46 protein-coding genes, 1 rRNA gene and 2 pseudogenes (1 of these 49 running past the window's edge) are annotated in these 57,671 nt (G+C 57.0%); 26 read left to right on the top strand and 23 right to left on the bottom strand.

Annotated features, from left to right (window positions below; translation table 11 throughout):
• The 8 genes in view from ACOTX7_RS06960 to acpT are tightly spaced (at most 2 nt apart) and all read left to right on the top strand, a layout consistent with a single transcriptional unit that may run on beyond the window.
• A protein-coding gene (locus tag ACOTX7_RS06960) for a LolA family protein (RefSeq protein ID WP_221256595.1) crosses the window boundary here: on the top strand, positions 1 to 582 show its 3' portion. Its footprint begins 24 nt before the window's first position; the window shows 582 of its 606 coding nt (coding positions 25-606); the start codon falls outside the window, past its left edge; it ends in the stop codon at positions 580 to 582.
• Positions 551 to 2,872 carry an MMPL family transporter gene (locus tag ACOTX7_RS06955; RefSeq protein ID WP_221256597.1) on the top strand — a complete coding sequence of 774 codons (2,322 nt, stop codon included), beginning with the start codon at positions 551 to 553 and terminating at the stop codon, positions 2,870 to 2,872. Before ACOTX7_RS06960 ends, ACOTX7_RS06955 begins: the two co-directional genes overlap by 32 nt.
• Positions 2,869 to 3,447, top strand: a complete 579-nt coding sequence (locus tag ACOTX7_RS06950) for a DUF3261 domain-containing protein (RefSeq protein WP_221256598.1) — start codon at positions 2,869 to 2,871, stop codon at positions 3,445 to 3,447. Before ACOTX7_RS06955 ends, ACOTX7_RS06950 begins: the two co-directional genes overlap by 4 nt.
• 1 nt (position 3,448) lies before the next feature.
• A complete protein-coding gene (locus ACOTX7_RS06945; protein WP_221256599.1) occupies positions 3,449 to 4,615 on the top strand; it encodes a beta-ketoacyl-[acyl-carrier-protein] synthase family protein in 1,167 nt (388 codons plus the stop codon).
• Positions 4,615 to 5,088 carry a 3-hydroxy-fatty acyl-ACP dehydratase gene (locus ACOTX7_RS06940; RefSeq protein ID WP_221256600.1) on the top strand — a complete coding sequence of 158 codons (474 nt, stop codon included), beginning with the start codon at positions 4,615 to 4,617 and terminating at the stop codon, positions 5,086 to 5,088. Before ACOTX7_RS06945 ends, ACOTX7_RS06940 begins: the two co-directional genes overlap by 1 nt.
• Positions 5,082 to 5,813: a 3-ketoacyl-ACP reductase FabG2 gene (locus tag ACOTX7_RS06935; protein ID WP_213828295.1), complete on the top strand. Its 732-nt coding sequence runs from the start codon at positions 5,082 to 5,084 to the stop codon at positions 5,811 to 5,813. Before ACOTX7_RS06940 ends, ACOTX7_RS06935 begins: the two co-directional genes overlap by 7 nt.
• Complete coding sequence (locus ACOTX7_RS06930; protein ID WP_221256601.1) at positions 5,810 to 7,039, top strand: beta-ketoacyl-ACP synthase; 1,230 nt, start codon at positions 5,810 to 5,812, stop codon at positions 7,037 to 7,039. Before ACOTX7_RS06935 ends, ACOTX7_RS06930 begins: the two co-directional genes overlap by 4 nt.
• Before the next feature lie 2 nt (positions 7,040 to 7,041).
• Positions 7,042 to 7,635 (top strand): 4'-phosphopantetheinyl transferase AcpT, encoded by a 594-nt coding sequence (acpT, locus tag ACOTX7_RS06925; RefSeq protein WP_221256602.1) that lies wholly within the window; start codon positions 7,042 to 7,044, stop codon positions 7,633 to 7,635.
• Between the two features lie 59 nt (positions 7,636 to 7,694).
• Here acpT and ACOTX7_RS06920 read toward each other — a convergent pair whose 3' ends face one another.
• The gene (locus tag ACOTX7_RS06920) at positions 7,695 to 8,201 is read right to left on the bottom strand and encodes a phenolic acid decarboxylase (protein ID WP_047353723.1); all 507 of its coding nucleotides are present in this window, start codon (positions 8,199 to 8,201) and stop codon (positions 7,695 to 7,697) included.
• A 99-nt stretch (positions 8,202 to 8,300) separates the two neighbouring features.
• Here ACOTX7_RS06920 and ACOTX7_RS06915 point away from each other — a divergent pair, with 99 nt between their 5' ends.
• From ACOTX7_RS06915 to ACOTX7_RS06905, 3 genes are all read left to right on the top strand, one after another.
• Positions 8,301 to 9,182, top strand: coding sequence for a LysR family transcriptional regulator (locus ACOTX7_RS06915; protein ID WP_221256604.1), 882 nt, complete (start codon positions 8,301 to 8,303; stop codon positions 9,180 to 9,182).
• A 31-nt stretch (positions 9,183 to 9,213) separates the two neighbouring features.
• Positions 9,214 to 10,008 (top strand): SDR family NAD(P)-dependent oxidoreductase, encoded by a 795-nt coding sequence (locus ACOTX7_RS06910; protein ID WP_006812313.1) that lies wholly within the window; start codon positions 9,214 to 9,216, stop codon positions 10,006 to 10,008.
• Positions 10,009 to 10,114: 106 nt separating this feature from the next.
• On the top strand, positions 10,115 to 10,777 hold the full coding sequence (locus tag ACOTX7_RS06905) for an HAD family hydrolase (protein ID WP_003861228.1): 663 nt from the start codon (positions 10,115 to 10,117) through the stop codon (positions 10,775 to 10,777).
• Between the two features lie 60 nt (positions 10,778 to 10,837).
• Here ACOTX7_RS06905 and ACOTX7_RS06900 read toward each other — a convergent pair whose 3' ends face one another.
• Positions 10,838 to 11,863, bottom strand: coding sequence for a TerC/Alx family metal homeostasis membrane protein (locus ACOTX7_RS06900; protein WP_221256605.1), 1,026 nt, complete (start codon positions 11,861 to 11,863; stop codon positions 10,838 to 10,840).
• 87 nt (positions 11,864 to 11,950) lie between these two features.
• On the bottom strand, positions 11,951 to 13,150 hold the full coding sequence (locus ACOTX7_RS06895) for an NAD(P)/FAD-dependent oxidoreductase (RefSeq protein WP_221813285.1): 1,200 nt from the start codon (positions 13,148 to 13,150) through the stop codon (positions 11,951 to 11,953).
• Between the two features lie 228 nt (positions 13,151 to 13,378).
• Here ACOTX7_RS06895 and pitA point away from each other — a divergent pair, with 228 nt between their 5' ends.
• Entirely contained in the window at positions 13,379 to 14,878 is a 1,500-nt protein-coding gene (pitA, locus tag ACOTX7_RS06890; RefSeq protein ID WP_006808559.1) for an inorganic phosphate transporter PitA, read from the top strand.
• Positions 14,879 to 14,932: 54 nt separating this feature from the next.
• On the opposite strand, the gene uspB is transcribed toward pitA, so the two are convergent.
• Positions 14,933 to 15,268 (bottom strand): universal stress protein UspB, encoded by a 336-nt coding sequence (gene uspB / locus ACOTX7_RS06885; RefSeq protein WP_003861224.1) that lies wholly within the window; start codon positions 15,266 to 15,268, stop codon positions 14,933 to 14,935.
• A 283-nt stretch (positions 15,269 to 15,551) separates the two neighbouring features.
• Between uspB and uspA the strand changes: the two genes are divergently transcribed.
• Complete coding sequence (gene uspA, locus ACOTX7_RS06880) at positions 15,552 to 15,989, top strand: universal stress protein UspA (RefSeq protein ID WP_003861223.1); 438 nt, start codon at positions 15,552 to 15,554, stop codon at positions 15,987 to 15,989.
• A 68-nt stretch (positions 15,990 to 16,057) separates the two neighbouring features.
• Here the strand turns inward: uspA and rsmJ are convergent, their stop codons facing one another.
• Together rsmJ and prlC are read right to left on the bottom strand one after the other, a co-directional pair.
• A complete protein-coding gene (gene rsmJ, locus ACOTX7_RS06875) occupies positions 16,058 to 16,822 on the bottom strand; it encodes a 16S rRNA (guanine(1516)-N(2))-methyltransferase RsmJ (RefSeq protein WP_221813283.1) in 765 nt (254 codons plus the stop codon).
• Between the two features lie 7 nt (positions 16,823 to 16,829).
• Positions 16,830 to 18,872, bottom strand: coding sequence for an oligopeptidase A (gene prlC / locus ACOTX7_RS06870; RefSeq protein WP_221256611.1), 2,043 nt, complete (start codon positions 18,870 to 18,872; stop codon positions 16,830 to 16,832).
• Positions 18,873 to 19,049: 177 nt separating this feature from the next.
• Between prlC and ACOTX7_RS06865 the strand changes: the two genes are divergently transcribed.
• The 4 genes from ACOTX7_RS06865 (at position 19,050) to ACOTX7_RS06850 (ending at position 23,664) form a co-directional block, all read left to right on the top strand.
• Entirely contained in the window at positions 19,050 to 19,892 is an 843-nt protein-coding gene (locus ACOTX7_RS06865) for a 23S rRNA (adenine(2030)-N(6))-methyltransferase RlmJ (RefSeq protein ID WP_006808562.1), read from the top strand.
• Positions 19,893 to 19,962: 70 nt separating this feature from the next.
• A complete protein-coding gene (gorA, locus tag ACOTX7_RS06860; protein ID WP_221256613.1) occupies positions 19,963 to 21,315 on the top strand; it encodes a glutathione-disulfide reductase in 1,353 nt (450 codons plus the stop codon).
• Positions 21,316 to 21,486: 171 nt separating this feature from the next.
• Positions 21,487 to 21,774: a hypothetical protein gene (locus ACOTX7_RS06855; RefSeq protein WP_006808564.1), complete on the top strand. Its 288-nt coding sequence runs from the start codon at positions 21,487 to 21,489 to the stop codon at positions 21,772 to 21,774.
• 240 nt (positions 21,775 to 22,014) lie between these two features.
• The gene (locus tag ACOTX7_RS06850) at positions 22,015 to 23,664 is read left to right on the top strand and encodes an alpha,alpha-trehalase (RefSeq protein WP_006808565.1); all 1,650 of its coding nucleotides are present in this window, start codon (positions 22,015 to 22,017) and stop codon (positions 23,662 to 23,664) included.
• A 109-nt stretch (positions 23,665 to 23,773) separates the two neighbouring features.
• Here the strand turns inward: ACOTX7_RS06850 and ACOTX7_RS06845 are convergent, their stop codons facing one another.
• Positions 23,774 to 25,360: an STY4199 family HEPN domain-containing protein gene (locus ACOTX7_RS06845; protein ID WP_221813281.1), complete on the bottom strand. Its 1,587-nt coding sequence runs from the start codon at positions 25,358 to 25,360 to the stop codon at positions 23,774 to 23,776.
• Positions 25,361 to 25,506: 146 nt separating this feature from the next.
• Between ACOTX7_RS06845 and ACOTX7_RS06840 the strand changes: the two genes are divergently transcribed.
• Together ACOTX7_RS06840 and ACOTX7_RS06835 are read left to right on the top strand one after the other, a co-directional pair.
• Positions 25,507 to 26,040, top strand: a complete 534-nt coding sequence (locus ACOTX7_RS06840; protein ID WP_221813279.1) for a GNAT family N-acetyltransferase — start codon at positions 25,507 to 25,509, stop codon at positions 26,038 to 26,040.
• Between the two features lie 77 nt (positions 26,041 to 26,117).
• Entirely contained in the window at positions 26,118 to 26,456 is a 339-nt protein-coding gene (locus tag ACOTX7_RS06835) for a lysozyme (RefSeq protein WP_006808568.1), read from the top strand.
• Here the strand turns inward: ACOTX7_RS06835 and ACOTX7_RS06830 are convergent.
• Positions 26,435 to 27,037, bottom strand: coding sequence for a helix-turn-helix transcriptional regulator (locus ACOTX7_RS06830; RefSeq protein ID WP_006808569.1), 603 nt, complete (start codon positions 27,035 to 27,037; stop codon positions 26,435 to 26,437). The two genes, ACOTX7_RS06835 and ACOTX7_RS06830, sit on opposite strands and share 22 nt — an antisense overlap.
• Positions 27,038 to 27,211: 174 nt before the next feature.
• The gene (locus tag ACOTX7_RS06825; protein ID WP_213828649.1) at positions 27,212 to 27,970 is read right to left on the bottom strand and encodes an SDR family NAD(P)-dependent oxidoreductase; all 759 of its coding nucleotides are present in this window, start codon (positions 27,968 to 27,970) and stop codon (positions 27,212 to 27,214) included.
• 119 nt (positions 27,971 to 28,089) lie between these two features.
• Between ACOTX7_RS06825 and ACOTX7_RS06820 the strand changes: the two genes are divergently transcribed.
• From ACOTX7_RS06820 to ACOTX7_RS06810, 3 genes are all read left to right on the top strand, one after another.
• Positions 28,090 to 28,989, top strand: a complete 900-nt coding sequence (locus ACOTX7_RS06820) for a LysR family transcriptional regulator (RefSeq protein WP_221256616.1) — start codon at positions 28,090 to 28,092, stop codon at positions 28,987 to 28,989.
• A gap of 50 nt (positions 28,990 to 29,039) precedes the next feature.
• Positions 29,040 to 30,065 (top strand): inner membrane protein YhjD, encoded by a 1,026-nt coding sequence (gene yhjD / locus ACOTX7_RS06815; RefSeq protein WP_006808572.1) that lies wholly within the window; start codon positions 29,040 to 29,042, stop codon positions 30,063 to 30,065.
• 260 nt (positions 30,066 to 30,325) lie between these two features.
• The gene (locus ACOTX7_RS06810; protein ID WP_205922659.1) at positions 30,326 to 31,648 is read left to right on the top strand and encodes an MFS transporter; all 1,323 of its coding nucleotides are present in this window, start codon (positions 30,326 to 30,328) and stop codon (positions 31,646 to 31,648) included.
• A gap of 60 nt (positions 31,649 to 31,708) precedes the next feature.
• Here ACOTX7_RS06810 and ACOTX7_RS06805 read toward each other — a convergent pair whose 3' ends face one another.
• The gene (locus ACOTX7_RS06805; RefSeq protein ID WP_221256619.1) at positions 31,709 to 33,751 is read right to left on the bottom strand and encodes an AsmA family protein; all 2,043 of its coding nucleotides are present in this window, start codon (positions 33,749 to 33,751) and stop codon (positions 31,709 to 31,711) included.
• Between the two features lie 65 nt (positions 33,752 to 33,816).
• On the bottom strand, positions 33,817 to 34,590 hold the full coding sequence (gene pdeH, locus ACOTX7_RS06800) for a cyclic-guanylate-specific phosphodiesterase (protein ID WP_006808575.1): 774 nt from the start codon (positions 34,588 to 34,590) through the stop codon (positions 33,817 to 33,819).
• A 230-nt stretch (positions 34,591 to 34,820) separates the two neighbouring features.
• Here pdeH and ACOTX7_RS06795 point away from each other — a divergent pair, with 230 nt between their 5' ends.
• Positions 34,821 to 35,750, top strand: a complete 930-nt coding sequence (locus ACOTX7_RS06795) for a sugar kinase (RefSeq protein ID WP_205922657.1) — start codon at positions 34,821 to 34,823, stop codon at positions 35,748 to 35,750.
• A 62-nt stretch (positions 35,751 to 35,812) separates the two neighbouring features.
• Here the strand turns inward: ACOTX7_RS06795 and ACOTX7_RS06790 are convergent, their stop codons facing one another.
• From ACOTX7_RS06790 to bcsR, 9 genes and pseudogenes are all read right to left on the bottom strand, one after another.
• Positions 35,813 to 37,303 carry a M16 family metallopeptidase gene (locus ACOTX7_RS06790; protein WP_221256620.1) on the bottom strand — a complete coding sequence of 497 codons (1,491 nt, stop codon included), beginning with the start codon at positions 37,301 to 37,303 and terminating at the stop codon, positions 35,813 to 35,815.
• A gap of 222 nt (positions 37,304 to 37,525) precedes the next feature.
• The gene (gene dctA / locus ACOTX7_RS06785; protein ID WP_006808578.1) at positions 37,526 to 38,812 is read right to left on the bottom strand and encodes a C4-dicarboxylate transporter DctC; all 1,287 of its coding nucleotides are present in this window, start codon (positions 38,810 to 38,812) and stop codon (positions 37,526 to 37,528) included.
• A gap of 159 nt (positions 38,813 to 38,971) precedes the next feature.
• On the bottom strand, positions 38,972 to 40,978 hold the full coding sequence (hmsP, locus tag ACOTX7_RS06780; RefSeq protein WP_006808579.1) for a biofilm formation regulator HmsP: 2,007 nt from the start codon (positions 40,976 to 40,978) through the stop codon (positions 38,972 to 38,974).
• A 120-nt stretch (positions 40,979 to 41,098) separates the two neighbouring features.
• A complete protein-coding gene (gene bcsC / locus ACOTX7_RS06775) occupies positions 41,099 to 44,581 on the bottom strand; it encodes a cellulose synthase complex outer membrane protein BcsC (protein ID WP_221256621.1) in 3,483 nt (1,160 codons plus the stop codon).
• Positions 44,563 to 45,669 carry a cellulose synthase complex periplasmic endoglucanase BcsZ gene (gene bcsZ / locus ACOTX7_RS06770; RefSeq protein ID WP_221257184.1) on the bottom strand — a complete coding sequence of 369 codons (1,107 nt, stop codon included), beginning with the start codon at positions 45,667 to 45,669 and terminating at the stop codon, positions 44,563 to 44,565. Before bcsZ ends, bcsC begins: the two co-directional genes overlap by 19 nt.
• Positions 45,670 to 45,675: 6 nt before the next feature.
• Positions 45,676 to 48,133, bottom strand: a pseudogene (bcsB, locus tag ACOTX7_RS06765) (cellulose biosynthesis cyclic di-GMP-binding regulatory protein BcsB).
• A gap of 10 nt (positions 48,134 to 48,143) precedes the next feature.
• Positions 48,144 to 50,759 carry a UDP-forming cellulose synthase catalytic subunit gene (gene bcsA, locus ACOTX7_RS06760; protein WP_006808583.1) on the bottom strand — a complete coding sequence of 872 codons (2,616 nt, stop codon included), beginning with the start codon at positions 50,757 to 50,759 and terminating at the stop codon, positions 48,144 to 48,146.
• A complete protein-coding gene (gene bcsQ / locus ACOTX7_RS06755) occupies positions 50,756 to 51,508 on the bottom strand; it encodes a cellulose biosynthesis protein BcsQ (protein WP_221256624.1) in 753 nt (250 codons plus the stop codon). Before bcsQ ends, bcsA begins: the two co-directional genes overlap by 4 nt.
• Before the next feature lie 11 nt (positions 51,509 to 51,519).
• Positions 51,520 to 51,708, bottom strand: a complete 189-nt coding sequence (gene bcsR, locus ACOTX7_RS06750) for a cellulose biosynthesis protein BcsR (RefSeq protein WP_003861175.1) — start codon at positions 51,706 to 51,708, stop codon at positions 51,520 to 51,522.
• 174 nt (positions 51,709 to 51,882) lie between these two features.
• On the opposite strand from bcsR, the pseudogene bcsE reads away from it, so the two are divergent.
• The 3 genes and pseudogenes from bcsE (at position 51,883) to bcsG (ending at position 55,308) form a co-directional block, all read left to right on the top strand.
• A pseudogene (gene bcsE / locus ACOTX7_RS06745) lies at positions 51,883 to 53,445 on the top strand (cellulose biosynthesis c-di-GMP-binding protein BcsE).
• Complete coding sequence (gene bcsF, locus ACOTX7_RS06740) at positions 53,442 to 53,636, top strand: cellulose biosynthesis protein BcsF (RefSeq protein WP_006808586.1); 195 nt, start codon at positions 53,442 to 53,444, stop codon at positions 53,634 to 53,636. The pseudogene bcsE and the gene bcsF overlap by 4 nt, the downstream one beginning before the upstream one ends.
• Positions 53,629 to 55,308 carry a cellulose biosynthesis protein BcsG gene (bcsG, locus tag ACOTX7_RS06735; RefSeq protein ID WP_221256625.1) on the top strand — a complete coding sequence of 560 codons (1,680 nt, stop codon included), beginning with the start codon at positions 53,629 to 53,631 and terminating at the stop codon, positions 55,306 to 55,308. The genes bcsF and bcsG overlap by 8 nt, the downstream gene beginning before the upstream one ends.
• Positions 55,309 to 55,344: 36 nt before the next feature.
• Here the strand turns inward: bcsG and birA are convergent, their stop codons facing one another.
• The 3 genes from birA to rrf form a co-directional block, all read right to left on the bottom strand.
• Positions 55,345 to 56,307 carry a bifunctional biotin--[acetyl-CoA-carboxylase] ligase/biotin operon repressor BirA gene (gene birA / locus ACOTX7_RS06730; protein WP_221256627.1) on the bottom strand — a complete coding sequence of 321 codons (963 nt, stop codon included), beginning with the start codon at positions 56,305 to 56,307 and terminating at the stop codon, positions 55,345 to 55,347.
• Positions 56,304 to 57,332: a UDP-N-acetylmuramate dehydrogenase gene (gene murB, locus ACOTX7_RS06725; protein ID WP_221256628.1), complete on the bottom strand. Its 1,029-nt coding sequence runs from the start codon at positions 57,330 to 57,332 to the stop codon at positions 56,304 to 56,306. The genes birA and murB overlap by 4 nt, the downstream gene beginning before the upstream one ends.
• Before the next feature lie 134 nt (positions 57,333 to 57,466).
• A 5S ribosomal RNA gene (gene rrf, locus ACOTX7_RS06720) occupies positions 57,467 to 57,582 on the bottom strand.
• Positions 57,583 to 57,671: the final 89 nt, after the last annotated feature.

The raw sequence follows: 57,671 nt of genomic DNA, 5'->3' as shown, positions 1-57,671 counted from the left end.
CTACTGATAAGCCCGGTGGTCAGCGCGGTAACGCTGGATGAACTACAACAGCGGTTTGCGGAGCAACCGGTGGTGCGCGCGCACTTTGAGCAGACCCGCACCATCAAGGACATGCTTCAGCCGCTGCGCTCGCAGGGGGAGATGCTGATCGCCCGTGACAATGGCCTGCTGTGGGATCAAAAAGCGCCGTTCCCGATGACGCTGCTGCTGGATGACCAACGGATGGTGCAGATCGTTAACGGTCAGCCGCCGCAAACCATTACCGCCGACACTAATCCGCAGATGTTCCAGTTCAACCACCTGCTGCGGGCGCTGTTCCAGGCCGATCGCAAGGTGCTGGAAGAGAACTTCCGCATCGATTTCAAAGACCTGGGCGAAGGCCGCTGGTCGCTGGTGCTGACCCCCATCACCACGCCGCTGGACAAGATTTTTACCTCCCTGGATTTGAAGGGCGCGATCTATCTGGAATCCATTCGCCTGAACGATAAGCAGGGCGACACGACGGATATCGCCCTCTCCCGCCACCAACTGACGCCCGCCCGCCTGACCGATGCAGAACGCCAGCGCTTTACCGCACCGTAACGCCCTGCGCCCGGCGCTGCTGTGGGCCGCGGTATGCCTGATCCTGCTGGGCGTACTGCTGTCGCTGCTGCCCGGCGCACGGCTGAACAGTAGCGTGCTCGCCATGCTGCCGAAACAGACGCTCGGCGCGATCCCTCCCGCCCTCAACGACGGATTTATGCAGCGCCTCGACCGCCAGCTTATCTGGCTCGTCAGCCCCGGCAAACAGCCGGACCCGCGCGTGGCGCAGCAGTGGTTAACCCTGCTGCAACGCAGCCAGGCGCTGAATGTCGTAAAAGGTCCGCTGGACGCCGCCGGGCAACAGGCCTGGGGAGATTTCTTCTGGCAGCACCGCAATGGCCTGATCGATCCGGCCACCCGCGCCCGCCTGCAAAACGGCGGTGAAGCGCAGGCCCAGTGGATCCTGTCGCAGCTCTACTCCGCCTTTTCCGGCGTGAGCGGCAAGGAGCTGCAAAACGATCCGCTGATGCTGATGCGCGGCGCGCAGCTCGCGCTGGCGAAGAACAGCCAGAAGATGCAGCTGATGGACGGCTGGCTGGTGACAAAAGACGAGGCCGGGAACTACTGGTATCTGCTGCACGGCGAGCTGGCAGGCTCGTCGTTCGATATGCAGCAAACCCACCAGTTCGTGACCACCCTTAACGCGTTGCAGAAGGCGCTAAAAAGCCAGTATCCACAGGCGCAGCTGCTCTCGCGCGGGACGGTATTCTACAGCGATTACGCCAGCCAGCAGGCCAAAAGAGATATTTCCACGCTCGGCGTCGCCACGGTGCTCGGGATGATCCTGCTGATTGTGTCGGTGTTTCGCTCCGTGCGTCCGCTGCTGCTGAGCCTGCTCTCCATTGCCATCGGCGCGCTGGCGGGGACGGTCGTGACGCTCCTGCTGTTCAGTGAACTGCACCTGATGACGCTGGTGATGAGCATGAGCATCATCGGCATCTCGGCGGACTATACGATTTACTTCCTCACGGAACGGATGGTGCACGGCGCGGAACACTCGCCCTGGCAAAGCCTGGCGAAAGTGCGAAACGCGCTGCTGCTGGCGCTGCTGACCACCGTGGTGGCGTATCTCTTCATGATGCTGGCCCCCTTCCCCGGCATTCGTCAGATGGCGGTGTTCGCCGCCGCAGGGCTGAGCGCCTCGTGCCTGACGGTAATTTTCTGGCATCCGTGGCTGTGCCGGGGCATGCCGATCCGCCCGGTTCCCCTGAGAGGGATGATGCAGCGCTGGCTGAACGCCTGGCGCGACAGGAAAGCCCTCGCTGTCGGGCTGCCGGTAGCGCTGGCGCTGCTCTCCGCCATCGGGATCGCCAGCCTGCGGGTGGATGACGATATCGCCCGGCTTCAGGCGTTGCCGCAGGGCATTCTGGCGCAGGAAAAAACCATCACCGCCCTGACCGGGCAGAACGTCGATCAGAAGTGGTTCGTGGTGTACGGCGCGTCGGCGCAGGAAACGCTGGAGCGGCTGGAGGCATTTACCCCGGCGCTGGCGCAGGCGCAACAGGCGGGGGCATTTACCCGCTGGCGTACCCTGCCGCTGAATTCGCTGGCGCGGCAGAAAAGCGATCTGCATCTGCTGCGTAACGCCGCGCCAACGGTGACGAAAATGCTGAAAAGCACCGGGCTGAACGCCGTTGAACCGAACCTGAACGCCATGCCTGTCAGCGTGGAAGCGTGGCTCGCCAGCCCGGCCAGCGAGGGCTGGCGTTTGCTGTGGCTGACGCTGCCGGACGGCACAAGCGGCGTGTTGGTGCCGGTCGATGGGGTGAAAAACAGTGCCGCACTCGGCGAGCTGGCCGCCCGTCATCCCGGGGTCGTCTGGGTTGACCGTAAGGCCAGCTTTGACAGCCTGTTTGCGCTCTACCGCTCGCTGTTGACGGGGCTGCTGGGCGTGGCGCTGGCGGTGATTGCCTGCGGCGCGATGGTGCGCCTCGGCTGGCGAAAAGGGCTGGTGGCGCTGGTGCCGTCCGTACTGTCGCTGGGTGGCGGGCTGGCAACGTTGGCCTTGACGGGTCATCCGGTTAATCTGTTTTCCCTGCTGGCGCTGGTGCTGGTCCTCGGCATTGGCATCAACTACACGCTGTTTTTCAGCAACCCGCGCGGCACGCCGCTGACCTCCATGCTGGCGATAACCCTCGCTATGATGACCACCCTGCTGACGCTGGGGATGCTGGTGTTCAGCACCACTCAGGCCATCAGCAGCTTTGGCATTGTGCTGGTGAGCGGTATCTTCACCGCGTTCCTGCTCGCCCCGCTGGCGATGCCGACTAACAAAGAGAACTTACCATGACCCGTTTCATTCGCCTGGCGGCAGTGATGATGGCCCTGCTGCTGGCGGGCTGTAGCCATACGACGAACCGCGATGACGCGCGCCCCCAGGCCTGGCTCCAGCCGGGCACCCGAGTCACGCTGCCACCACCGGGCATCACGCCTGCTATCCGCGCGCAGCAGTTGCTTACCGGCAGTTTTAAAGGCCAGACCCAGTCGCTGGTGGTGATGCTGAACGCCGACGGAGATAAAGTGACGCTTGCCGGTCTCTCCTCCGTCGGGATCCGCCTGTTCCTCGCCACCTACGACGACACCTGGATCCACACCGAGCAGTCGGTTGTGATGCCGCAGCTGCCGCCCGCCAGCCAGGTGCTGGCCGACGTGATGCTCAGCCACTGGCCGCTCAGCGCCTGGCGGCCGCAGTTGCCGAAAGGCTGGACGCTGAACGATACTGACACCAGACGCGAACTGCGCAACCCCGATGGCAAACTGGTCACGGAAATTGTCTACCTGAACCGTAACGGCAGGCGCGAACCGATTAGCATTGCGCAGCACGCTTTTCACTACCACATCACCATTCAATATCTGGGTGACTGAGATGATTTACCTTTCTGCCGTTGGCATGGTCAACGCGCTCGGCAACTCGGCTGATGACATTGCGGCGAACCTGATCGCTGGCGTGGCCCCCGGGATGCGCCACCGTGCGGGCTGGCTACAGGGCTTCCCCGAGGCCGTGCTGGGGGGCGTGGAGGGTGAACTTCCCCCTGTCCCCGAGTCTTTTTCCGCCCATCGCAGCCGCAACAATCAGCTGCTGCTGGAGGCGCTGACGCAAATCCGGCCCGCCGTTGATGCGGCCATTGCGCGCGTGGGGCGCGACCGCGTGGCGGTTGTGCTGGGCACCAGCACCTCCGGGCTGGACGAGGGGGATGAGTACGTGCGCCGCGCGCAGAACGGCGAGCGCAGCACGCAGTGGCAATATCCGCAGCAGGAGCTGGGCGATCCGTCGCGCTTTCTTGCCCGCTGGCTGGCGCTGGACGGCCCGGCGTATACCATCTCGACCGCCTGCTCATCCAGCGCGCGGGCGATCATTAGCGGTCGTCGTCTGATCGAGGCGGGGCTGGTGGATGTCGCCATCGTCGGCGGGGCCGACAGCCTGAGCCGCATGCCGGTCAACGGCTTCAACAGCCTGGAATCCTTCTCCCCGACCCTGTGCGAGCCGTTTGGCCGCAACCGCCGGGGGATCACCATTGGCGAAGCGGCGGCCCTGATGGTGCTGACCCGCGAGCCGGGCGAGATTGCCCTTCTGGGCGCGGGGGAATCCAGCGATGCGTACCATATTTCCGCCCCGCATCCGCAGGGCGAAGGGGCGATCCGCGCCATCACCCAGGCGCTGAACGAGGCGGGCATGACGGCGGCGGACGTCGGCTATATCAACCTGCACGGCACCGCCACGCCGCTGAACGATCGCATTGAGGCGCAGGTGATCCACGACCTCTTTGGCGACCGCGTACCGTGCAGCTCCACGAAACACCTTACCGGCCACACGCTGGGCGCGGCCGGGATCACCGAGGCCGCCCTGAGCTGGCTGATCCTGACCCGTAACCTGCCGCTGCCACCGCAGGATTTTTCCCGCTACGCGCCGGATGACACCCTGCCCACCTTCGGCTTACTGCACCAGAGCGCACAGCTGAAAAAACCGGTGATCCTGTCGAACTCTTTCGCGTTTGGCGGCAACAACGCCAGCCTTCTGCTGGGGAGGGCATAATGCGCTATTTACCCCCCGGGGATTATCTTCCTCACGACACGCCGATGCTGCTGCTAGAAAGCGTGGAGAGCGTCACCGATGACCGCGCCGTTTGCCGCGTCACGGTGAACGATCGGGGCATTCTGGCCCCGTTTCTGGACGCTGACGGCAACCTGCCTGGCTGGTTTGCGCTGGAGCTGATGGCCCAGACCGTGGGCGTCTGGTCAGAGTGGCACCGGATGCAAAAAGGGCTGCCGCACTGTGCGCTGGGTATGGTGCTGGGCGCGCGCGAGCTGGTGTGCGACGCAGGGCATTTTGCCGCAGGCAGCACGCTGACCATCACCATCGAACGACTGATGCAGGATGACCGCTTCGGCAGCTTCGAATGCGTCATTCAAGCGGATAACGCCTCCCTCGCCACGGGCCGCGTGAACACCTTCCAGCCGAGCGAGGAAGAATTAACCACACTTTTCAACCAGGGAACACCATCATGAGATCCGTACTGGTCACCGGCGCCAGCAAAGGCATTGGCCGCGCTATCGCCCTTCAGCTTGCGGCGGACGGTTTCACCGTCGGCGTGCATTACCATCGTGATGAAGCGGGCGCGCAGGAGACGCTGGAAGCGATTGTCCGGGCGGGCGGCGCGGGCCGTTTACTCACCTTCGACGTGGGCAACCGCGCGCAGTGCCGCACGGTGCTGGAACAGGAGATCGCCGATCACGGCGCGTGGTACGGCGTGGTCAGTAACGCTGGCATTACCCGCGACGGCGCATTTCCGGCGCTCAGCGACGATGACTGGGACAGCGTGATCCACACCAATCTCGACAGTTTTTATAACGTCATTCATCCCTGCATTATGCCGATGATCGGCACCCGCAAGGGCGGGCGGATCATCACCCTGTCGTCGGTATCAGGCATCATGGGCAACCGTGGGCAGGTGAACTACAGCGCGGCGAAAGCCGGGATCATCGGCGCCACCAAAGCGCTCGCCACCGAGCTGGCAAAACGCAAAATCACCGTCAACTGCATCGCGCCGGGGCTGATCGATACCGGCATGATCGAGATGGACGACGCCGCGCTGAATGCGGCGATGTCGATGATCCCGATGCAGCGTATGGGCCAGGCCGAGGAAGTCGCCGGGCTGGCGAGCTACCTGATGTCGGATAAAGCAGGCTATGTGACGCGTCAGGTGATTTCGATTAACGGAGGCATGCTATGACCCGCCGGGTAGTGATTACGGGCATGGGCGGCGTCACCGCGTTCGGCGAGGACTGGCCGACCATCTCGCGCCGTCTGCGCGGGTATGAAAACGCGGTGCGTACCATGACGGAGTGGCAGGCGTATGACGGCCTGCAAACCCTGCTCGCCGCGCCGATTGAAGACTTTACTCTCCCCGCTCACTACACGCGAAAGCGCATTCGCGCCATGGGCCGGGTGTCGCTGCTTTCCACCCGCGCGACCGAACTGGCGCTGGAGCAGGCGGGCCTGATCGACGACGCCGTGCTGACCAACGGTCAGACCGGGATCGCCTACGGCTCGTCAACGGGCAGCACCGGGCCGGTCAGCGAGTTTGCCTCCATGCTCACCGAAAAGCACACCCACAACATCACCGGCACCACCTACGTGCAGATGATGCCGCACACCACGGCGGTGAATACCGGGCTGTTCTTTGGCCTGCGCGGACGGGTGATCCCCACGTCGAGCGCCTGTACCTCCGGCAGCCAGGCGATTGGCTATGCCTGGGAAGCCATTCGTCACGGCTACCAGACCGTGATGGTGGCAGGCGGCGCGGAAGAGCTGTGTCCGTCGGAAGCAGCGGTTTTCGATACCCTGTTTGCCACCAGCCAGCGGAACGACGCGCCAAAAACCACGCCGTCGCCGTTTGACGTTCAGCGCGATGGTCTGGTGATTGGTGAAGGCGCGGGCACGCTGGTGCTGGAAGCGCTGGAGCATGCCAGAGCGCGCGGGGCAACAATTTATGGCGAGATCGTGGGCTTTGCCACCAACTGCGATGCGGCGCACATCACCCAGCCCCAGCGTGAAACCATGCAGGTGTGTATGGAACAGTCGCTGGCGATGGCAGGCCTTGGCCCTCAGGACATTGGCTACATTTCCGCCCACGGTACGGCGACCGATCGCGGGGATATCGCCGAGAGTCAGGCGACCGCCGCTATCTTCGGCGACAGGGTGCCCATCTCCTCCCTGAAGAGCTATTTCGGCCATACCCTGGGCGCCTGTGGCGCGCTGGAAGCCCTGTTGAGTCTGCACATGATGCGGGAGGGCTGGTTCACGCCGACGCTCAATTTAAGACAACCGGATGAGCAATGCGGCGCTTTAGATTATATTATGGGGGAAACCCGCCCGATTGATTGCGAATTTATTCAGAGCAATAACTTTGCCTTTGGCGGCATTAATACCTCGATAATCATCAAACGCTGGGCGTAACTATGTACCAGTTTGTACTGGGAAAAATCTCCACCCTTAGCGCGGACCCACTGGCGTCAACGCTCGCAGACAGAGCACCGCAGGGTGCACGACACGCTTCCTGGCTTGCAGGCCGGACGTTGCTCGCCAGAACCTTATCCCCCTCGCCGCTTCCCGAGATAATTTACGGCGAGCAGGGAAAACCGGCCTTCGCTAACGGTCATCCGCTGTGGTTTAACCTGAGTCACAGCGGGGACGATATTGCCCTGCTGATGAGCGATGAAGGTGAAGTGGGCTGCGATATCGAAGTGATCCGCCCGCGCGCGAACTGGCAGGCGCTGGCGAATGCCGTTTTCAGCCTCACCGAACATGATGAACTGGAGCGGGAAGCGCCTGAAGAGCAGCTTTCCGCATTCTGGCGTATCTGGACGCGCAAAGAAGCGATCGTCAAACAGCGTGGCGGCAGCGCGTGGCAGATTGTCAGCATTGACAGTACCGCCCAGTCGCTCCCGGTCAGCCAGCTACGTTTCGGCTCGCTGAGCCTGGCAGTCTGTACGCCTACGCCTTTCACCTTAACGGCGGACTCTGTTTCTTACTCCGGCATTTCTGCGGCATAAAAAACGGCCATGCCGGTTAAAACCAACATGGCCGATGTCCCGTTCACGTGTTCCCGATCTTATTTTAAATTTTCCGGGAAGTTTGCAGGCAGCTCGCTGGCCGCGCAATTGATCACGCTATCATCATTGGCGCCGCAGTCGCGCACGAAGGTAATGGTCGCGAATTCATCAATCACCTCTGTCGGATACGCCGGACCGGCATCACGGTAGCTGTTCATCAGCGGAATGTGATCGTTCTGGAAGCAGACGGTTTTTTCCGGATTATTCATGACCCAGCGTGGGAAGAAGATGGTGCCGTGGAACAGGCGGTCGCCCAGGTTCACGATCAGGCTCACGTCGGTACCGGTTGGCTCCGTCCAGGAAATTTTATAGATGCTCTCCCCAACGCGAACAATGTATGCCTGCTGATCTTTCACCCAACGGTTGCCCACCAGACCGCTGTGAATACGGTAGTCGAGGGTGTTTTCGTTTTTAACGTAAATTTCGTAGTTCCAGCCATTATCGTAGGTATAAACCAGATGTTTGCCGACGAAGCCGCTTAAATCATGTTTGTCGAAGGTGTTCATAAGATGTCTCCTTTGTTTTGATGAGACGATCGTACCCCTTCAAAAATCGAATGAATAACGCTATGTTTGAATCAAATTCATCCAAAATTTAGATTAATCATGCATAAGACGACGCTCGAACAGTGGGCCTTGCTGGAGAAAGTCATCGAGGCTGGCAGCTTCGCTAAGGCGGCGGAAGAGACCCACCGCAGCCAGTCCTCGGTCAGCTATAACCTGTCGCTTTTGCAGGAGCGGCTGGGGGTGGCGCTCTTAATGACAGAAGGCAGACGGGCCGTGCTGACCCCGGCGGGCGAGCTGTTGCTAAATCAGGTTAAACCGCTGCTGAAAGCCTTCGCCTATGTTGAAACGCGCGCGGCGACTCTGCGCAGCGGGATGCGAACCCGTATCGATTTGATGGTCGACAGTATCTTTCCGCGCAGTCGGCTGTTCGCGATTTTGCGTCAGTTTCAGCAGCTGTACCCGCAAACGCAGGTGCGGCTTACCGAGGTGCTGGAAAACAGCCGCGCAGATGCGCTCAATGATGAAGCCGACGTGATGGTCTTAACCCGCCGCCAGGACATAACCGGCCTGGGCGAATGGCTGATGAATATCGATTTTGTTGCCGTCGCGCATCACGCGCACCCTCTGTTTGCGCTGGATACACCCCTTAACGACGAGATGCTACGACCGTGGCCGCGCATTCAGATCGCCGACAGCCAGCCCACCGTTCGCCCCACCGGGGAGTCGTGGACATTCTCCACCATCGATGCCGCAATCGAAGCGGTGATGTATCAGGTTGGGTACGGCTGGTTACCGGAAGAACGCATTCAGGCCCCACTCCAGCAAGGCATCCTCAAAATCCTGCCGCTCAGCCACGGCGTACGTCGCGCCACGCCGCTGCACCTCATCGTCAAACGCTCCCTCAGCCCGCTGGACGAGCAGGTTGAGGCGCTGTTGCGCCTTTTTAAGCAGGAGCCATCATCGTCAACTGCTACGCTTTAAGTTTTGAACCTAAGACGACAAGGAGCGAACGATGAAAATCGATTTAACGGGGAAAGTGGCGCTGGTAACGGCGTCCACCGGCGGCATTGGGTTTGCCATCGCCCGCGGGCTGGCGGAAAGCGGTGCGGAAGTGATCGTGAACGGACGCAGCATCGACTCAGTGAACAAAGGCATTCAGGCGTTACAGCAGGTGGTGCCTGGCGTTCAGGTCCGTGCCGCCATCGCCGATCTCAGCGCGCAGGAGGGCGTTGACGAACTGCTCAGGGTTGCCACGCACGTTGATATTCTGGTGAATAACGCCGGGATTTATGGTCAGCAGGATTTTTATTCCACCGACGACGAGACCTGGGAACGCTACTGGCAAACAAACGTCATGTCCGGCGTGCGCCTCTCCCGCGCCCTGCTGCCCGGCATGGTACAAAAAGGCTGGGGTCGTGTGGTGTTTATCTCGTCAGAATCGGCCTGCAATATTCCTGCGGATATGATCCACTATGGCGTAACAAAAACCGCTCAGCTCTCGCTGGCACGCGGGCTGGCGAAGTTCGTGGCCGGCAGCGGCGTCACGGTGAACAGCGTGCTGCCCGGCCCGACCATGTCGGACGGTTTTGCTGCGATGATGAAAGACGAGATCGAGAGAACCGGTAAATCACTGGAGCAGCTGGCGAAAGCATTCGTGATGACGAATCGCCCCAGCTCGGTGATCCAGCGCGCCGCCACGGTGGAAGAAGTGGCGAATATGGTGGTGTATGTCTGTTCCATGCAGGCCTCCGCGACTTCCGGCGCGGCGCTGCGCGTTGACGGCGGCGTGGTGGATGACATTGTTTGACCCGTCAGGCCCCAGGTTCGAGAAAAAATGAGATCGGATATAAGGACTGTGCAGGTAAAGCAGGTAAACTAGTGAACAGAATGTGTATTTCAGCTAAGACGTATTTATGACCAATATGATTGCCGACGAAGCCGTGGCGAAGTCCAGCGTGCTCTCTGTCTTTGACTTTGATGGTACGTTGACGCACCACGACAGTTTTATTCCGTTCCTGCGCTTTGCCTTTGGCAAGCGCTATTTTGCTGGCCGACTGGTGCGCATGGCCCTGCCTACGCTGCACTGCGTGCGCCGCAAGCTGACGCGTGATGAACTGAAAGAGGTGTTGATCAAAACCTTCCTGACGGGGGTGGATGAGCACTGGTTACGTCAGCAGGCGGAAGCCTTCTGTGAAAAATACTGGAACAAGCTGATGCGCCCGGAAGGCGTGCTGGCCGTCGCTAATGAGGTCAATTCCGGTGCAGAAGTGACGATTTGCTCCGCCTCCCCGGCGCTGGTGTTACAGCCGTGGGCCGATAAGCTCGGCATTAAGCTGATTGGCACGCAGCTGGAAGTGAAAGACGGCAAGCTGACCGGGCGGATCACCGGCCATAACTGCCGTTGTGCACAGAAGGTGGCGAGGCTGGAGAAGGTGTATGGCGACCTGAACGCGTATCACCTGCGCGCCTGGGGCGACACGCGCGGCGACCATGAATTGCTGGCAGCGGCGCAGGATCCACACTGGCGGCATTTCCATCATCCGAGCAAGCGCCGGAATTCACCAATTAAGGGTTAGGTGCGGCCCGGTGCCCTCAGCCCGGCCCTCTCCCTGTGGGAGAGGGAGAAAAGCGGTACATCAGGCCTCACGTTTCCCCGGGAACATGACGCTCGCAATGATCCCCAGCGCCAGTACCCCCAGCACCACAAACAGGCTTGCCGTGGCACCGATGTTATAACCGTGATGCCAGAAGTGGTCGGTCGCATTCAGCCCCAGCTTGAACGCCACGAAGAACAGCAGTAACACCACCGCTTTTTCCAGATGCACCAGGTACTGCTTCAGCGCTTCCAGCACGAAGTAGAGGGTACGCAGGCCGAGAATGGCGAACATCATGGCGCTGTAGATAATCAGCGGCTCACGGCTGACGGCAATGATTGCGGGTACGGAGTCGAAGGCGAACATCACGTCGGACAGCTCCACCACCGCAACGCAGAGCAGCAGCGGCGTTGCGTAACGCTTCGCCTTTTTCACGCGGCCCACCATCATATCCTTGTTTTCAGGCTTCTCCAGCTCGGCATCCACCTCTTTCTGGGTCAGGATGAACGCATGGCTGCTGATTTTTGGCCACACCGGGTAGAAGCGTTTCACCAGGCGGTACGCCAGATGGCCGGAGTAATCTTCTACTTCATCGCTCTCTTCATTGCGCTTTAGCATCATCACTGCCGTCCAGCCGACGACCAGCGCAAAAATCACCTCAACATACGGCCCCAGGCTCAGCAGGCTGGTGCCGATTGCAACAAAAATACCGCGGAACACAATCGCCCCAAGCACGCCCCAGTAGAGCACGCGGTGACGATATTTATCCGGTACGCCGAACCAGGCGAAGATCGCCATCATCACAAACAGGTTGTCGACGGAAAGAACCTCTTCCAGCGCATAGCCGGTCAGGAACAGACTGGCCATCTCCGCTCCGTGGTGCACGTATAAGAATCCGGCGAAGGCCATCGCCATCATGACCCAGAAGATGGACCACATGACCGCGCTTTTCAGCGAGATCGGCTTATCGTGACGGTGCATGAAGAGGTCGATAAACATCGCCCCAACGGCCATCACCACAAAGACAACAACGGTTTCCGTCGGGAAACCGAGATGAGCAGCAGACATAGACAACCCTTTTAAGAAGACAAAACACCATGCACACAATAAAAAGCGTGGACCCGTTAAGGACGCAGCACGCTAAAAAAATAAATATTAACCGTTCTTTTCAGCGAGTGCCTGCGCGCATGCCCAGGCACTGGCCCACGCCCACTGGAAGTTATACCCGCCGAGCCAGCCGGTAACATCCATCACTTCACCGATGAAATAAAGACCCGGCACGTTGCGGGCTTCCATCGTGCGGGATGAGAGTTCGTTTGTATCCACGCCGCCCAGCGTGACTTCCGCCGTGCGGTAACCTTCGGTGCCGTTTGGCTGCACGCGCCAGTTCGTCAGCGTCTCTACCAGCGTTTCCTGCTCGCGGCTGTTGAGCTGCTTAAGCGCGACATCCGGAATTTGCCCTAACACCTGCAAGCACTCCACGAGACGCTTCGGCAGCTGCATCGCCAGGGTATTTTTCAGGCTTTGATTCGGGTGCGCGGCGCGTTGCTCGTTGAGGAAGGCGTCCAGATCGCAGTCCGGCACCAGGTTCACGGAGACAAACTCCCCCGGCTGCCAGTAACTGGAGATCTGCAATACCGCTGGCCCCGAGAGTCCGCGATGGGTGAAGAGCAGGTTTTCGCGGAATACCGTGCCGTCTTCGGCCGTAATGACCGATGGCACAGACACGCCGGAGAGCGTCTGAAGCTGTTCCAGCAGTGGCTTATGCAGCGTGAACGGTACCAGCCCGGCGCGGGTGGGCAGCACCTTCAGGCCAAACTGCTCGGCAATTTTATAGCCGAACGGCGAGGCGCCCAGCCCCGGCATCGACAGGCCACCGCTGGCAATCACCAGGTTATCGGCGCTGACGGTTTCGCCGTTTAGTTGCAGCGTGTAACCCTGCTCGTCACGGGCGACGTCCAGCACTTCGGTGCGCAGGCGTATTACCACGCCGCCCTTCTCGCACTCGGCCACCAGCATATCGACGATTTGCTGCGCGGAGTCGTCGCAGAACAGCTGTCCCAGCGTCTTCTCATGCCATGCGATACCGTATTTACCCACCAGTTCGATAAAATCCCACTGGGTGTAGCGCGCCAGCGCAGACTTACAGAAATGACGGTTCTGGCTCAAATAGGCCGCAGGCTCGACATAAAGATTAGTAAAGTTGCAGCGCCCACCGCCAGACATCAGGATCTTGCGACCAGGCTTTTTTCCGTTATCCAGCAGCAGCACACGACGACCCGCTTGTCCGGCCATCGCCGCACAAAACATACCCGCCGCACCGGCGCCAATTACTACGGCATCAAACCTTTCCACGTCAAAATCCTCTTCGTTAACTGCCGCGGATTGTAAAGTTTCCTCAGTGGTCGCACCAGCGTAAAAAGATATTACAAAGCCATTTCATTGATATTTAAAGATTATCCTTTCAGGCACTTTTCTCAATTCAGGTGGTATGTCAAAAAAAGTCTATATTTCACTTTGCCCGTTGCGCATTTGTCCTGGATAATGCGCCGCGTTCATGTCCTCAAAATGGCGTAACGTCCTATGCTACATTTGTTTGCCGGCCTGGATTTACATACCGGGCTTTTATTATTGCTTGCTCTGGTTTTTGTGCTGTTTTACGAAGCGATCAACGGCTTCCACGACACTGCAAACGCAGTTGCAACAGTTATCTACACTCGCGCAATGCGATCGCAGCTTGCGGTCGTTATGGCGGCGGTATTTAACTTTTTTGGTGTCCTCCTGGGCGGACTGAGCGTTGCGTATGCGATCGTGCATATGCTGCCAACGGATCTGCTGCTTAACGTGAGTTCCGGTCATGGCCTGGCCATGGTGTTCTCAATGCTGCTTGCTGCGATTATCTGGAACCTTGGTACCTGGTATTTCGGCCTGCCGGCATCCAGCTCTCACACCCTTATCGGCGCGATTATCGGTATCGGTTTAACCAACGCCCTGATGACCGGTACATCGGTGGTTGATGCGCTGAACCTCCCTAAAGTACTGGGTATTTTCGGCTCTCTGATCATCTCTCCTATCGTGGGTCTGGTGGTCGCGGGTGGATTGATTTTCATCCTGCGTCGCTACTGGAGCAACACGAAGAAACGTGCGCGTATCCACCTGACGCCAGCAGAGCGTGAGAAGAAAGACGGCAAGAAAAAGCCGCCGTTCTGGACGCGTATCGCGCTGATCATTTCCGCTATCGGCGTGGCCTTCTCTCATGGCGCGAACGATGGTCAGAAAGGTATAGGTCTGGTGATGCTGGTTCTGATTGGCGTCGCACCGGCGGGCTTCGTGGTTAACATGAATGCCTCCGGTTACGAAATCACCCGTACCCGTGATGCGGTAAACAACGTTGAGACTTACTTCCAGCAGCATCCTGATTTGCTGAAGAAAGCCACCGGCGTGGACCAGCTGATTCCTTCTCCGGATTCAGGCGCAACGACGGCACCGGGCGAGTTCCATTGCCATCCGGCAAACGCGGTTAACGCGCTGGAACGTGCGAAAGGTATGCTGGCCGATATCGAAAGCTACGACAAACTGGCTGTTGAACAGCGCGGTCAGCTGCGTCGCATCATGCTCTGTATCTCCGACGTGACCGATAAAGTCGCGAAGCTGCCAGAGGTTAATGCTGACGACAAGCGTCTGCTGAAGAAACTGAAAGGCGATATGCTCAACACCATTGAGTACGCGCCAATCTGGATCATCATGGCGGTCGCACTGGCGCTGGGTATCGGTACGATGATTGGCTGGCGTCGTGTGGCGACCACCATCGGCGAGAAGATCGGTAAGAAAGGCATGACCTATGCGCAGGGTATGTCCGCGCAGATGACGGCGGCAGTGTCTATCGGTCTGGCGAGCTACACCGGTATGCCAGTCTCCACCACCCACGTACTCTCTTCGTCCGTGGCAGGTACCATGATTGTTGACGGCGGCGGTTTGCAGCGTAAAACCGTGACCAACATTCTGATGGCCTGGGTGTTCACCCTCCCGGCGTCCATCCTGCTGTCTGGCGGTCTGTACTGGATTTCGCTGAAGCTGATTTAATCGGCTGAAGGCGACAAAAAAGCGGGTCAGGAAACTGGCCCGCTTTTTTTATGCTCAGTGCCAAATCATCAGTGCAATCATACTCACCACAACCAGACCACACAGGGCGCTGGTCAAAATGAACTGACGACGCAGGCGCTCGCAGCGACGGATAAACTCTTCATCGTGGTGATCGCGGTAACGCTGGTAGTAGATGTACCCCACCAGACGCATCTGCTTGCTGGGCTGTCCATGCGAGGTGAAGAACCCTCCACCGTCCACATACTGATACAGCAACGGATCGCAACCACGAAGTACCACTAACAGCGCACGTAATGATGAGAAGTAGCGCGCCATATTCACTATGCAAACTACGCATAACGCCCAAAACAATGCGACGGTGCTAATCATACATCCTCCCCGGCGTCCGCCCACGAAGCAAGGCTTCTGAGCTACCGCACCCCAATGCCCTGACAGACAGTTCAGTGAAAGAATGACTAAAAGTCGATCCGGTTCGCGTTTTAATATCCGAACGGCTCATTAAATAGTGTAGGAGATCCGTTAATTTTTTTGCCACAAGGTTAATCGTTATCAACACCAAAGCTTGAAAAATATGTTTAACTGGGCCGTAATGAAAGTATCAGACGACGGCATTCTCATTTAGTCATCGATAACTTAAGGAAGGAGTAACACTATGGCTTACAAACACATTCTCATCGCGGTAGACCTCTCTCCGGAGAGCAAAGTGCTGGTTGATAAAGCGGTATCCATGGCACGTCCCTACAACGCGAAAGTCTCCCTGATTCATGTTGATGTGAATTACTCCGACCTCTACACCGGTCTGATCGACGTAAATCTCGGCGATATGCAGAAACGCATCTCCGAAGAAACTCACCATGCCCTGAGCGAACTGTCCACTAACGCGGGCTATCCGATCACTGAAACCTTAAGCGGTAGCGGCGATCTGGGCCAGGTGCTGGTTGACGCCATTAAGAAATACGATATGGATCTGGTGGTATGTGGTCATCATCAGGACTTCTGGAGCAAGCTGATGTCTTCCGCGCGCCAGCTGATTAATACCGTTCACGTGGATATGCTGATTGTTCCACTGCGTGACGAAGAAGACGAGTAAGTGTGTTAAATACCCCTCACCCTAACCCTCTCCCCACAGGGGAGAGGGAACGATCGAGCCCCTCGCCCCTATGGGGAGAGGGGTTGGGGTGAGGGGACATAAATATCAAACCGGTGCCCTTTCGTGGTCACCGCGTTAGTGGTCGCAACGTCCGCCAACGGCGGTGCGTAGTCCGGGCGTTTCACTACCACCCGCTTAGTTGCAAGCTGACGAGCAGGCTCCAGCAGGCCATCGGCATCTAAATCTGGCCCCACCAGCGACTGAAACACCCGCATCTCTTTCTTCACCAGCGCGCTTTTCTGCTTATGCGGAAACATCGGGTCGAGGTAAACCACCTGCGGACGCGGGGTGATGTCCGTCAGCGCCGTCAGGCTGGAGGCGTGAATAAGCTGCAAACGTTCCTGTAACCACGGACCGATTTCCGGGTCCGCGTAGCCCCGCGCCAGCCCGTCGTCGAGCAGCGCGGCGACAACAGGATTACGCTCCAGCATCCGCACGTGACAGCCGACAGACGCCAGCACAAAGGCATCGCGCCCCAGCCCCGCCGTGGCATCCACCACGTCCGGCAGATAGCTGCCTTTAATGCCGACCGCTTTGGCCACCGCTTCGCCGCGACCACCGCCGAACTTGCGCCGGTGCGCCATCGCGCCGCCGACAAAATCGACAAAAATGCCGCCAAGCTTCGGCTCGTCGCGCTTGCGTAATTCGAGATGCGCTGAAGTCATCACCAGCGCCATCAGGTTATCTTCATCATGTTCCAGCCCCCAGCGGGATGCCAGAACAGATAAGGCGCCGTCCCCGGCGCCCGTTTCATCCACTAAGCAGATCTTCACGTCACAATCAGCCTTTGATCCCATAATGCTCAAGCATCGCATCCAGCTGCGGCTCGCGGCCACGGAAGCGTTTGAACAGCTCCATAGGCTCTTCTGAACCGCCGCGGGTCAGGATGTTGTCGAGGAACGACTGACCGGTTTCGCGGTTGAAAATCCCCTCCTCTTCGAAGCGAGAGAAGGCGTCCGCCGCCAGCACGTCAGCCCACAGGTAGCTGTAGTAGCCTGCGGCGTATCCGCTTGCGAAGATATGGCTGAACGCATGCGGGAAGCGTCCCCAGGTTGGGCCAGGAATAACGGCGACCTGCTTTTTAATCTCGGCCAGCGTTTCAAGGATTTTCGCCCCCTGCTCCGGGCTGAATTCGGCGTGCAGGCGGAAATCGAACAGGCCGAACTCCAGCTGACGCAGGATGAACATCGCCGCCTGGTAGTTTTTCGCCGCCAGCATTTTATCCAGCAGTTCCTTCGGCAGCGGTTCGCCGGTCTCGTAGTGGCCGGAGATAAACGCCAGCGCGTCCGGCTCCCAGCACCAGTTTTCCATAAACTGGCTTGGCAGTTCGACCGCATCCCATGGCACACCGCTGATACCGGCCACGCCAGCGGTTTCGATGCGGGTCAGCATGTGGTGCAGGCCGTGACCGAACTCGTGGAACAGGGTGATCACTTCATCATGGGTAAACAGCGCAGGTTTGCCGCTCACCGGACGGTTGAAGTTACAGGTCAGATAGGCGACCGGTTTTTGCAGGGTACCATCCGCTTTACGCATCTGGCCCACGCAGTCGTCCATCCACGCCCCGCCGCGTTTGTTTTCACGCGCGTAAAGATCCAGATAGAAGCTGCCGCGCAGTTCGTTTTTCTCGTCATACAGCTCGAAGAAGCGCACGTCCGGGTGCCAGACGTCGATATCGTTACGCTCTTTCGCGGTAATGCCGTAGATGCGTTTCACCACCTCGAACAGACCGTTAACGGCTTTGTTTTCCGGGAAGTACGGACGCAGCTGTTCGTCGCTGATGCTGTAAAGGTGCTGTTTCTGTTTTTCGCTGTAGTACGCGATATCCCACGGCTGAAGCTCCTCCACGCCGAACTCCGCTTTCGCAAAGGCGCGCAGCTGAGCCAGTTCCTTTTCACCCTGAGGACGGGCGCGTTTCGCCAGATCGGTGAGGAAGTCGAGCACCTGCTGCGGGTTCTCGGCCATTTTGGTGGCGAGGGATTTATCCGCGTAGCTGTCGAAGCCCAGCAGCTGTGCCAGCTCATGGCGCAGGGCGAGGATCTCCGCCATCACCGGGCTGTTGTCCCATTTGCCCGCATTCGGCCCCTGATCGGAGGCGCGGGTGCTGTAGGCGCGGTACATCTCTTCGCGCAGAGCCTGGTTGTCGCAGTAGGTCATCACCGGCAGATAGCTTGGGATATCCAGCGTTAACAGGAAGCCTTCCTGCTCTTTCGCTTCGGCCTGGGCTTTTGCCGCCGCCAGCGCGCTTTCCGGCATACCCGCCAGTTCGGATTCATCGGCAATCAGCTTCGTCCAGCCCATGGTGGCGTCCAGGACGTTGTTGCTGTACTGGTTGCCCAGCTCAGACAGGCGCGCGGCAATTTCACCGTAACGAACCTGCTTCTCTTTTGGCAGGCCAATCCCGGACAGCTCAAAGTCACGCAGCGCGTTATCGACCGATTTTTTCTGCGCCGTGTTCAGTTCGGCATAGTGGTCGCCGTCGCGCAGGTCGCGGTAGGCTTTGTACAGCCCTTCGTGCTGACCGACCCAGGTGCTGTACTCAGAGAGCAGCGGCAGGGTTTGTTCGTAGGCTTCACGCAGCTCCGGGCTGTTTTTCACCGAGTTCAGGTGGCTCACCGGGGAGAAGATACGTCCCAGCACGTCGTCCACTTCGGCCAGCGGCTGACACAGATTTTCCCAGGTGTACGGCGCGCCTTGCGCAACCACGCTTTCTACCGCCGCGCGGCAGTTGTCCAGCGACTGGGTAACGGCTGGAACCACATGCTCAGGGAGGATTTTAGAAAACGGTGGCAACGAAAAAGGCGTCAGTAATGGATTGGTCATAAACGCTGTCCTGTTGAAATAGATGAATGAAGCGCGCATCCGGCGCTGTGCATATTGTTCAGTAATGGGGTTAAGTGTAGAGGATTTCAATAGCCGCGCTTACCGGGCCTGCGGGTAATCTGTGCCGTTCTGCTGTAAACTGTGGCAAATCGTCAATTCAGCGGAATATCATTACCCATGCTCAGTTATCGCCACAGCTTCCACGCAGGCAACCACGCCGACGTCCTCAAACACACCGTTCAGAGCCTGATCATTGAATCGCTTAAAGAAAAGGATAAACCGTTCCTTTATCTGGACACCCACGCGGGCGCGGGCCGTTATCAGCTGAGCGGCGAGCATGCCGAGCGTACCGGTGAATATCTGGAAGGGATTGCGCGTATCTGGCAGCAGGACGATCTGCCTGCCGAGCTGGAGCCGTACATCGGCGTGGTGAACCACTTCAACCGCAACGGCCAGCTGCGCTATTACCCTGGCTCCCCGCTGATTGCCCGCCAGCTGCTTCGCGAGCAGGACAGCCTCCAGCTGACCGAACTGCACCCGAGCGACTTCCCGCTGCTGCGCTCAGAGTTTCAGAAAGATAATCGCGCCCGCGTGGATAAAGCCGATGGCTACCAGCAGCTGAAAGCGAAGCTGCCGCCGGTTTCCCGTCGCGGCCTGGTGCTGATCGACCCGCCGTACGAAATCAAAACCGATTATCAGGCGGTGGTGACTGGCATCAATGAAGGTTACAAACGCTTTGCGACCGGTACCTATGCCCTGTGGTATCCGGTGGTGCTGCGCGCGCAAATTAAACGCATGATCAAAGACCTCGAAGCGACCGGCATTCGTAAAATCCTGCAAATTGAGCTGGCTGTGCGCCCCGACAGCGACCAGCGCGGCATGACCGCTTCCGGCATGATTGTGATTAACCCGCCGTGGAAGCTGGAAGCACAGATGAACAACGTCCTGCCGTGGCTGCACAAAACGCTGGTGCCAGCCGGAACAGGACACGCCACCGTAAGCTGGATCGTGCCGGAGTAATCGCAGCCATCGGTGGAAACTATTGATTTCAGGTATACAATCGCGGCAATTCACGATTAAGGACAACGCTATGACTAAGCATTATGACTACATCGCAATCGGCGGCGGCAGCGGTGGCATCGCCTCCATCAACCGTGCGGCCATGTATGGCCAGAAATGTGCGCTGATTGAAGCCAAAGAACTCGGCGGCACCTGCGTAAACGTGGGTTGTGTACCGAAGAAAGTGATGTGGCATGCCGCGCAAATCCGTGAAGCTATCCATATGTATGGCCCGGACTACGGTTTTGACACCACGATCAATCATTTCGACTGGGACAAACTGATCGCCAGCCGTACCGCCTACATCAACCGTATTCACACCTCGTACGATAACGTGCTGGGCAAGAATAACGTCGACGTGATCCGCGGCTTCGCCCGTTTCGTGGATGCGAAGACGATCGAGGTAAACGGCGAGACGATCACTGCCGATCACATCCTGATCGCTACCGGCGGCCGTCCGAGCCACCCGAACATTCCGGGCGCGGAATACGGTATCGACTCCGACGGATTCTTCGAGCTGCCTGCTCTGCCAGAACGCGTTGCCATTGTGGGCGCAGGTTACATCGCGGTTGAGCTGGCCGGCGTGATTAACGGTCTGGGCGCACAAGCCCACCTGTTCGTGCGTAAGCACGCGCCGCTGCGCAGCTTTGACCCGCTGATCGTCGATACGCTGGTTGAAGTAATGAACACCGAAGGCCCAACCCTGCACACCAACGCCGTACCAAAAGCGGTGGTGAAAAATGCGGACGGTAGCCTGACGCTTGAGCTGGAAGATGGCCGTAGCCAGACCGTTGATTGCCTGATCTGGGCGATTGGCCGTGAACCGGCCACCGACAACTTCAACCTGGCCGCAACCGGGGTGAAAACCAATGAAAAAGGCTACATCGTCGTTGATAAGTTCCAGAACACCAGCGTACCGGGCATTTATGCCGTGGGCGATAACACCGGTGCGGTTGAACTGACCCCGGTTGCCGTGGCGGCGGGGCGTCGTCTCTCCGAGCGTCTGTTTAACAACAAGCCGGACGAACATCTGGATTACAGCAATATTCCGACCGTGGTCTTCAGCCACCCGCCAATCGGTACCGTCGGCTTAACCGAGCCGCAGGCGCGCGAGCAGTACGGTGATGACCAGGTGAAAGTGTATAAATCGGCGTTTACCGCAATGTATACCGCCGTCACCTCGCACCGTCAGCCGTGCCGGATGAAGCTGGTCTGCGTTGGCCCGGACGAGAAGATCGTCGGCATCCACGGCATTGGCTTCGGCATGGACGAGATCCTGCAAGGCTTCGCGGTGGCGCTGAAGATGGGCGCAACGAAGAAAGACTTCGATAACACCGTGGCGATCCACCCGACTGCGGCGGAAGAGTTTGTAACCATGCGCTGATCCGTCTGATCCGCAACAAAACCGGCCAGCTGGCCGGTTTTTTTATGCCTGTGATGGGTAAACCCAACGGGTGTACAAACAGTAACAAAATAACCCGCTACCCGCGGTGGAATTAACTAATCTTAGAAAGCGCTACGCGTTCGCCTGTTACTACGGAAAAAGATTAGAGATATGAAAATGCACGTAAAGATCACCGCAAAACTGATGGCCAAAATGCACCTTGTTCTCGCGCTGGTATGGGCGATACTGACGATCCCTACCCTGCTGTGGTGGAAAAATAGCATCCTCTGGGTGTCATTAATGAGCATTTACGCCATCGTGATTTCCCATCTGGCTGCGTACAGCGCCGCCCATGCGGAAAAAGCGGCCAGCAAGGCGATGGATAAAAGCGAAGGCGCCAGCCAGAAAGCCAATCAAACCGCCAACAGCCTTTCAGGCGATGCGCGTCAGGCGCATTAATCCCTGCGTTATGCAGAATACCGAATGCTCTGAATTTTATTCCTGCTTTGTATCCAAAGATACTGATTTAATAATTTCATAATCAAAGGGATATCTGATTTTCAGCGTGTTTAAATCCATTTTGAAAGCGTGATCTACCGCACACTTCGCACCGCATTAACCGAAGCGAATGTCTACGCTTAAAAGCTAGCCGGGAAAAACCCGTATTTGTTACGACAAAAACCGGAGGTCCTGAACACCATGTTCAACCAGAAACTACAGACTGCCGAGGATATCGAGTTTGAAATCGCAGAAGAGCTGCGCTACGAAACCGATCCCTGTGAGTTAAAACTGGATGAGATGATCGAGGCAGAGCCGGAACCGGAAATGATTGAAGGACTGCCGGCGTCCGATGCCCTGACGCCCGCAGACCGCTACCTTGAACTGTTTGAACACGTCCAGTCGTCGCGGCTGTTTGCGGACAGCAAAACCTTTCCCGACTGCGCGCCGAAGATGGATCCGCTGGATATTTTGATCCGCTATCGCAAGGTGCGTCGTCACCGTGATTTTGACCTGGCGCGCTTTGTGGAGAATCACTTCTGGCTGCCGGAGGACTACAGCAAAGAGTACGTCTCTGATCCCGGCCTCTCCCTGAAAGAACACATTGATAATCTGTGGCCGGTGCTGACGCGCGAGCCGCAGGATCACATCCCGTGGTCGTCGCTGCTGGCGCTGCCGCAGGCTTATATTGTGCCCGGCGGACGATTCAGCGAGACCTACTACTGGGACTCATACTTCTCCATGCTGGGGCTTGCAGAGAGCGGACGTAACGATCTGCTGAAATGTATGGCCGATAACTTCGCCTGGCTGATTGAGCGCTACGGGCATATCCCGAACGGCAACCGCACCTACTATCTCAGCCGCTCCCAGCCGCCCGTTTTTGCCCTGATGGTGGAGCTGTTTGAAGAGGACGGCGTGCGCGGGGCGAAGCGCTATCTTGAGCATCTCAAAATGGAATACGCCTTCTGGATGGACGGGGCGGAATCGCTGCTGCTCAATCAGGCGTATCGCAGTGCGGTACGTATGCCGGATGGCTCATTACTCAACCGTTACTGGGACGATCGCGATACGCCGCGGGATGAATCGTGGATTGAGGACGTAGAAACCGCCCGTCATTCTGGTCGTCCGCCGAACGAGGTGTATCGCGACCTGCGCGCCGGGGCAGCCTCAGGATGGGATTACTCGTCCCGCTGGCTGCGCGATCCTGCGCGGCTGGCCAGCATCCGCACGACACAGTTTATCCCCATCGATTTGAATGCGTTCCTGTTCAAACTGGAGAGCGCTATCGCCAATATCTCAGCGTCGAAAGGGGATAAAGAGACGGCGGAGCTGTTCCGTCAGAAAGCCAGCGACCGCCGCGCGGCGGTGAACCGCTATCTGTGGGACGAAGAGAACGGCTGTTATCGTGATTACGACTGGCGGCGTGAAGCGCTGGCGCTGTTCTCTGCGGCAAGCATTGTGCCGCTGTATGTGGGGATGGCGACGCATGAGCAGGCTGAACGGCTGTCCGATGCGGTTAAAGCACGTCTCCTCACGCCGGGCGGCATTCTCGCCACCGAATACGAAACCGGGGAGCAGTGGGATAAGCCGAACGGCTGGGCACCGCTACAGTGGATGGCGATCCAGGGGTTCAAACAGTACGGCAATGACTCGCTGGGAGATGAGATCGCCTGGAGCTGGCTGCACACGGTGAATCATTACTACAAAACCCATCATAAGCTGATTGAGAAGTACCACATCGCCAGCAGTACGCCACGCGAAGGTGGCGGGGGTGAGTATCCGTTGCAGGATGGCTTCGGCTGGACGAATGGCGTAGTGCGGCGATTGATTGGGCTGTATGGGGAGCCCTGAGTCTCACCCCTCACCCTGACCCTCTCCCCTGAGGGGAGAGGGGACTTAACGGTGCGGCCTTTTCTCCCTCGCCCCTTTGGGGAGAGGGCCGGGGTGAGGGGGAAAATAATCAGCGGATCACCTCATAAATGGCAGTCTGGATGGACTGCCATTTTTTTGTGCTGGCATCGGGCTGGGATTTGGCGCGGCGCGTTGCCATCTCGGCGTCGTGCTGCTGACGTTTCACTACCGCCGGGACGGTACAGAATGCTTTCAGGTACTGCTTACGCATAGAGGTCAGCGATTCGCCGTTCGCCATTGCATGGCTCAGCGTATTAATAAAGCGTCGGCAGGGCTTTTGCTCTGTCATTTGCAGGCGGTAGCGCAACATCACTTCCAGCACGTCGTCGTAGCCTGCCGACAACGCCTCCTCCGTCCATGACATTTTCCAGTCCATCCCACCCTGCAAGAAGAGGAGCGCCACGCGGGTGTCATTGCGATTGATGGCCGAACGGAAATTATTCTCATCCCAGGTAACCCCCATGCGGGTTAACGTCTCCCGTGAGGAAGGCGTTTCACGCATCTCCTGCGCTGGCGGCGCCCCGGCGGCAGCCACGACGGCTTGCTGCGGTTTACTGCTGGTCACCAGCCAGAATCCCCCCACGATAATGGCGATAACCATTACGCCAACCGCGCCCCACAGCACCCCGGAGATCAGCTGCTCGCGCTGCTCAGGCGTTCGCGTCGCGCGCTGGGTCGGTTTCTCTATGCTGTCGCGAACTTCAAAAAGATCGCCGCCTGTGGTGCGGTCCAGTTTTTGCGCCTTTTCCCAGAACGCGTGCAGATCGCTTTCAGCCACCGCCATCAGCGCCGCCGGGTTAACCCGTGTCCGCCCTTCCTCAAACGCACGCTGGACGGAGCGGGTGATCTGCGTGTAATAGCTGTCGAGCAGCTGGATTTGCGCCCCGCTTAACGGCTGCTGGACGGTGATGCTGTTGCGGATTTGTCGAATATCTTCGAGGAAGGTTTGCAGGGTTTTGCGAGGCTCTACCAGCAGCGTCAGCATGTCCGGTGCGTTAAACAGCGATGCGTAGTAGCGGCTAAATTCTTTTTTATCCACCAGCAACTGGGCCAGCTCGCTGAACAACATGCCGCTCAGAACATCATTAATCTCACCATTTTTCAGCCAGCGACGCACGCGTTCAGCGTTAAACAAGGTTTTAAGGTGATTATTCAGCCGCACCGGATCGGGCCACGCCTGCTGTATCAGCCCTTTTATCATCAGCTCAATGGCACGCACCTGTTTCTGCGCCTGAAGCTGGCTCTCCTTCTCTGGCACCATCCCGGTATCGTAGGTCAGAAGGGGCTGTTGCAGACGCAGATATTCAAGGGAGGTGACGAAGCGCATCGCCGCAATCAGCTGGTTTTCGCTGACATCCTGCCCGCTTTCATACTGGGGAACGCGCTGCTGAAGCAAACGTAATTGCAGCGTAAAGGCCGTCATTTCCGCATCATTCAGGTTCAGCTTGCTGGCTACGGCGCCCCACCCACCCAGCCCCAGGCGGGCGCTATCCAGTTGTTCCAGAAACCAGCGTGGATCTTTTCCTTCAGAAACAGGTACATTCAACAGAAGTAAGATTTCAACAGACGCCTGCCGGATCGCCGCCAGACAGTGTTCAAACTGTTCGCGGGTATGATGCGATGAGCTAATCATCATTGTTTTCCTTGAGAGACAATGCGTACCGCAAAAGCGGTTTTAAAGGTTGTTTTTCTTTTTATTTATATGAAGTTAAACATACCTGAGTTTCTGTTGAAATAAAGTGACAACCTTATAATCATTTGCACTGCCTCTGGAGGATCCTCATGCCCGCCTTAACCACCGCGCGTCTCACCTGCTCGCCGCTGCAAGAGCAAGACTGGCCCTTTTTTCTGTCGCTACAGCAAAATCCGGAAGTAATGCGTTTTGTCGCCCCTGCGCGTAGCGAGGCGGACATTCGGGAAGCCTTCGAGGCTCGTCTGTTGCCGTGGACGCCGGGAAGCGCGCACTGGCTCTGCCTCGTCGTGCGTGATACGGCCAGCCAGACGCCGCTGGGCGTAACCGGCTATGTGCACCGGGAAGCCGACTGTGCCGAAGTCGGTTTTCTCTTTACGACCTCTGCACAGGGAAAAGGTTACGGCTTTGAATCTCTGCGGGCGGTGTGTGATTTCGCGCTGACTCAGGGCAATATTCGTCGGCTTACCGCCACCGTTACCGCGGGAAATATCGCCTCAAGGCGACTGCTCGAAAAAACAGGTTTTCAGCTGGAAGGTGAGTTACGTGAGAGTTATTTCCTTTCAGGGCAATGGCATAACGACTGGCTATTCGGTTTACTGAAAAAGGAATACCCGTTCAGTTAAACCTGATCAACGGCCATTTGGCGGATATTTCCCGGACGGTGTTTCCTCTATAGTCACGCCCCTAAGAGGAAACGCTTATGACGGGTTATGCAATGCAGATATCTTCTGCTGCAATCGCATTAATTAAAAAACAACAGGGTCTTTCCCTGGCGAAATACCGTGACGAAAAGGGAATATGGGTTATTGGTTATGGTCACGTGATTCGCCAGTGGGAAAAATTTAACGGTCTCATCACGCCCGCTGAGGCGGAGTATTTGCTTTTCAATGATATTCAATTATGTGAGACGCTGCTGCGGGAAATGAACACACGCCCTTTAACCCAACAGCAGCATGATGCACTGATATTAACCCTTTTCAGTTTTGGGGCAGAGTCCCCTCTGCCAGAGAAGATCCTTCAGGCCGTCGCCCGGGTGTAATACATCGCGGCCTGCGTCCGGTTTTTAACATCAAGGCGGCGGAAAAGCGTCTCAAGATGGGCTTTTACCGTTGCCGCACTGATGTTGAGATTACGCCCAATCTCTTTATTGGACTCTCCGGCCGCCAGTAACTTCAACACCTCACGCTGGCGCTCGCTTAACAATGACAGTTCATCCTGGGAAGAGTGCTGCTTCAGCCACTCGCCGGGAAAACAGACCATCCCTCGCGATACAGAATCCAGCACTGCGGAAAAGCGTTCGGGATTCGCATTGCGGGGAACTATCGCCACCACGTTGCGCTGAAACATTTGCTCAACCCAACGCCGCTCTTTTTTCGTTAACACCAATACCACGCGCGCCGTTGGAAAACGATCCATAATCTCTTCCAGTAAAGCCACACCATTATCACGAATTAATTCCCCATCTATCATGACGATAGCGGAGGGCGACGCGGATAATTGCGCCCATAATTCATCAGTCTGACGAGCCCCTGTCATATCTATTTCCGGAATTAACTTCTGCAAACTGTATATCGCTCCATGAATAAATAATGACTGCCTGTCAAACATGATTACTCGCATCGTTTTACTCCTCTGAGAATAGCGAAGGGGGATTCTACAGAGGCATTTTTTAAGAAAAAACTCAATGAATGGAGAGGTTACAAATCACCCAGCTCTCTTTATATCTTCCAGGATTTAGACATACTTGCTTTAAGGATTTCCTCAAGAGGGGTTCCCTCCCCTTAAGAGTGAACATTACAGGAACATACCGCCCGACACTTCAATACGTTGCGCATTCATCCAGCCCAGTTTGTCGCTGAGCAACGCCACGATAGCGTCTCCAATATCATCGGGCAGACCCACGCGCCCCAGCGCGGTCTGTGAGGCCAGCAGCTGGTTAAGCTCCGCATTGTCCCGTACGCGTCCGCCACCAAAGTCGGTTTCAATGGCGCCAGGCGCGATGATATTGACGGAAATCCCACGCGCGCCAAGCTCTTTTGCCTGATAGCGGGTCAGCACTTCCATCGCCCCTTTCATTGCCGCGTAGGTGCCTGAACCTGGCTGAGTAAAACGGGCCAGTCCACTTGAGACGTTCAGGATCCGCCCTCCGTCTTTTATTAGCGGCAGCAGCTGTTGCGTGAGGAAAAACGGACCTTTGAAGTGAATGTTCACCGCATCATCAAACTGCGCTTCTGTCGTCTCGGTATAGGGTGCGTATAAACCTGTACCCGCGTTGTTCACTAAATAGTCAAAGGTGTCACGCTGCCAGACCTGTTTAAGGGTCTCCTTCACCTGTTGAGCAAAGCGCGTAAAACTTGCCGTATCGCCGACGTTAAGCTGCAATGCTGCCGCTTTACCGCCTTTTCTCTCAATTTCCTGCACAACGTCCTGCGCCTCCTGCTGGCTGCTGTTCCAGGTCAGGATGATCCCTGTCCCTTCCGCTGCCAGCTTCAAAACGGCATTTTTGCCCAGGCCGCGGCTACCGCCAGTCACTAAAGCAATACGTTCACTCATAATTCACCTCGTTTCGGCTGTGATGAAGATTGAGAAAGAGCTTATTAGATGGTAGAAAATCAATAAATACCGCATATAGCGTTTTACTGTTTCATTCATAACAACAATGACCAACATCTATGGATAAAATACACGCAATGCAGCTTTTCCTTCGCGTCGCGGAACTGGAGAGTTTTTCCCGTGCGGCGGAGACGTTAAGCCTGCCGAAGGGGAGCGTATCGCGACAGATCCAGGCGCTGGAAAACGTGCTTGGCACGCAGCTGCTGCACCGCACGACCCGCCGCGTCAGCCTGACGCAGGACGGCATGGTTTATTACGAGCGCGCAAAAGATCTGCTGATGAATCTGGACGAACTGGACGGCATGTTCCTGCACGATCCTTCCACCATCAGCGGTCGGCTACGTGTGGATATGCCCGTTGCCATTGCGCGAAATGTAGTCATTCCGAAACTGCCTGCTTTTTTACAACAGTATCCCGGCATTGAGCTGGAGCTGAGTAGCAGCGATCGTCTGGTCGATGTCATCCGCGAAGGATTTGACTGTGTGGTTCGCGTGGGAAACCTGAAGGACTCCGGGCTTATCGCCCGCCCGCTTGGACAACTCTCGGTGATTAACTGCGCCAGCCCGGATTATCTGACGCGATTCGGCTTCCCGGAGACGCTGGACGATTTGGCCTCGCATGCCCTTATTCACTACTCCGCCACGCTGGGCACACGTCCGCAGGGTTTTGAGTATTACAACGGCAGCGCGACCCAGTGGGTAAAAACGGGAGGCGTATTAACGGTTAACAGCACGGAAACCTACCAGGCCGCCTGTATCGCCGGGCTTGGCATTATTCAGGTCCCGCGCGTTGGGGTGCGTGACGCCCTGCGCACGAAAAAACTTGTCGAGATCCTGCCGCAATACCGGGCCGAACCGATGCCCGTCTCCCTCATTTATCCCCATCGCCGTAACCTCTCCCGCCGGATGCATGTGTTTATGGAGTGGCTTACCGAACTCACAAAAGGTTACGTGGACTAGTCGCAAGCTATAATTCAGTAACATCCAGCTCAACGAAAAGGAAAACGCGCGTGACGCCGGAAAATAACCCGCAACGACCGACTCAACATTTAGATTATGACCCCATCAAAAAGATGGATAACGAGCCTGAAGCGCCGAAAGAGCCTGGAACGGCCAGCAAAGCGCTGGGCACCGTGACCGGCATAGCCGAAAAAATTCAGCAGATACCCGCGATTGCTCACCTGATCCGCGCCGCTGAGCGCTTTAACGACCGCATGGGAAATCAGTTCGGCGCGGCGATCACCTACTTCTCTTTCCTGTCGATGATCCCCATCCTGATGGTGTCATTTGCCGCCGCCGGTTTTGTGCTGGCGTCTCACCCGACGCTATTGCAGGACATCTTCAATAAGATCCTGACCAACGTCAGCGACCAGACGCTCGCCACGACGCTCAAAAGCACCATCAATACCGCCGTGCAGCAGCGTACTACCGTGGGTATCGTCGGGTTGCTGATTGCGCTCTATTCCGGCGTGAACTGGATGGGCAACCTGCGTGAGGCCATTCGCGCCCAGTCGCGTGACGTCTGGGAGCGTACGCCGCAGGATCAGGAGAAGATATGGGTGAAGTATCTGCGCGACTTTATTTCGCTGATTGGACTGCTGGTGGCGCTGGTCATCACGCTCTCCATCACCTCGGTCGCTGGTTCCGCACAGCAGATGATCATCTCCGCGCTGTATCTGGATTACATTGAATGGCTGAAACCGGCCTGGCGCGGCATTGGGCTGGCCATCTCCATCTTTGCTAACTATCTGCTGTTCTTCTGGATCTTCTGGCGTTTGCCCCGCCATCGTCCACGCAAGAAGGCGCTGATGCGCGGGACGCTGATTGCCGCCATTGGTTTTGAGGTGATCAAAATTGTGATGACCTATACACTGCCGTCGCTGGTGAAGTCTCCCTCCGGCGCGGCCTTTGGTTCGGTACTGGGGCTGATGGCTTTCTTCTATTTCTTCGCTCGCCTGACGCTGTTCTGCGCCGCGTGGATCGCCACGGCAGAGTATAAAGATGACCCGCGCATGCCGGGTAAAACTCACCGCTGAGGTGCTGTCGGGCTGATATTTCAGCCCGATTCATCAATTCAGCATATAAATCCAGACCGTAACTTTTATTTAACGCAAAACCAGTTTTAATGTCTGATATTTAAAAAGTGTGAAGCATTTCATGGAAGTGTTTTCGCTGGTCTGAAAATTATCCGCTTTTTGTTGCTTTTATGACCACGCCACGCCTTTGTTACAGATTGAAATGTCGCTTTTGCTATGCCTAATATGGCCCTTCGTTCGTCCAAAAATAAGAAAATATTATGCAAGCAACAGCCACCACACTTAACGAAGGGGCGGAACACGTTCCGGTCAACTCGCGCAATAAAGTCGTCGTCGCATCGCTGATTGGCACCGCCATTGAGTTCTTCGACTTTTATATTTACGCCACCGCTGCGGTCATTGTCTTTCCGCATATTTTCTTCCCCCAGGGCGATCCGACGGCAGCCACGCTACAGTCTTTAGCCACCTTTGCTATCGCCTTCGTTGCGCGTCCGATTGGTTCAGCGGTCTTTGGTCACTTTGGCGATCGCGTTGGCCGTAAAGTGACGCTGGTTGCCTCGCTGCTGACGATGGGGATCTCTACCGTCGCCATTGGCCTGCTCCCGACCTATGAAACTATCGGCATTCTGGCGCCTGTGCTGCTGGCGCTGGCGCGCTTTGGTCAGGGTCTGGGGCTGGGCGGTGAATGGGGCGGCGCGGCGCTGCTGGCGACCGAGAACGCCCCGGCGCGCAAGCGTGCCCTGTATGGCTCTTTCCCACAGCTGGGCGCGCCGATTGGTTTCTTCTTTGCTAACGGCACCTTCCTGCTGCTCTCCTGGCTGCTGACCGATGAACAGTTCATGAGCTGGGGCTGGCGTATTCCGTTTGTGTTCTCAGCGGTGCTGGTGCTGATTGGCCTGTATGTTCGTGTTTCCCTGCATGAGACGCCGGTGTTTGCAAAAGTGGCCGCGGCGAAAAAACAGGTAAAAGTGCCGCTGGGTACGCTGCTGACCAAACACGTGCGCGTGACCGTGCTGGGCACGTTCATCATGCTGGCGACCTACACGCTGTTCTACATCATGACCGTTTACTCCATGACCTACAGTACCGCCGCCGCGCCGGTCGGACTGGGCCTGCCGCGTAATGAAGTGCTGTGGATGCTGATGATGGCGGTCATCGGATTTGGTGTGATGGTGCCCATCGCGGGCCTGCTGGCGGATAAATTTGGCCGTCGTTCAAGCATGATCGTCATCACCTCGCTGATTATTCTGTTCGCGCTGTTTGTCTTCCCGCCGCTGCTGGGTTCAGGTAGCCCTGCGCTGGTGATGGCGTATCTGCTGATTGGCCTGAGCCTGATGGGGCTGACCTTTGGCCCGATGGGCGCGCTGCTGCCGGAGCTGTTCCCGACCGAAGTGCGTTATACCGGCGCGTCGTTCTCCTATAACGTTTCGTCGATTCTGGGCGCCTCGGTAGCGCCGTATATCGCCACGTGGCTTCAGGCGAACTATGGCCTGTTCTATGTGGGTGTCTATCTGGCGGCAATGGCAGCGCTGACGCTGATTGCGCTGCTGCTGACGCACGAGACGAAGCATCAGGCGCTGTAATTCACTGCGGCCTGATGCCCTCACCCCGGCCCTCTCCCACAGGGAGAGGGAGAAAGGAAGCTACTTCTTCATCTGCGATAAGATCGTCCGACACTGATTCGCTTCGCCTTCTGACGGCGAAATCAACGCCAGCAGCGCCGCCGCAGGGGTGACCAGCGTGGCGAGCGCGGCGGCGACTGCACCGCGCGCAATCAACGGCCCGGCCTTCACGCCCGCCTGCGGATCTTTGAAGGTCCCGCGGACGTACAGCGGCGAGCGCAGGGTGATGATACGTATACCTTTACTTTCCGGATCGATGGTTAAATCCAGCTGCTCGGACGCCATGCTGGCGGTGCCGGTGACGTTGATAACCGCGTTTTCCGTGTCGAAGGCGAAGATTTGCGGACGCGCCACGCCGTTGACCAGATCCAGATTTGCCGCCGCGCAGTTAACGCGCACTTCGTCGTCACCGAAGATTTGCCCGATGATAAAGTTCCCGACGTTCAGCCCCAGGATCTCCATCAGGTTACGGCTCACCAGCCCGTCGTTCATCAGCAGTTTCAGGTTGCCGTTTCCGCTGCCCAGCAGCGCCGCCACGGAGTTACCCGTGCCGCGAATGTCCGCGTCGCCGTTCATCTCACCGAGGGTCTTCTGCATCAGCTCCACGTCCGGCATCAGCTCTTTCAGCTTCAGCCGACGCGCCTGGATCTCCGCGCGTCCCTGCATCGGCTTTTTATCTCCCTCAAGGTGGATATTCGAGGAAATCGTCCCCCCCGCCATGCCAAACTTCAGCGGTTGCAGGCGCAGGTCGGCGTTTTTCAGGATGATATGGGTCGAGAGATTACTCAGCGGCAGCGTGCTGCCATGCTCAATTTTACGTCCTTTGAAGCGCACATCCGCATCCATCACGTCCCACTTGTCGGTTTCGAAGCGGTCATAGGGCAGCACTTTTCCCGCAGGCTGAACGTCCTTTTTAACCTCTTTTGACTTCGTGCCTTTACCCGAATCCACGCCAATCAGCGGCCCAAGATCGGCCAGACGCAGCTGGCGGGATTCAACGTCCCCTTCCAGTTTCGGACGCGGTTTTCCGGTGGTGTAGGTCAGCGTACCGTGAATATCGCTGTCGCCAATACGACCGTTGAATCCCCGGTAGTCAAAAACGGACGATTTTTCGGTGTCGATTTTGGCAACCAGGTGCCCGTCCGTTTCAAACGGCGGGGTATCCGGCAGCAGTACGCCGGTGAGATCGTACAGTTCACCCAGTGAATCACCGGCAAACTTAAGCTGGAGGTCGACGCCGCCCATGTTCATCGGGTCGTTAACCGTGCCCACGAACGCCACGCGGGTATTACCGGAGCGGAAATCCGCCTGCACCGGGAACGACGTACCCTCGCTTCTGAGTGCCAGCATACCGCCAATTTTTCCTTTCCCCGTCAGCGGCTGTCCGTTGTAGCGCCCTTTCGCCGTCAGGCCGAAGACGTAATCACCCGCTTTGCTGTCATCGCCTTTGGCTTTGCTGCCCGTCACTTCGCTAAACGGCAGCGGCTTGCCCAGCGGATCGACGAGGATCTCCACGTCAGCCTTACTCACTTTATCGTCAATGGCGATCCGCCCCCGATCGAACAGAATATTGTCGAGTCGGAAGGACCACGAAGAGGGCTGCGCATTCGGATCTTTATCGCCGCTGCTGGCGAGATCGAACGTCCAGTTGTTGTTTTTCTCTGACAGGCGAATCAGCCGCGCGTCGGGCTGCTGGAGTTTGATCCACGGCAGATACACCGTTTTGGTTAGCAGGGCTAACGGTGCCAGCGTGGCTTCCACGCGCGGCAGATGAATCATGGTCACTTCGGGGATGTCGGGTGGGTTGCCGAGAATGATATCGTCGGCGTGAACGTGCGGCCATGGCACCCAGCTTCGCCAGCCGGTTTCCTCTTTCTGGCGCTCCCACACGACGCCCAAATCGCCGCGTATTGCGAAGGGGCGGTTCAGCTCGGCTGAGACTTTCTGGTTGATGGTCGGTTTGAGGCGGTTCCAGTCAAACGTGGCGATAATGATGATTAAGACCACGATCAGCAACAAGAAAATCCCTGCTGTCCAGGAAATCACCCTGGTTGTTTTTGTCATTGTTGTCCCCTTTCCTGATGAACTTGCCTCTAAAACTATAGTTCAGACAAAGGGAAGCGGGCAGATCAGAGGGTGGTTATCACCTTTTCCAGGGTATCCATGGGGACAGGACGAGAGAGGAAATAACCCTGTGCGGCCGCGGCCGGGGAATTTTGCACGTCGCGCCACTCCTCCAGCGTTTCTACGCCTTCCACAATGACGCCCTGACAATAGCGGTTCATCAGTTGCAGGAGCATAGTAAACAGATTCCGCCCTTCCGGCGTCTGGCGCAGCATAATAAACAGATCACGAGCCACTTTGATGTAGTCATAACGCACTTCGCTCAGGGCGGAGAAGTTCGCCATACCGGTCCCGAAATCATCCAGCCACAGCGGGCCAAATTCACACATTGAGGCAAACGAGGAGTCCTGCGGCAGCCGAACATGTTCCACAAGTTCGAAGCGCATCCACGGCAGGGTGGCAATCAGCGCCTGCAACGTTGCGTTCTGACGTAGCGCCATCAGGGTTGGGCCATCCACGTTCACCGACGCCAGAATACCGTGCTGCTCGAAGAACGCCTGCTTCGTCGCCAGCATTCTCAGCTGCTCTTCCAGTACGTCGATACGCTGACGCACGGCAACCTCCGCAAAATAGCGGTCCGGCGCGATACGCTGTGAAGGATTCGATGGATGAGTGACGACCGTTAACACCTCAATCGCCATTAACCGACCGTCGGTACGGTAGATGGGCTGATAGGTATACGCTCGCTCACATTGCAGCCAGTAGCGATGCTCCTGCAAGTTCTCAATACTTGCCTCAGGCGTAGTGTTCAGCCGCTGGATAACCTGCTCTGACTTCATTTCGGATGTCCTGTTGTATGGGATAGCCTTTCTGGACTCGTCACTGAGTTATCGGCCCGCCAGGTGAGAACTTTATGTTCAATTCATCAGGAAAATGAAATTAAGATGACAGAAATATGCCGGAATACGCGCTGGCTCAAAAAAAATAATGGAACGTCGTTTTAATATAGTTGACCGTAAAAAACACACAGCGCACACTACCCTTAATTACTCTGTTCAGGTTCACGACTATGTCTAAAAAAATTGCCGTGATTGGCGAATGCATGATTGAGCTGTCCCAGAAAGGCGCGGAAGTCAGCCGCGGTTTTGGTGGCGATACATTGAACACCTCCGTTTACATAGCCCGTCAGGTCGCCCCCGATGCGCTGAGCGTGAGCTACGTTACCGCGCTGGGAACGGACAGCTTCAGCCAGCAGATGCTGGAAGCCTGGCAGGGTGAAAACGTTGGGACCTCGCTGATCCAGCGAATGGAAAACCGTCTGCCGGGTTTGTACTACATCGAAACCGACAGTACCGGCGAGCGCACCTTCTACTACTGGCGTAATGAAGCGGCCGCCAAATTCTGGCTGGAAAGCGAGGCCGCCGCTGCGATTTGCGAAGAACTGGCGACCTTTGATTATCTCTACCTGAGCGGGATCAGCCTGGCGATTCTGAGCCAGCAGAGCCGTGAGAAGCTGCTGTCACTGCTGCGCGAATGCCGCGCCAATGGCGGGAAGGTGATTTTCGATAACAACTACCGTCCGCGCCTGTGGGCAAGCCGTGAAGAGACCCAGCAGGTTTACCAGCAGATGCTCGAATGCACCGATATCGCCTTCCTGACGCTGGATGATGAAGATGCTCTGTGGGGCGAAAAACCGGTTGATGAGGTCATCGCCCGGACGCAGGCCGCTGGGGTCAGCGAAGTGGTGATTAAGCGCGGGGCGGAGTCTTGCCTGGTGGCGATTGCAGGTGAAGCCGTGACAGAAGTACCGGCGGTGAAGCTGGCGAAAGAGAAAGTGATTGATACCACTGCGGCGGGAGATTCTTTCAGCGCGGGGTATCTGGCGGTACGTCTGACGGGGGGGACGCCGGAAGCGGCGGCGCAGCGCGGCCATTTGACGGCCAGCACGGTGATTCAGTATCGCGGAGCGATTATTCCGCGCGAGGCGATGCCTGCTTAAGGACTGTGCGGGCTGATGCCCGCACGCTAACCCTCTCCCTCAAGGGAGAGGGTTAGCAGGGCTTACTGGCCCTGCGGAATATCACTCGCATCCTGGTGTAAATCATCGGCTGCCGTTTGCGCTGGCTGCGGCGGCGTCGCCATGATGGCGTTCCAGGTGGCCTTCAACTCTTTCATGTCATATTCAGGCTCACCTTTCGGCTGCAACAGAATCAACGCCATGTCCTGCGACAGCTGCTGACGCAGATCCTGATTTAGCATCTCCACGGTCAGACCGTTCAGGAAATCCTGACGCAGTTTCTGATATTGCTCCGGCGCGATGTCCACCACCTGATTCTGCAAGGATCGAATGCGCTGGCTGATTAAGATATCGGTATCGGCGCGGGCATAGGTGGCGAACAGTTTCTGCAATTCGAGGGATTTCTGCGCCACCAGCGCATTAAACTCCTCTTCAGACAGGCCCTCTTTACGCACTTTTGCCAGCTCTTTCGCCACCACGCCGAGATTCGCGTTCAGCTTATCGCCCGGCGATTCCACGTTAATGGCGCACTGGGCGCGCTGGAACAGCACGCGACAGTCAAAGCCCAGGCCAATATCCTTCACGTTGTTCTTGCTGAGCGTCTGCTGAACGTGCCAGAACAGCGCTTCACGGGCGAGATCCGCACGCCAGTAACGCAACAGCGCAGAAGACTCGCGGATCGGCTGCCAGGCGGTATCCCACATCATCGAAAGACGATCCTGACGCACGGTATCGGTCATGATACTGACCGTCTCTGGACGCAGCGGGGACAATGTTGGAACCGGGGCGGGCGTTTCACGCTTCCCTTTCAGCTCGCCAAATGCTTTGTTGATCTGTTCTATCACCGCGCGGCTGTCCACGTTGCCCACCACAATCAGGGTCATGGCGTCCGGGGTGTACCACTGCTGGTAGAAAGATTTCACCTGCGCGGCATCAACCGGCTGTTTCAGCGGCTCTGCCGGGTCGTGGCCCAGCAGCGTTGACCCTTTCAGGCGGTAGCGCCACCAGCCTTCTTTGGTATCCGTCGGCCAGGTCGCCACCATGTCGCTGTTGCTCAACGCATAGTTAACGGTTTCAGGCGTAATCGCCAGTTTGCCGGTAGCATCGGAAAGATAGGTCAGCGCTTCTTTAAGCAGATCGTTACGGTTGTTGGGCAGGCTCAGGTTAAACATGGTGTAGTCATAGGAGACCACAGCCGGGGGCAGCGGGCGTTTCGGATCGATGGCCTGTTGCCATAAAGAACGCACCTGAACCGCCTGCAAACTGCCGCTCTGGGTGAGCGCCAGTCGTGGAATAAAATGGCTTAAACCGGTCTGCTGGGTACTTTCAGTGAGGGAGCCGGTATTCACAGAAAGACGGATTTCAATGCGATCGCTCGGACGTTGCGGAGTGGATAATACCTGCCACTGAAAGCCGTTCGCCAGTGTTCCCTGTTGCCAGGCCGGGTCTGGCTGGAGCGCATCTGCCTGCACATAACTGGCTGCTGCCATCATCAGCAAACCGCCGGTTAAGAGTCGAATTTTTGTGCCCTGCATGTGAACCCCTGATCAACATTCCTGGTTAAAGAGAGTGTCTCGCGACGTGAGCACTCAAAGATGACGATGAAAACCTTCCGATTAGACAGCGTGTTCGGCTAAACGTCACGGGCGGAAGTGAAATATACCCAAAAAAAATCTTGTCGAATTATGACAGGTATGAACGGTTATTATGCGCAGGTGCCCGCATCCCCACAAGGGAATACGGGCATTTATGAGGGATTAAGAGGATAAACCGGGGGTTTTGTCCTCAGATGGGCGGTTATTCAGCGTATCGTTAAGCTTCTTGTGATCCAGCTCTTTCACCCACTTCGCCACCACGACCGTCGCCACGCCATTGCCAATCAGGTTGGTTAACGCACGGGCTTCGGACATAAAGCGGTCGATACCGAGGATCAGGGCCAGGCCCGCCACCGGCAGATGCCCCACCGCTGAAATGGTGGCCGCCAGCACGATAAATCCGCTGCCCGTGACGCCCGCCGCCCCTTTTGAAGAGAGCAGAAGCACCACCAGCAGCGTAATCTGATGGAAGATATCCATGTGGCTGTTAGTGGCCTGGGCAATAAAGACCGCCGCCATCGTCAGGTATATCGAGGTGCCGTCCAGGTTAAAGGAGTAGCCCGTAGGAATAACCAGCCCCACAACTGACTTACGGCAGCCCAGCTTTTCCATTTTATCGAGCATACGCGGCAGCGCGGACTCCGAAGAGGATGTGCCGAGGACAATCAGCAGCTCTTCACGAATATAACGGATAAATTTGAAGATGCTGAAGCCGGTCGCACGGGCGATGGAACCGAGCACCACCACCACAAACAGAATACAGGTGATGTAGAAGCAGACGATCAGCTGGCCCAGCTGTACCAGCGTGCCGACGCCGTATTTCCCGATGGTGAAGGCCATCGCGCCAAAGGCACCAATCGGGGCCAGACGCATGATCATGTTGATAATGCCGAAGATAACCTGCGAGAAGCTTTCAATGACGTTAAAAATCAGCTGGCCTTTACTGCCCAGACGGTGCAGGGCAAAGCCAAACAGCACCGCAAACAGCAGCACCTGGAGGATGTTTCCGCTGGCGAACGCGCCAATCACGCTGCTCGGGATCACGTCCAGCAGGAAGGCAACTATCCCCTGATCTTTCGCCTGTTCAGCGTAAACCGCCACCGCTTTCGCATCCAGCGTGGCCGGGTCGACGTTCATGCCCGCGCCAGGCTGTACCACGTTGACGATAATCAGGCCGATAATCAGCGCGATGGTACTGACAATTTCAAAGTACAGCAGGGCAACCGCCCCCGTACGCCCGACCGCCTTCATGCTTTCCATGCCAGCGATGCCAGTCACCACGGTACAGAAAATGACCGGTGCGATGATCATTTTAATGAGTTTAACGAACGCGTCGCCAAGCGGTTTCATTTGCGCGCCAAGCTCCGGGTAGTAGTGACCGAGCAGAATACCGATGGCGATGGCTGTCAGGACCTGGAAGTAAAGACTTTTGAAGAGTGAGGTTTTCATAGGGTGTCCCTGGGAAGAAAAACTACAGGCTTTGTAAGGTTATGGTTAACCTGCGGCTTTAAAATAACACCCACATAACAGGACAGAAATAAACGGGGTTCAAATTTGAAACAAAAATGTTAAGAAATTTGAGCTGGCTCGCACAAGCCAGCAACAAAATTACACTTTTGCGTTATTGCCAGCGTCGGCGAGATAGCGTTGCTCGAAGATATCCGACGGTACGGCACGGTCAAACAGGAAGCCCTGTCCGCTCTCCACGCCCGCCGCAGCCAGCCACTCACGCTGGGCGTCGGTTTCGATACCCTCGGCAATCACGTGCAGATTCAGGCTGTGCGCCATCTGAATAATGGCCTGTACCAGGCTGCAATCCTCCGGCAGCCCTTCCACAAAGGTTTTGTCGATTTTCAGAACGTCCACCGGCAGGGTTTTCATGTGCTGAAGCTGACGCAGGCCGGAATACCCCATACCAAAATCGTCCAGTGCAATGCGGATCCCGGCGTTACGCAGCGGTTTCAGAATGGCGACAGCATCGTCAGGATTGTCGATACAACGGCTCTCGGTGACTTCCAGGATCAGCGTGTGGGGCTGAATGCGGTAGCGGTGGATCAGCTCGAGCATCTCCGGCACCATGGTCGGGTGCATCAGCTGTAGCGCAGAGAGATTCACCGACAGCGGCAGCGTGATGCCCCGTTGTTGCCAGGCCGCAAGCTGGCGGCACGACTCTTCCAGCACCCAGTAGCCGACGGTGACCATCAGGCCGCAGGACTCGATACGTTCGATCATCCCTTCAGGCAGCTCCCACGTGCCGTCCGGCTGTTGCATACGCAGCAACGCTTCGGCGCTGGTCACTTCACCCGTGCGCAGATTCACCTGCGGCTGTAGCCAGAGCGCAAACTGGCGATTGTCCATCGCCGTCAGAATGTCGCTCTCTTCGGTCAGGCGCTGCTGGGCTTTTTCCATCTGCTCCGGGTCAAAGAACTGGATCTGGTTTTTTCCTTTCCGACGCGCGGTGAATGCTGCCGAGAAGGCCCGACGGTAAAGCTGCTCGGCGGTCAGGCCACCGTAGTACATCGCAATACCGATGCTGGCGCTCGGGCGAAGCTGGATACCCTGAATGGGTAGCCGCTCATTAATGACAGTGAGTACTTGCTGACCTAACGTAATGGCGTGCCATGGCTCTTTAACTCCGTGCGCGATCACCACCAGGTCATAGCCGCTGACCTGGGTGAGTACCATGCGCGGGGCCAGAACGGATTTCACCTTTTCCACCAGCGTCAGTAAAAGCATTTCGCGCTGGCTCTCTTTCAGCACGCCCGCCGTGTCCTGCAAGGTTTCGCAGGCAATCACCATCAGCGCAGTGGTCTGCTGGCGGGCGACGGTCTGCTCCAGCAACGCCATTAAAAACGCTTTGTTTGGCAGATCGGAAACCGGAAAACGGGTGGCGTTGTTACTGAGTTCTTCCTGCTGACGCAGGACACGCTGCTGGTTGATATTGTAACTGCGGACCAGCATGCCGATTTCATCGTCGTGATGCAGGCGCGGCAAGGGAAGCTGATGCCCCATATGCTCCTGTGGTGAGAGGTCGTTCAGCTCCCGGGCTATGCGGCGCAACGGATGCACAATTAAACGGTTGATACACCACGTCAGCGCCACGCTCAGCATTAATGTCAAAAGTAAGTAAGTGGTTACTAACGTAGCAACCCAACTCATGACAAATTTATACATGCGATACGAGTCAGCCTGTAGCACCAGGTAGGCCAGCGGCTGTGGGTTAGCCGGTCTTTCCAGAGAATAGAGCGGCAGGGAAATCTGCACCGGCAGTTCAAACAGGCGCATTACCATCATCGGGACGGGACGCTCCGGGATAAAACTCATCCGCAGCGCCTGAAACTGGTTCGGCAGCACCACATCCGCGCGGCTCACGATACCGGCGGGCTGGATGCGCTTCAGGATGGATTCCGCCTCGGGGATATCCCCTTTCAGGATCGAGGCTGACAGGGGTTCCCGCACCGAGCGGGCAATACTTTCCAGTTGCGAAGCCGTGTTATAGCGGTTCTGCTGTACGGAATGAAACAGCAAAATGACGCAGAAGATGAAGACAAACAGCATTGTGACGGCAGACACCATCGCCATCTGTTTGATCGTTAAGGAACGGCTGACACGCAAAATGACTCTCCACAAAACTCGAAGCGCAGGGCGCACCAGGGTGTAAACCTGGTGCGTCCGAGTATACCCGATAGCTGCACTTTTAAGAGAGACTTACAATTAGATTAAGTAAAAATCCGATCACCAGTCTGCATAAGGCACCAGCGGTTCCGGTGGTAAGTCCATATCACCCTGCCAGCCCGCGGCAGAATACCGAACGTAGAGCAGCGCATGGCTCGGGGTATAGTCTTTTGCTTCCTGAATATCGACGCCCAGACCGACAAACCAGTTGGACGTCACGCGGCGTTCAACAATCGCCCTTGCGGTATAACCCGTCCCTGACGAGCTACTACCGGTTTCCATCACACCTTTATCGGTGTAACGGCCTGGCTCATTGTCCGGGATCAGCCCCTGCAACGGATAACGCATCACATCTTTTGTTTTTGAATGGGACCAGGAGACGGAGCCGCCCAGCTCCCAGGACCAGTTCTCTGTGCGTTTACGCCAGTTCACCGGTAAGGCGAACGACACATACTCCTGGGGACTGTAGTAACCGCCCTGGCCCAGCGAATAACCACTTAAATCCTTATCGTAATGCCACAGCATGTTGGACACGCCAACCGTCAGGCGTTCGTTGTTCTGATTGATGAGCTTGTAGTAATAGCCGGTCATCCAGCGGACGCGCCAGTTATCTTCGACATTCTTCCCGGTGAGGCTGTCGGCACTCAGGCTTGACCAGATACCGTTAGCTTCGCCTTTGTCGTAGCTCACGCTCACGCCGCCACCGGTGGCACGCACGCCGCCCCAGGTGGTGTCGGTATTGGGATCTTTTTGCCCGGCGAAGGCCAGCACCGAGCTGGAAATCGGACGGCGATGGGCGTTCAGGGTGTAGCCAATCGGCCCTAAGTCGTTGCTGTAGCTCAGGCTGCCCACCACATCGACCACGTCAAAGCCCATCGGCGTAGTACCAATATCCCACGCCCAGGTTTTGTTCTGCCAGCCGACGGCCACGCTGGCACCGTTGGCCGACTGGTTCGTGCTGCCGTGACATGGCGTTTCGGCGCAGGTGCCCCATGTCGGATCGTAGGTTCCGTTGTCGGTGTCAAAGGAACCGGCGTTCATATTGACCAGATCGCTACGGAAGAACATACGACCGTCCGACAGCGGCGCATCAACCTGGAGCATGGTGGTGTGCGCTTTCAGGTCGGAATAGCCTCCCGTGCCGCTGGACCCCCAGTAATCATGTTGCAGCGTGACGTTCAGATCCTGCTGACGATAAAGATCGCCTGCATCGCTGCGCACGCCGCGCTTCAGCCAGTCATCTTTCTCATCGTTACGGGTGAGCCGCGTAAAACTGTCGTTATCGGTCGGACGGGTCGTCGTGATGCCCGATGCGACCATCGCATCTTTCCAGGTGTCCAGCGCCTGCTGAGGCTGACCATTTTGAGCCTGAAAACGGGCGGCATCACGCATCACCAGCGCACTTTCCATCGAAGGCGGCTGCGATTTGGCCTGCAGAAGAATGGCGTTGAAGGTCTTTTCTGCCGCAGCAGGTTCCCCCAGACCGGCCTGCGCCATAGCAAGCCTGCGCTGCATATTAATGGAGAGCGGTTCGCCGTTCTGTGCCGCGGGCAGTTTCGCCAGCGCCGTGCGCGCCGCGTCCTTGTTGCCCTGGGCAAGATAGACCTCGGTCAGGCCGAGGATCGCGTCTTCGTTCTGCGGTTCACGTTGCAGGACGGTGTTGTAGGCAGTTTTCGCGGCCTCGTGGTCGCCACGCTGTTCAGCCCAGTCCGCCAGCGTCAGGTCGATACGGGTGGACGGCGGCTGCTGGCGAAGCAATGTTTCCGCCTCCTGCTCTTTTCCACTGTCGCGCAGGCGGTTGGCGGTTTCCAGCACCTGGTTACTTTGCAGGCGGTCTGCCAGCTCCTGAATGTTGCTGTTCCACTTGTCGCGCGGCAGCGTGTTCAGATGCGCCAGCGCGGCCCGGTCCTGATCGTTACCGGACAGGTACAGCCCGCTGGCGTAAACCTGATCCGGATCGCCCGGTTTCTGGCTTGCCAGCTGACGCATCAGGTTATCCGCCTGGCTGCGCTGACCTGCGCTGGACAGATCGCGTGACAGCCGGTAGGTGATCCACACATCGCCCGGAGAAAGCGCAAGGCGTCGGCGCTGAATTTCTGCGGCCTGCGCATATTTCCCCTCGCTTTCCAGCTGTTCGGCCTGGGCTGACAGCTGCTCGTTCGTCAGGCTACGTTCAATATCATCAATGCTGCGGCGCTGGCTGGCAGAGAGCGACTGAATAAACTGCGTCGCCTTCTGTGGTGACTGCGCGCGATAAATGTTGGCGAGACCGCGCACCGCATTGCTGTTGCCGCTGTCCATCCGCAACGCCTGGCGATAAAAGCGCTCAGCCGCGTCGTTATCTTTGCGCGCCGCCGCCGCGTCACCCAACCCCAGCACCGCGTAGCTGTCTGTGTTGTCAATGTTGCGCGCCTGCTGGTAATAGCGCTCCGCCTGGGCCGTATTGTTGGCTTTCAGGGCGTTATCCCCCTGCTGGATCAGCAGCCAGTATCGGTTGACCTTCAGCAGGCTGTCCCATTTGCCCCGATTATCGCTCTGCGGATCGAGGGCGATTGCCTTCTCAAACTGCGCAACCGCGCGCGCGCGATCGCCTTTCTGGGAATAGGCCTGCCCCAGCGCGCCGACGGCTTCACTGTCGGCGTGATTGGCGCTGACCACTTTCTGCAACTCCGTCACCGCTTTACTGCCCTGCCCGGCATCCACTGCGGCTAACCCTTCGGCTTTGGCACGGAACGCCGGATCGGAAAGTTGTTTTTGCTGCGCTTCAAGCTGGGCGCGCGCCGCCGACACGTTATCGCCATCGCTGAACACGCTCAGGTATTGTTGCAGCGCGCTGACGCTGGCACTGCTGGCAGGCTGATCTTTGATCTGCTGGTACCACATGTCCGACGCCTGACTGCGGCCATTGTTCGATTTGGCCATCTCCTGTAACACCGCAAATCCTTCATCACGGCGTCCGCTCTGGAACAGAAGCTGTGCCAGCGAGGACTGTAGCGTGACGTTGCCCGGGCTGCTGGCGTTTATTTTCTTAAGCTGATTAATGGCCGAGTTGCGGCGGGCAGGCTCTTTCGCCACCACGTTCCAGTACTCCGTGGCGATGTCGCCGCTGGGCGGCTTACCGTCAAACAGTTTGTCATACGCGGCAATGGCTTCCTGCGTGTGGCCGGTGGTGGCAAGCAGGCGAGCCTGCTGAAGGGCCTGACGACCATCCGGCGTGGAGAGCAGCATGGTCGTCCGGGAGGACTGGTACGCACTGGAATCGGGCGCCATCCCTTTCAGACGATCCAGCTCTTTTTGCGCGCCCGCCGTATCGCCCTGTCGTAACAGGTAGCGGAAGCGCGCGGCAATCACGTCCGGATTATTGGGATCAATCAACTCAAGGCGGTAGAGCGACTGGCGCACCAAATCCTCACGCTGGGTGGATTCGCCCAGACGGACCTGTTCCAGCAGCTGTCTCTGCTGCGGGGAGTTGGCGGCCTGGGCCAGGGGCATTAGCGCCAGGCCAAGCGATAAAGTGAGTAGATTTAGTGAGAACGTGCGCATTCCTGGCCCCAATCCGGTAGTAATTCACCTTGCGCGGTGAAGCGAAAACGATGCTGATCCCATCCTTGTCCAAAGAGGGTCAGAACGTAGCTGTAATAAGCATTTTTATCGGGAAAACGATCGGCGACGAGCTGACGTTGCACCGCCTGCGCGTCCCGGTTTTGTAAAAACGGAAGCAGGGAGGCAGAAAACCCTACCGGCCCATCTCCGGTGCGTTTCCCGGTCGCTACGTCCACTTTCTCCGGCGGTAAGCCTTGTTTGATGGTGGTGGTCGCCATGGGCTTGAACCGCGCCAGTAGTCGGGCTTTCTGCGGATCGCTATCGTTCATCATCCCCACCCACAGATAGACGCGAATCGCATCGTAGCTGCCAGTCAGGGACGCATCCTGCGACAGCTGCCAGCCGCCCTTTTTCTGGTATTTCACCCAGTTCGGGGAAAATCCTTTAGGCGCGGTCTCGAGCAGCAGACGCAGGTTGGTTTCACGGAGCGTCGTCCACGGCGCGCCAAAACGGGTGAAATAGCTCGCAAGCTGCGGCGGCAGGTAGCTGGGGTTGAAGCGCCAGGCATTTTCTTCGGCAAAACCGACTTTACCCGGCAACAGCATCGAACCCAGCCCCGGCACCTTCACCACTTCCTCACTGGCAATGCGCGTCAACAGTGCTTTACCCGTGCGCGTATAATCAGGATTTTTCCACAGCCGCCCGGCTTCCAGCAGCGACCAGGCAATCCAGATATCGGCATCAGACGCAGAGTTAGAGTCGATAATCGCCCAGGTTTCGTCGTCCTTTTTCCCCCACAGCCAGGCAGGAAGATGTTGGGTTAAATCCCCCTCGGCAAGGTTATCGCGCGTCCATGCCAGCAACAGATCGAACGCCTTGCGATCGTTTGCTGCCAGGGCAAAGAACAGCCCATAGCTTTGCCCTTCGGAGGTGGTGATTTTGCGCGCGTCACTGGGATCAATGACGCGCCCACTGTCGCTCATGTAATCCTGTTTGAACGTCTCCCAGGCAGGCCAGCGACAGGCGGCGTGAAGATTCGCCGCCGCCAGCATCAACGCTGCAACGACACACCCGCGAAAGATTTTCATCACCGCTTACTCATGGTCCGGGTTAAGACGACGACGGCTGATGATTCGCAGCAGACGCCACAGTACCCAGGCCAGCAATACGACGCTGAGCGCAGCCAGCACGGCCAGCAGCACCGGGTGGTTAGACAGGGCGTACCACAGGCGTTCGAACCACGGCAGATGACCGACGTAGTAGACATCCCCCACGCGCAGGCTGTTCACCCCTGACTCACGAATAACCGAGACGGAACCGAACATGGCCGCGCGTTTACCGCTGTCGTTCATGGCCGTGTTGAGTAGCTCATAGCCGCGCGGGCTGTCCGCCAGCAGGGCGATAACGCTGCGCTGGTCGTTATACGGCGACTGGAAGCCGACAATCGCGGCCATCGGGCCCGTTGAGCTGACGGTCGTCCTGATATTGGCCTGACGATCGCCACTGTCCGGCATGATGCTCGGGAACTCGGTTTGACGCAGCGGCGTATTGACCCATGACTGAGCCGCCTGCACCAGCAGATCGACGCGCTTCTCGTCTTTCAGCTTGTCCGGAATGTTGCCGATGACCATGATATCGGCATCTTTGTTCTGGATTTGGCTACCGTCATCCGTCACCGTCACGTTGATAGCCGGCAAGCCGGTTTGCGCCCCGACGGTGCCCATGGTGTCCAGCAGCGTAGTAACCTGGCCTTCGTTGGCCGCTTTTGGCATCACGACAATCGATTCAGAGAGGTCTGCCATGCGGCTGAACGGGAAGCTGGCGTTAGCAAAGGCACGCAGATCCGGCATCGCAATAAAGTGGTAATACTTCGAGAAGTCGATCGTGGAGTCGTCACCAATCACCACGTGGTTTTGCACCGGCTGGAAGGTAATGCAGTTTTCCACCGATCCTCCCGGCATGGGGTTCATATACTGGAAGTTAAACCGCAGCTGGTTTACCGCACCGAGCTTCAGCGCCGGGATCGACACATCGGTTTTGCCGTCCAGCAGCCCCTGCAATACAGGCAGACGAAGCATTAACCGGTTTGTCTCCTGGCTGCTGGTCAGGCTGAACGATTGCAGGAACTGGTTGTTGAGGCTGATATCCATGCGCGAGCTGTCTTTGGTTGCTGGCGCGGTGTAGCGGTAGTTCAGGTTGATATCAATGCCGTTGGTGCGCAGCAGATAGAGATCCGGCGGCAGGTTCAGTGACAGGCTGACCGGAGACGGTTCAAGCCCGGTTGACTGCAATTGCTCTTCATAGGTTTTCAGCTCGCCGAAGGTGATCGCACGGTCGGTACGCACCCAGTTCGGCGCATCATAAGGCTTACGCGCCAGCAGCGGTTTCACCTCATCCACCACAACGCTGTTACCGCGGAACAGGATATTCCCCTGCGCAATGCCTTTCGCCGCCTGCACCAGATCTTTGTCATCACGTCCGAAGATCACCAGCAGCTTCACGTATGGATTGTCCGGATGGCTGATCATCTCGATGGTGGGTGCTTTTACCTCCGGATGGTCACGCAGGAATGCCGGACGTTTGATATTAGTGGCAAACACGATCGCGTTTTTGTCCGGCATTTTGTCGTACATGACCGGGAAACTCTGACCACGCCAGCCGGAGCGGGAACCAAACCAGGATGCCACGATGGAGGCCGCCAGCTGTTCGGTCACATCCGGCGAGCCAGCAAACACCATCGGCAGGTTCAGCGGACGGTTATCACGCGGGTCGAAGAACGGCACCGGGAAGGCGGAGAGATCGTTTTTCAACGCCAGCGGCTGATAGGTCATCTGTAGCGAAGAGTTACGACCGACATCCAGCCACAGGGTGCTGCTGGCCGGGTTTTCACAGACATCGCGGTAGTGGCCGACAAATTCCAGGCGCACGCGGTTAAAGTCGGTGATAAACAGCGGGTTAATCGGCACCTGAGCCAGAGTTTTCTTACCCAGTTGCTCTTTGGTGACGGGCAGGACGTCCATCAGCTCGTCATTCAGATAGACCTTAAGCTGGGACTGCACCGGCAGCAGTGACGGCGATGGCGTGTATTCCAGGTTGAGCATCGCTTTCGACACGACTTCATCGCTGCGCATGCCGAATTCGATACCGCCATTTGGGTTGATGCCGCGCAGGACCATGCTGCCCGGAGGAGGAGCAATCTGGGCGAACGTCAGCTTAACGTCACGCGACGGCGTATTTTCGGCAACCACCGGCGCACTGGCCCCCGGCACGCCGGGCATAACCTGCCCGACCACTGGGTTATCGGCGGGCAGTGTATTGCCCGACCACTGGGTTATCGGCGGGCAGTGTATTGCCCGTCGTCGGCTGATTCGGGACGACGTTTTCCGTCTGCCCCGGTGCCGCCGTCACAACCGGATCGGTCGCTTGCGCGACGACAGGCACCGTTGGCGCGGGCGTGGTCGCTGCGTTATCAGGCGCCGCGTTAGCCACTGTTGCAGGGAGCGCACTCATCCCCATTGCCACTGCACATAACCAGGAAAGTTTTGTTTTCATCGCGTTATCATCATTGTTGAGCCATAACCGGGTCCGCCTGCTTCGCTTCATCTCGCTCAGGTCGACGCGGAATGAACGACACGACCCAGGAAACCAGTGAAGTAAGTGACCGGAAAATTAATTTCACCGACGACGGGGCAAATTCTGCAAGGTGACGATAGCCACGGAACCCCAGCTTAAGAATATCCAGCAGGCTTTCCAGAGGCTTATCCTCAGGGAAGCTGTCCTGCCAGAGAGCCCACGTATCCGCGCGGGCAAACGTACACTGCACAAAATCGATGTGTTGCTTTTTGGTCAGCGGCATCAGTTGCAGACCGACTTCATTTCCTCTCACACGTACAACCTGCGTCGGGAAGACATACTCCTGCTGGCCGCGTTTAAGCAGTAAGTTGACCTTCTGCCCTTCCAGCACCTTCGCCTGACCGTTGATCTTGATACCCAGCCCACCATCCGAGAAGTCATGTACGGTACAGGAGAAGAGATGGCCATCGTCGCGGGCAATGGCCGCTGGCATGCTGATTTCGACGCGATGCGCGCGGCGAACCTGTTTGCTCTCCACCGATACCGCCACCGCGCCACCGAGGATAATCAGGTTATAAAACACCCACGCCATACTCACGAAGACCGTCAGGATTTCGTTTTCCGGGCCGTAGAAGTAGCGCCAGACCCCGACAATCACCCCCACAATATTGAGCAGCACCAGGAAGATATAGGGCCGGGAGATCACCCAGTCGACATACTCCTCTTCCACCAGCCCGCCCTTCGCGGTGACGTTGAACTTCCCTTTATGCGGATTAATCAGCGCCACCATGGTTGGCGGCGCGATGTACCAGGCCAGCACCGTTTCGTAGATTTCACTCCAGAAGGAGTGGCGATATTTCCCCTGAATCTTCGAGTTCGTCAGGCTGGCGTGGATCATGTGCGGCAGAACGAACAGGGCAATCATCAGCGCGGGAGCATAGATGATGTAAGCGTGAAGGAGCAGGAACGCCAGCGGCGCAGTGAGGAAGATTAGCCGTGGAATACCCGATAAGAAGTGGAACATGGCGTTGACGTAGCACAGGCGCTGCGCCAGCTTCAGCCCTTTACCCATCAGCGGGTTATCTAGCCTGAAAATTTGCACCATGCCGCGCGCCCAGCGAATACGCTGCCCGATGTGCGCCGACAGGGATTCCGTGGCCAGCCCCGCCGCCTGAGGAATACGCATGTAGGCAGAGGTATAGCCAAGACGGTGCAGACGCAGCGAGGTGTGCGCATCTTCCGTGACCGTCTCGACGGCGATCCCGCCTATTTCATCCAGCGGTTTACGGCGGATCACCGCACAGGAGCCGCAGAAGAACGTTGCGTCCCACATGTCATTTCCGTCCTGCACCAGACCATAGAACAGCGTGCCCTCGTTCGGGGTTTTACGGAAACGACCGAGGTTACGTTCAAACGGGTCCGGCGAGAAGAAGTGGTGCGGCGTCTGCATCATCGCCAGCTCTTTCTCCTTCAGGAACCAGCCCATGGTCATTTGCAGGAACGAGCGCGTTGGCACGTGGTCGCAGTCGAATATAGAAACGAACTCCCCTTTGGCATATTTCAGCGCATTGTTGATGTTACCGGCCTTCGCGTGTTCATGCGTGGTACGGGCGATATACTCGACCCCCACTTCGTCCGCGAACTGGCGGAACTCGGCGCGGCCACCGTCATCGAGGATCCAGATTTTGATTTTATCCTTCGGCCAGTCGATACCCAGCGCGGCGTAAATGGTGTTTTTCACCACCGACAGGTCTTCGTTGTAGGTCGGCACGAAGAGGTCCACCGTTGGCCACTGGGTCGTGTCTTTTGGCAGCGGCACCGGCTGTCGATTCAGCGGCCAGATAACCTGGAAATAACCCAGCACCAGCACGATCCAGGCGTAGGTCTCGGCAAACAGCAGGACTAACCCGCACACCAGGCTGACCGGATCGTCCCAGTTCAGCGTTGAGGTATATCGCCACCAGATGTAGCGGCAGGAAACGGTCAGCGACAGCACAATCAGCATCAGGGCCGAAAAACGCCCCGGTATGCGCCGCACCAGCAGCGCCACGCCCCACAGCAGGATCAGGAAGGTGAACTGCGCCAGCGGGTTGAAAGGCTGAGTAATACAGACCAGCGCCAGAATAAGCGAGAACACCACAACCACGCCGAGAATAAAACGCCGCAAGCCCGGGTGAAGGTGCCCGAGCTCTTTGTGGTTATCTAAATGACCCGTTCTGTCGCCAACCCGGTCGGGTAGCCGGTCGAGCCACTGGTGATAGTGTTCACGTAAGTTCTGCACACGATCGAAGCTGCGCCAGCGGGATGTTTTTCTCTCTCCACCCGTTGAGGTCGCCAGTAGCCAGATGGACTGAATAGCGTAGCGCGCGGGATCCAGCGGACGCGGCTTGTCCGGGTTGATATGCGGATAGAGTTCACCGTGGCGCGCACGAATAATTTGCCAGCGGGGATGTTCGAGGGGGATGAACATCCACGCCAGAATCATCCAGAAACAGCCCAGCGCAGCGCTCAGCGACGAAGCGCCGTGATGACGGTAATGGCGGTAACGTTCACTTAAGCGCGAACTGACCGGCGGAATGAGCAGCCAGTGGGTCAGGCGGCTCATACTGAACTCCCGGCAGACTCCGGCCTTTTAGCAAAGTGCAGCAGACACCAGTTTGCCAGCGTCAGGATCTCTTCCGCCGCCAGTGAATCGCTACGGTACTCCCCGAGGGGTTGTTTCGACGCGAGGCACTCCGCCATCGCTTCGTCACGATGGATCACCATCGGCAACAGGCGGCGCTGGCTCTGGAGCCAGACCTGGTAGAGATCGTCCTGGATCTGGCTGCCAATGCGCAGATCGTTGATCAGAATATGGGCATTGGCAGGCATGGCCTGCTGATGCAGACGGATATGACAGTTCGCATCTACGTTCGCGATGGAGAGTACATGGTCGCACTGGGCCAGCAGCTGGCGGGTCAGCGACGCGGCGCCGTGCGGCAGGTCCAGCAGGATCCACTGATAGTGCCCGCTCTCTTTCAGGCTCTGCAATGCGGTGGTGAAGCGAGAGAACAGGCGCTGATACGCGGCTTCATTCCCACGCTCGGTTTCGGTCAATTGACCAAAGGGAAGCAAATCGAGCTGGGAGGTATAGCGCAAACCCGCATCCCGCCAGTCTTTATCGTCCAGAAGCGCGCGTCCCCAGCCGTTTGCATGCGTAAAGTCGACATTGAAAGACATGCGTAGCAAATTATCGGAACAGGCATCAATGACCAGTACCGATTCACCTAATACCTGCAATGACCACGCCAGCGCCGCGGTAACGGAAGTTGTACCTACCCCACCACGGACGCCCTGTAATCCTAGTACAGCCATCAATGGCTTCCTTATTGTTGTTGGGCAAACTCAGCTAATAACGGCCAACGTTTAATAGCCGCCGCCAACTGTTCCCGCTGGGAAATATCGGTGTAATCTATTTCAGGCAAAGAAAAAGCCTGCGTGAGTGCCAAAAAATCGTTCTGGAATGTGTAGCCCAGACTTGAGTCGACCGGGGTTGCGGGTTCGTTATTTTGCATTCTTTTTTCATCCCTTTGAGTAAAATCATAAGATTCAGATACAGCGAGGCGTCCTGCCCACTAAATTTCATTTACATGCTAAATCTGATGTTCTTTAATTTCAATGTTAGGTTTATTTCTACGCTTTCGCTAGTAAACTGAGAGACATAGAAATTCGACGAAAAGAGGGACACCGTGGACTCCATATTTTCTATTGGCATCCAGTCATTATGGGACGAATTGCGCCACATGCCAGTCGGAGGAGTCTGGTGGGTTAATACGGATCGTAATGAAGATGCCATCAGTCTGGTAAACCAGACGATAGCGGCGCAGGGTAAGGATTCCCGCGTGGCCGTGATTACGATGGGCGAAGCGCCGAAGTCAATCATCAGGCTCGACAGTGACCGTGGCCCCCAGACAGTACGATTATTTTCCATGCCAGCGGAGGCAGACGGTCTGGACTTTTTACCCCGCGATATTCAGTGTTCTATTGTTCCTGAACACTATTTACTGATTCTAAAATGCTCTAATAACGGCCTGCAAAATATCCCGTCGGAAAAACTGCTGAAATAGCTGGGAAGAATCAACAGATGGGCAAAAAATCAAAATTGCACTTTATTGGTTGTTAACCCTGGCAGTAATAATGACAAGCTTTTTTCACTTTTAATGAGTGAATACCGTTCCCTCTATGGCCTGGCCAGTATTCGCATCCAGACTGACAGTCATCTTTACGACGTGGCTTTCTGGTGCAATGAAAAAGGGGTCAGCTCCCGACAACAACTTACCCTCAAACATGTCGGGGACGAGTGGCATCTTGCTCAACAGGAAGAGACGGTCGTTCAGCCACGCAGTGATGAAAAACGCATTCTGAGCCATATTGCGGTACTGGAAGGTGCGCCTGCGCTGTCTGAGCACTGGTCACTGTTCGATACCAACGAAGCCTTATTTGATGAAGCGCGCACCACGCAGGCGGCGACCATTATCTTCTCGTTGATTCAGAATAACCAAATCGAAACGCTGGCAAGGCACATTCACACATTACGTCGACAGCGCGGCAGCGCGTTAAAAATTGTGGTGCGTGAAAATAATACCAGCCTGCGCGCCACCGATGAGCGCTTATTACTGGGCTGCGGCGCGAATATGGTCATTCCCTGGAATGCTCCGCTGTCGCGCTGTTTGACGCTGATCGAAAGCATCCAGGGCCAGCAGTTTAATCGACATGTTCCGGAAGATATCAGCACCCTGCTTTCAATGACGCAGCCGATGAAACTGCGCGGTTACCAGAAGTGGGACACCTTCTGCGATGCGGTGGGCAACATGATGAGTAATACGCTGTTACCGGCAGACGGAAAAGGGGTGATGGTTGCCCTGCGCCCCGTGCCGGGTATTCGCGTTGAGCAGGCGCTCACTCTGTGCCGCCCTAACCGTATCGGGGACATCATGACCATTGGCGATAACCGCCTGGTGCTGTTCCTCTCCTTCTGCCGGGTGAACGATCTGGATACTGCGCTTAACCATATCTTCCCGCTTCCTACCGGAGATATTTTCTCGAACCGCATGGTCTGGTTTGAAGATAATTTGATCAGCGCTGAGCTTGTCCAGATGCGAACTCTGGCCCCTGAACAGTGGGCAAAACCGCTGCCTGTCACAAGCGGTGCCAAACCGGTTCTGAACGCAAAACACGACGGGCACATCTGGCGTCGGGTACCTGAGCCGCTACGCTTACTGGATGAGAACAAGGAGAGCGCGCCATTATGAATATCAGCGATATCATCCAACTGGTTGTTCTGTGTGCGCTGATTTTTTTGCCGCTTGGCTACTATGCACGCCATTCCCTGCGCCGTATTCGCGATACGGTCAGATTACTGTTCGTTAAACCTCGCTATATTAAACCCGCCGGAACACTGACTCGCGCTCCGAACGTCAAGGCAAACCGAAAACATGACTAATTCTACCTATACCTCTTCGGCGCCATCGCCACTCTGGCAATACTGGCGCGGCCTGTCCGGCTGGAATTTCTACTTTCTGGTGAAGTTTGGTCTGCTGTGGGCAGGCTATCTTAATTTTCACCCTCTGCTTAACCTGGTGTTTATGGCATTCCTGCTGATGCCTGTCCCGAACCGCAGGTTGCACCGTATCCGTCACTGGGTTGCTATTCCCATCGGTTTCGCCCTGTTCTGGCATGATACCTGGCTGCCTGGCCCTGAAAGCATCATGAGCCAGGGCTCTCAGGTCGCAGGTTTCAGTGCGGACTATATGCTCGATCTGGTTGAGCGCTTTATTAACTGGCAGATGATTGGCGCGGTATTTGTCCTGCTGGTCGCCTGGCTGTTCCTGTCTCAGTGGATCCGGGTGACGGTGTTTGTCGTCGCGATTATGATCTGGCTAAATGTCCTGACGCTGACGGGCCCGAGCTTCTCGCTGTGGCCAGCCGGTCAGCCGACGACAACCGTGACCACCACGGGCGGTTCCGCCGCCGCGACCGTTGCGACAGCGGGGGATACGCCTGTGGTAGGCGATATTCCCGCGCAGACTGCGCCGCCGACATCCACTAACCTGAACGCGTGGCTCTCCAGTTTTTACGCTGCGGAAGATAAGCGCCAGACGAAGTTCCCGGACACGCTGCCTGCCGATGCTCAGCCGTTTGAGCTGCTGGTCATTAACATCTGTTCTCTGTCCTGGGCTGACGTTGACGCGGCTGGTCTGATGTCGCACCCGCTGTGGTCGCATTTCGATATTCAGTTTAAAGACTTCAACTCCGCCACGTCGTACAGCGGACCGGCGGCTATCCGCCTGCTGCGCGCAAGCTGCGGACAACCTTCGCATAAGAACCTCTACCAGCCAGCGGCTAACCAGTGTTATCTGTTTGATAACCTGGCAAAACTGGGCTTTACCCAACACCTGATGATGGGCCATAACGGGCAGTTCGGTAACTTCCTGAAAGAAGTGCGTGAACAAGGTGGCATGCAGGCCCCGCTGATGGACCAGAAAGGGCTACCGGTAACGTTGCTGGGCTTCGATGGCTCTCCGGTGTATGACGATACCGCCGTGCTTCAGCGCTGGTTAGATACCGTCGGCAAAGAGGAAGGGACACGTAGTGCGACGTTCTATAACACGCTTCCGCTCCACGACGGGAACCATTATCCGGGAGTGAGCAAAACGGCCGACTATAAGGCCCGTGCGCAGAAGTTCTTTGACGAGCTGAATGCGTTCTTCAACGAGCTGGAAAAATCCGGCCGTAAAGTGATGGTGGTGGTAGTACCGGAACATGGGGGAGCGCTGAAAGGCGACAGGATGCAGGTGTCTGGCCTGCGCGATATCCCAAGCCCGTCTATCACTAACGTTCCGGCCGGGATTAAATTCTTTGGCATGAAGGCGCCGCATCAGGGCGCGCCAGTTGAGATCACCCAGCCAAGCAGCTATCTGGCTATCTCGGAACTGGTCGCTCGTGCAGTAGACGGTAAGCTGTTCGTGGAGGATAACGTGAACTGGGATCAACTCACCAGCGGGCTGCCACAGACGGCAGAGGTGTCGGAAAACGCCAACGCGGTGGTGATCCAGTATCAGAATAAGCCTTATGTCCGACTGAATGCCGGGGATTGGGTGCCTTATCCGCAGTGATGACCTGCTACACCCTCTCCCCTGCGGGGGAGAGGGTTACTCCGCACTTCGTAACGAAATTTCGCCGCCAACCCAGGGCTTAATCACGCCATCCTGTTCAAGTAGCAACGCGCCCTGCGCATCAATGCCGCGTGATGTGCCGTAAATCTCTTTATCCCCAATCAGCAGCTTCACCGGCCGGTTAATAAAGTTATCCAGTTTTTCCCAGCGGGAGAGGAATGGCGCTAATCCCTCTTGCTCAAAGAGCGTCAGCGAACTACGCAACTCATTGATCATGCGGACGGCAAGCGTATTGCGATCGATGGTGATCCCCGCTTCCTGTAGGTTGGTCCACGCCTGGTTCACAACATCGTTCTGCACGTTTCGCATCACCATGTTCAGCCCCGCCCCAATGACGATCTGTGCGGCATCGCCTGTTTTGCCCGTCAGTTCGACCAGGATCCCCGCCAGCTTTCGATCGTTAAGATACAGATCGTTAGGCCATTTTACCCGCACCTGATCGGCACCCAGATCGTGCAGCACCTCGGCCATCACAATGCCGATGACCAGGCTCAGCCCAATGGCCGCAGCTGGCCCCTGTTCAAGCCGCCAGAACATGGAAAGGTAGAGGTTGGCGCCAAAGGGTGAAAACCACTTACGTCCCCGGCGGCCACGTCCTGCCTGTTGGTACTCGGCAACGCAGGCATCACCGGATTTCAGCTCGCTCAGGCGATCCAGCAGATACTGGTTCGTCGAATCAATGACCGGCAATACCGCGACGTTACCGTGCCCAATCTGGCTGCGGATGGTCTCTTCATTCAGTAACTGGATCGGTTCCGGCAGGCTGTAGCCTTTTCCCGGCACCGTAAACACATCCACGCCCCAGTCGCGGAGCGTCTGAATATGCTTATTAATAGCCGCGCGGCTCATGCCCAGCTGTTCGCCCAGTTGCTCGCCAGAATGAAACTCGCCATCGGCAAGGATACCGATGAGCGTTAACGGAATAGTATTGTCCTTCACGCAATGGCCTCCACGGCATTCACTTCGCCCGTTCGGCCAATAAAGCGAACTTCAGGCTCCAGCCAGACGTTAAATTTTTCGCCCACGCACTGGCGAACATGGTGCGCCAGGTTGACGACATCCTCACTTGTCGCGTTGGACTGATTGATCAGTACCAGTGCCTGCTGACGATGAACGGCAGCGCCGCCAATAGTCGTACCTTTTAATTCACACTGATCGATAAGCCAGCCTGCGGCCAGCTTCACGCTGCCATCCGCCTGAGGATAATGCGGGGCCGTTGGCCAGCCGGTGAGAAGCGCTTTCGCATTTTCGCTACTGATCACCGGGTTTTTAAAGAAACTGCCCGCATTTCCGTTGACTTTCGGGTCCGGGAGCTTGGTCATTCGCATATGGCAAACGGAATCAAAAACCTCACGCGGTGTGACAGTGGCCGGATCGAGACGGGTCAGATCGCCGTAAGTCAGAACGGGTTTCCAGGCTTTCGCCAGACGCAGACCGACCGCCACAATGACGAAGCGATCCTGATAGTCATGCTTGAAAATGCTGTCGCGATAGCCAAAGCGGCACTGCTCTGCGGTCAGGCGCTTCGCCGTTCCGGTCGACAGTTCAATGCAATCGACGTATTCGCAAACATGTTTCAGTTCAATGCCATAGGCACCGATGTTTTGAATAGGAGATGATCCTGCACAGCCCGGGATCAGGGCCAGGTTTTCCAGGCCGGGCATCCCTTTTTCAAGGGTATATTGCACCAGATGATGCCAGTTTTCGCCAGCACCCACGTGTAAATGCCAGCTGTCAGCGCTCTCTTTACGCTCAATTCCCATGATGCGATTGACGATGACCGTCCCCGCAAAATCATCGAGAAACAGGACATTACTTCCTTCGCCCAGAATAAGTACGGGTTCACCGTTTTCTGTTGCGTTTTGCCATGCATTCAGCAATTGCTGAGCACTGTCGGCACGTACAATTTGATTAGCATTCCGTTGAATACCAAAGGTATTCCAGGGCTTAAGGGAGTGATTCATAGACGCTATCCTGATGCAAAAACCGGGATAGTTTACCGTATATATAGGGGGATAGGTGATTTGTTTATGGAAAGGAATAGGATACAAAAACGCAAAAAGGCCATCCTTGCGGATGGCCTCTTCACTTGTTTGATGCCTGGCAGTTCCCTACTCTCACATGGGGAGACCCCACACTACCATCGGCGCTACGGCGTTTCACTTCTGAGTTCGGCATGGGGTCAGGTGGGACCACCGCGCTACAGCCGCCAGGCAAATTCTGTTATCTGTATCAGGCTGAAAATCTGTCTCTTCGCCAAAACATCTTCGGCGTTGTAAGGTTAAGCCTCACGGTTCATTAGT

The sequence above is a fragment of the Enterobacter cloacae complex sp. IR5418 genome, from assembly GCF_049238105.1.
GTDB classification, from domain to species: domain Bacteria; phylum Pseudomonadota; class Gammaproteobacteria; order Enterobacterales; family Enterobacteriaceae; genus Enterobacter; species Enterobacter hormaechei.
Note: the sequence above shows the minus strand (reverse complement) of the source record. Positions and strands in the feature narration are given on the sequence as shown.

Bases quoted from the DNA above. Each gene is read 5' to 3' on its own strand.
- ACOTX7_RS06955 (WP_221256597.1), top strand. From the start codon at position 551: ATGCAGAACGCCAGCGCTTTACCGCACCGTAACGCCCTGCGCCCGGCG.
- ACOTX7_RS06950 (WP_221256598.1), top strand. From the start codon at position 2,869: ATGACCCGTTTCATTCGCCTGGCGGCAGTGATGATGGCCCTGCTGCTG.
- ACOTX7_RS06945 (WP_221256599.1), top strand. From the start codon at position 3,449: ATGATTTACCTTTCTGCCGTTGGCATGGTCAACGCGCTCGGCAACTCG.
- ACOTX7_RS06940 (WP_221256600.1), top strand. From the start codon at position 4,615: ATGCGCTATTTACCCCCCGGGGATTATCTTCCTCACGACACGCCGATG.
- ACOTX7_RS06930 (WP_221256601.1), top strand. From the start codon at position 5,810: ATGACCCGCCGGGTAGTGATTACGGGCATGGGCGGCGTCACCGCGTTC.
- acpT (WP_221256602.1), top strand. From the start codon at position 7,042: ATGTACCAGTTTGTACTGGGAAAAATCTCCACCCTTAGCGCGGACCCA.
- ACOTX7_RS06920 (WP_047353723.1), bottom strand. From the start codon at position 8,201: ATGAACACCTTCGACAAACATGATTTAAGCGGCTTCGTCGGCAAACAT.
- ACOTX7_RS06915 (WP_221256604.1), top strand. From the start codon at position 8,301: ATGCATAAGACGACGCTCGAACAGTGGGCCTTGCTGGAGAAAGTCATC.
- ACOTX7_RS06910 (WP_006812313.1), top strand. From the start codon at position 9,214: ATGAAAATCGATTTAACGGGGAAAGTGGCGCTGGTAACGGCGTCCACC.
- ACOTX7_RS06905 (WP_003861228.1), top strand. From the start codon at position 10,115: ATGACCAATATGATTGCCGACGAAGCCGTGGCGAAGTCCAGCGTGCTC.
- ACOTX7_RS06900 (WP_221256605.1), bottom strand. From the start codon at position 11,863: ATGTCTGCTGCTCATCTCGGTTTCCCGACGGAAACCGTTGTTGTCTTT.
- pitA (WP_006808559.1), top strand. From the start codon at position 13,379: ATGCTACATTTGTTTGCCGGCCTGGATTTACATACCGGGCTTTTATTA.
- uspB (WP_003861224.1), bottom strand. From the start codon at position 15,268: ATGATTAGCACCGTCGCATTGTTTTGGGCGTTATGCGTAGTTTGCATA.
- uspA (WP_003861223.1), top strand. From the start codon at position 15,552: ATGGCTTACAAACACATTCTCATCGCGGTAGACCTCTCTCCGGAGAGC.
- prlC (WP_221256611.1), bottom strand. From the start codon at position 18,872: ATGACCAATCCATTACTGACGCCTTTTTCGTTGCCACCGTTTTCTAAA.
- ACOTX7_RS06865 (WP_006808562.1), top strand. From the start codon at position 19,050: ATGCTCAGTTATCGCCACAGCTTCCACGCAGGCAACCACGCCGACGTC.
- gorA (WP_221256613.1), top strand. From the start codon at position 19,963: ATGACTAAGCATTATGACTACATCGCAATCGGCGGCGGCAGCGGTGGC.
- ACOTX7_RS06855 (WP_006808564.1), top strand. From the start codon at position 21,487: ATGAAAATGCACGTAAAGATCACCGCAAAACTGATGGCCAAAATGCAC.
- ACOTX7_RS06850 (WP_006808565.1), top strand. From the start codon at position 22,015: ATGTTCAACCAGAAACTACAGACTGCCGAGGATATCGAGTTTGAAATC.
- ACOTX7_RS06845 (WP_221813281.1), bottom strand. From the start codon at position 25,360: ATGATGATTAGCTCATCGCATCATACCCGCGAACAGTTTGAACACTGT.
- ACOTX7_RS06840 (WP_221813279.1), top strand. From the start codon at position 25,507: ATGCCCGCCTTAACCACCGCGCGTCTCACCTGCTCGCCGCTGCAAGAG.
- ACOTX7_RS06835 (WP_006808568.1), top strand. From the start codon at position 26,118: ATGACGGGTTATGCAATGCAGATATCTTCTGCTGCAATCGCATTAATT.
- ACOTX7_RS06830 (WP_006808569.1), bottom strand. From the start codon at position 27,037: ATGCGAGTAATCATGTTTGACAGGCAGTCATTATTTATTCATGGAGCG.
- ACOTX7_RS06825 (WP_213828649.1), bottom strand. From the start codon at position 27,970: ATGAGTGAACGTATTGCTTTAGTGACTGGCGGTAGCCGCGGCCTGGGC.
- ACOTX7_RS06820 (WP_221256616.1), top strand. From the start codon at position 28,090: ATGGATAAAATACACGCAATGCAGCTTTTCCTTCGCGTCGCGGAACTG.
- ACOTX7_RS06810 (WP_205922659.1), top strand. From the start codon at position 30,326: ATGCAAGCAACAGCCACCACACTTAACGAAGGGGCGGAACACGTTCCG.
- ACOTX7_RS06805 (WP_221256619.1), bottom strand. From the start codon at position 33,751: ATGACAAAAACAACCAGGGTGATTTCCTGGACAGCAGGGATTTTCTTG.
- pdeH (WP_006808575.1), bottom strand. From the start codon at position 34,590: ATGAAGTCAGAGCAGGTTATCCAGCGGCTGAACACTACGCCTGAGGCA.
- ACOTX7_RS06795 (WP_205922657.1), top strand. From the start codon at position 34,821: ATGTCTAAAAAAATTGCCGTGATTGGCGAATGCATGATTGAGCTGTCC.
- ACOTX7_RS06790 (WP_221256620.1), bottom strand. From the start codon at position 37,303: ATGCAGGGCACAAAAATTCGACTCTTAACCGGCGGTTTGCTGATGATG.
- dctA (WP_006808578.1), bottom strand. From the start codon at position 38,812: ATGAAAACCTCACTCTTCAAAAGTCTTTACTTCCAGGTCCTGACAGCC.
- bcsC (WP_221256621.1), bottom strand. From the start codon at position 44,581: ATGCGCACGTTCTCACTAAATCTACTCACTTTATCGCTTGGCCTGGCG.
- bcsZ (WP_221257184.1), bottom strand. From the start codon at position 45,669: ATGAAAATCTTTCGCGGGTGTGTCGTTGCAGCGTTGATGCTGGCGGCG.
- bcsA (WP_006808583.1), bottom strand. From the start codon at position 50,759: ATGAGCCGCCTGACCCACTGGCTGCTCATTCCGCCGGTCAGTTCGCGC.
- bcsQ (WP_221256624.1), bottom strand. From the start codon at position 51,508: ATGGCTGTACTAGGATTACAGGGCGTCCGTGGTGGGGTAGGTACAACT.
- bcsR (WP_003861175.1), bottom strand. From the start codon at position 51,708: ATGCAAAATAACGAACCCGCAACCCCGGTCGACTCAAGTCTGGGCTAC.
- bcsF (WP_006808586.1), top strand. From the start codon at position 53,442: ATGAATATCAGCGATATCATCCAACTGGTTGTTCTGTGTGCGCTGATT.
- bcsG (WP_221256625.1), top strand. From the start codon at position 53,629: ATGACTAATTCTACCTATACCTCTTCGGCGCCATCGCCACTCTGGCAA.
- murB (WP_221256628.1), bottom strand. From the start codon at position 57,332: ATGAATCACTCCCTTAAGCCCTGGAATACCTTTGGTATTCAACGGAAT.